This window comes from Nitrospirota bacterium (assembly GCA_040757335.1).
Lineage (GTDB): Bacteria > Nitrospirota > Nitrospiria > 2-01-FULL-66-17 > 2-01-FULL-66-17 > JBFLXB01.
The window spans coordinates 100,633-151,719 of the sequence record JBFLXB010000004.1 but is presented as its reverse complement, the minus strand read 5'-3'; the positions used below and the strand labels follow the sequence as shown (position 1 = coordinate 151,719).

General features: G+C 62.7%; 37 protein-coding genes and 2 pseudogenes. 5 read left to right on the top strand and 34 right to left on the bottom strand.

What is annotated here, in order from left to right; all coding sequences use genetic code 11:
* From AB1451_04305 to AB1451_04280, 6 genes are all read right to left on the bottom strand, one after another.
* Positions 1-289 (bottom strand): transposase (locus AB1451_04305; protein MEW6682134.1); only part of this gene is annotated, 289 nt, incomplete at its 3' end.
* 712 nt (positions 290-1,001) lie between these two features.
* Positions 1,002-1,511, bottom strand: coding sequence for a transposase (locus AB1451_04300; protein ID MEW6682133.1), 510 nt, complete (start codon positions 1,509-1,511; stop codon positions 1,002-1,004).
* A 194-nt stretch (positions 1,512-1,705) separates the two neighbouring features.
* Positions 1,706-3,109: a hypothetical protein gene (locus AB1451_04295; protein ID MEW6682132.1), complete on the bottom strand. Its 1,404-nt coding sequence runs from the start codon at positions 3,107-3,109 to the stop codon at positions 1,706-1,708.
* A 17-nt stretch (positions 3,110-3,126) separates the two neighbouring features.
* Positions 3,127-9,342 carry an FG-GAP-like repeat-containing protein gene (locus tag AB1451_04290; protein ID MEW6682131.1) on the bottom strand — a complete coding sequence of 2,072 codons (6,216 nt, stop codon included), beginning with the start codon at positions 9,340-9,342 and terminating at the stop codon, positions 3,127-3,129.
* 228 nt (positions 9,343-9,570) lie between these two features.
* Complete coding sequence (gene galT, locus AB1451_04285) at positions 9,571-10,572, bottom strand: galactose-1-phosphate uridylyltransferase (GenBank protein MEW6682130.1); 1,002 nt, start codon at positions 10,570-10,572, stop codon at positions 9,571-9,573.
* Positions 10,573-10,591: 19 nt separating this feature from the next.
* Complete coding sequence (locus AB1451_04280; GenBank protein MEW6682129.1) at positions 10,592-12,757, bottom strand: glycoside hydrolase family 57 protein; 2,166 nt, start codon at positions 12,755-12,757, stop codon at positions 10,592-10,594.
* 266 nt (positions 12,758-13,023) lie between these two features.
* On the opposite strand from AB1451_04280, the gene pdxS reads away from it, so the two are divergent.
* From pdxS to AB1451_04265, 3 genes and pseudogenes are all read left to right on the top strand, one after another.
* A complete protein-coding gene (gene pdxS / locus AB1451_04275) occupies positions 13,024-13,905 on the top strand; it encodes a pyridoxal 5'-phosphate synthase lyase subunit PdxS (GenBank protein ID MEW6682128.1) in 882 nt (293 codons plus the stop codon).
* Positions 13,899-14,501, top strand: a complete 603-nt coding sequence (gene pdxT / locus AB1451_04270; GenBank protein ID MEW6682127.1) for a pyridoxal 5'-phosphate synthase glutaminase subunit PdxT — start codon at positions 13,899-13,901, stop codon at positions 14,499-14,501. The genes pdxS and pdxT overlap by 7 nt, the downstream gene beginning before the upstream one ends.
* 662 nt (positions 14,502-15,163) lie before the next feature.
* Positions 15,164-15,346 (top strand): annotated as a pseudogene (locus AB1451_04265) (helix-turn-helix domain-containing protein).
* 16 nt (positions 15,347-15,362) lie between these two features.
* Here AB1451_04265 and AB1451_04260 read toward each other — a convergent pair.
* Entirely contained in the window at positions 15,363-15,872 is a 510-nt protein-coding gene (locus AB1451_04260) for a tetratricopeptide repeat protein (protein ID MEW6682126.1), read from the bottom strand.
* Complete coding sequence (locus AB1451_04255) at positions 15,869-18,181, bottom strand: PBP1A family penicillin-binding protein (GenBank protein MEW6682125.1); 2,313 nt, start codon at positions 18,179-18,181, stop codon at positions 15,869-15,871. The genes AB1451_04260 and AB1451_04255 overlap by 4 nt, the downstream gene beginning before the upstream one ends.
* A gap of 188 nt (positions 18,182-18,369) precedes the next feature.
* On the opposite strand from AB1451_04255, the gene hemW reads away from it, so the two are divergent.
* The gene (gene hemW / locus AB1451_04250) at positions 18,370-19,563 is read left to right on the top strand and encodes a radical SAM family heme chaperone HemW (GenBank protein ID MEW6682124.1); all 1,194 of its coding nucleotides are present in this window, start codon (positions 18,370-18,372) and stop codon (positions 19,561-19,563) included.
* Positions 19,564-19,648: 85 nt separating this feature from the next.
* On the opposite strand, the gene AB1451_04245 is transcribed toward hemW, so the two are convergent.
* The 13 genes from AB1451_04245 to AB1451_04185 form a co-directional block, all read right to left on the bottom strand.
* The gene (locus AB1451_04245; protein MEW6682123.1) at positions 19,649-19,861 is read right to left on the bottom strand and encodes a cold-shock protein; all 213 of its coding nucleotides are present in this window, start codon (positions 19,859-19,861) and stop codon (positions 19,649-19,651) included.
* 266 nt (positions 19,862-20,127) lie between these two features.
* The gene (dcd, locus tag AB1451_04240) at positions 20,128-20,679 is read right to left on the bottom strand and encodes a dCTP deaminase (protein ID MEW6682122.1); all 552 of its coding nucleotides are present in this window, start codon (positions 20,677-20,679) and stop codon (positions 20,128-20,130) included.
* Between the two features lie 64 nt (positions 20,680-20,743).
* Positions 20,744-21,898, bottom strand: coding sequence for a KamA family radical SAM protein (locus AB1451_04235; protein ID MEW6682121.1), 1,155 nt, complete (start codon positions 21,896-21,898; stop codon positions 20,744-20,746).
* 48 nt (positions 21,899-21,946) lie between these two features.
* Entirely contained in the window at positions 21,947-23,395 is a 1,449-nt protein-coding gene (locus tag AB1451_04230; protein ID MEW6682120.1) for a hypothetical protein, read from the bottom strand.
* A 150-nt stretch (positions 23,396-23,545) separates the two neighbouring features.
* Positions 23,546-25,822 (bottom strand): type I DNA topoisomerase, encoded by a 2,277-nt coding sequence (gene topA, locus AB1451_04225; protein ID MEW6682119.1) that lies wholly within the window; start codon positions 25,820-25,822, stop codon positions 23,546-23,548.
* Positions 25,823-25,903: 81 nt separating this feature from the next.
* Positions 25,904-27,028, bottom strand: coding sequence for a DNA-processing protein DprA (gene dprA, locus AB1451_04220; protein MEW6682118.1), 1,125 nt, complete (start codon positions 27,026-27,028; stop codon positions 25,904-25,906).
* Positions 27,028-28,599, bottom strand: coding sequence for an Rne/Rng family ribonuclease (locus AB1451_04215; GenBank protein ID MEW6682117.1), 1,572 nt, complete (start codon positions 28,597-28,599; stop codon positions 27,028-27,030). Before AB1451_04215 ends, dprA begins: the two co-directional genes overlap by 1 nt.
* A gap of 59 nt (positions 28,600-28,658) precedes the next feature.
* Positions 28,659-29,777, bottom strand: a complete 1,119-nt coding sequence (gene rodA, locus AB1451_04210; protein ID MEW6682116.1) for a rod shape-determining protein RodA — start codon at positions 29,775-29,777, stop codon at positions 28,659-28,661.
* Positions 29,764-31,632, bottom strand: a complete 1,869-nt coding sequence (mrdA, locus tag AB1451_04205; protein MEW6682115.1) for a penicillin-binding protein 2 — start codon at positions 31,630-31,632, stop codon at positions 29,764-29,766. The genes rodA and mrdA overlap by 14 nt, the downstream gene beginning before the upstream one ends.
* A complete protein-coding gene (locus tag AB1451_04200; GenBank protein MEW6682114.1) occupies positions 31,589-32,173 on the bottom strand; it encodes a hypothetical protein in 585 nt (194 codons plus the stop codon). The genes mrdA and AB1451_04200 overlap by 44 nt, the downstream gene beginning before the upstream one ends.
* Position 32,174: 1 nt before the next feature.
* A complete protein-coding gene (gene mreC / locus AB1451_04195) occupies positions 32,175-32,999 on the bottom strand; it encodes a rod shape-determining protein MreC (GenBank protein ID MEW6682113.1) in 825 nt (274 codons plus the stop codon).
* A gap of 15 nt (positions 33,000-33,014) precedes the next feature.
* Complete coding sequence (locus AB1451_04190; protein MEW6682112.1) at positions 33,015-34,049, bottom strand: rod shape-determining protein; 1,035 nt, start codon at positions 34,047-34,049, stop codon at positions 33,015-33,017.
* 21 nt (positions 34,050-34,070) lie between these two features.
* Complete coding sequence (locus AB1451_04185; GenBank protein ID MEW6682111.1) at positions 34,071-34,532, bottom strand: RDD family protein; 462 nt, start codon at positions 34,530-34,532, stop codon at positions 34,071-34,073.
* A 174-nt stretch (positions 34,533-34,706) separates the two neighbouring features.
* Here AB1451_04185 and AB1451_04180 point away from each other — a divergent pair, with 174 nt between their 5' ends.
* The gene (locus AB1451_04180; GenBank protein MEW6682110.1) at positions 34,707-35,408 is read left to right on the top strand and encodes a SurA N-terminal domain-containing protein; all 702 of its coding nucleotides are present in this window, start codon (positions 34,707-34,709) and stop codon (positions 35,406-35,408) included.
* Between the two features lie 5 nt (positions 35,409-35,413).
* Here the strand turns inward: AB1451_04180 and AB1451_04175 are convergent, their stop codons facing one another.
* The 13 genes and pseudogenes from AB1451_04175 to AB1451_04115 form a co-directional block, all read right to left on the bottom strand.
* A complete protein-coding gene (locus tag AB1451_04175; protein MEW6682109.1) occupies positions 35,414-35,923 on the bottom strand; it encodes a hypothetical protein in 510 nt (169 codons plus the stop codon).
* 149 nt (positions 35,924-36,072) lie between these two features.
* Entirely contained in the window at positions 36,073-36,987 is a 915-nt protein-coding gene (locus tag AB1451_04170) for a M23 family metallopeptidase (GenBank protein ID MEW6682108.1), read from the bottom strand.
* Complete coding sequence (gene pafA / locus AB1451_04165) at positions 36,965-38,341, bottom strand: Pup--protein ligase (GenBank protein ID MEW6682107.1); 1,377 nt, start codon at positions 38,339-38,341, stop codon at positions 36,965-36,967. The genes AB1451_04170 and pafA overlap by 23 nt, the downstream gene beginning before the upstream one ends.
* Before the next feature lie 7 nt (positions 38,342-38,348).
* A complete protein-coding gene (gene prcA / locus AB1451_04160; GenBank protein ID MEW6682106.1) occupies positions 38,349-39,026 on the bottom strand; it encodes a proteasome subunit alpha in 678 nt (225 codons plus the stop codon).
* Positions 39,027-39,851: a proteasome subunit beta gene (gene prcB / locus AB1451_04155; GenBank protein ID MEW6682105.1), complete on the bottom strand. Its 825-nt coding sequence runs from the start codon at positions 39,849-39,851 to the stop codon at positions 39,027-39,029.
* The gene (locus tag AB1451_04150; protein MEW6682104.1) at positions 39,848-40,048 is read right to left on the bottom strand and encodes a ubiquitin-like protein Pup; all 201 of its coding nucleotides are present in this window, start codon (positions 40,046-40,048) and stop codon (positions 39,848-39,850) included. Before AB1451_04150 ends, prcB begins: the two co-directional genes overlap by 4 nt.
* Positions 40,049-40,117: 69 nt before the next feature.
* Positions 40,118-41,596, bottom strand: coding sequence for a depupylase/deamidase Dop (dop, locus tag AB1451_04145; protein MEW6682103.1), 1,479 nt, complete (start codon positions 41,594-41,596; stop codon positions 40,118-40,120).
* Positions 41,593-43,209 (bottom strand): annotated as a pseudogene (gene arc, locus AB1451_04140) (proteasome ATPase). The gene dop and the pseudogene arc overlap by 4 nt, the downstream one beginning before the upstream one ends.
* A gap of 199 nt (positions 43,210-43,408) precedes the next feature.
* Entirely contained in the window at positions 43,409-44,062 is a 654-nt protein-coding gene (gene thiE / locus AB1451_04135; GenBank protein MEW6682102.1) for a thiamine phosphate synthase, read from the bottom strand.
* 89 nt (positions 44,063-44,151) lie between these two features.
* Positions 44,152-44,925 (bottom strand): thiazole synthase, encoded by a 774-nt coding sequence (locus AB1451_04130; GenBank protein MEW6682101.1) that lies wholly within the window; start codon positions 44,923-44,925, stop codon positions 44,152-44,154.
* Positions 44,918-45,169: a sulfur carrier protein ThiS gene (gene thiS / locus AB1451_04125; protein ID MEW6682100.1), complete on the bottom strand. Its 252-nt coding sequence runs from the start codon at positions 45,167-45,169 to the stop codon at positions 44,918-44,920. Before thiS ends, AB1451_04130 begins: the two co-directional genes overlap by 8 nt.
* A 107-nt stretch (positions 45,170-45,276) precedes the next feature.
* Positions 45,277-46,092, bottom strand: coding sequence for a hypothetical protein (locus AB1451_04120; GenBank protein MEW6682099.1), 816 nt, complete (start codon positions 46,090-46,092; stop codon positions 45,277-45,279).
* Positions 46,093-46,108: 16 nt separating this feature from the next.
* A complete protein-coding gene (locus tag AB1451_04115; GenBank protein MEW6682098.1) occupies positions 46,109-50,611 on the bottom strand; it encodes a fibronectin type III domain-containing protein in 4,503 nt (1,500 codons plus the stop codon).
* Positions 50,612-51,087: the final 476 nt, after the last annotated feature.

The window sequence follows — 51,087 nt, the reverse complement described above, 5'->3', positions numbered from 1 at the left end:
GATGGCCGACGCGATCGTATGCCCGGTTAAAGTAGCCGGTGTACACGCCGTTGAGATGCCGCAGCGCCAGGGACAAGTTGGCTTCTTCCGTCTCCAGCAGCAGGTGGTAGTGGTTGTCCATGAGGACATAGGCGTGCAGCCGCAGTCGATAGCGCGCCACGGCCTGCGCCAGCACGGCGAGGAACTGCTCCCGGTCCGCGTCGGTCCGAAAGATGGCCTTGCGTTCGTTCCCCCGGGCCGTGACGTGATAGAGCGCCCCCGGATATTGCACCCGCAGCGGTCGCGCCATCCCACACCCTCCACTGAGGGCGGCAGCGTACCAGAACGCCGTCACAAAAGTCAATTCAATAGACCTGACCCCTTCTCTTGCCTTCTCTGTGTTCCGTGACCCCTTCTCTGTGTTCCGGACGCCCTCGCGTGGACCCAGGCCTTGCGAGGATATGACGCCGTGCCCTTGGCCTCGGCGATCTTCTGGCAAGACACCCTCGGCGAGCCGGTCACGGTCGTCACGTTCGACGGGGGGCAACGCTCACTCTTATAGCCTATTTCGGGATGAGATGCCAGAGACTTTTTCAGCAGCCCCTCTGTCCCTTTTTCCCTTTCACACCCTCCACACAGGGCGGCAGCGTAGCAGAACGCCGCCGTAAAGATCAATTCAATAGACCTGACCCCCTCTCCTGTTTCTCGGCGAGCCGGTCACGGTCGTCACGTTCGACGGGGGGGCAACGCTCACTCTTATAGCCTATTTCGGGATGAGATGCCACAGACTTTTCAACAGCCCCTCTGTCCCTTTTTCCCTTTCACACCCTCCACACAGGGCGGCAGCGTAGCAGAACGCCGCCGTAAAGATCAATTCAATAGACCTGACCCCCTCTCCTGTTTCTTCTCGTTCCCCCGGGCCGTGACGTGATACAGGGCGCCCGGATATTGCACCCGCAGCGGTCGCGCCATCCCACACCCTCCACTGAGGGCGGCAGCGTAACAGAACGCCGTCACAAAAGTCAATTCAATAGACCTGACCCCTGCTCTTTGAACACGGCCTCACGCGCGAGCCAGGCTGGCGCCGCCCGCCGCCCGATATAGGCCCAATAGCTGCTCCAGGGATAGCGTGCGAGGGCCAGCGGCTGTCTGATGCGGACCGGGTTCAGATGGATATACCGCGACAGTTCCAGCAAATAGCTCGTCTTGTCGACGACAATGGCCTTGAACCGGCCCTGGAAGAGATGGCCGACGCGATCGTATGCCCGGTTAAAGTAGCCGGTGTACACGCCGTTGAGATGCCGCAGCGCCAGGGACAAGTTGGCTTCTTCCGTCTCCAGCAGCAGGTGGTAGTGGTTGTCCATGAGGACGTAGGCGTGCAGCCGCAGTCGATAGCGCGCCACGGCCTGCGCCAGCACGGCGAGGAACTGCTCCCGGTCCGCGTCGGTGCGGAAGATGGCCTTGCGTTCGTTCCCCCGGGCCGTGACGTGATAGAGCGCCCCCGGATATTGCACCCGCAGCGGTCGCGCCATCCCACACCCTCCACTGAGGGCGGCAGCGTAACAGAACGCCGCCGTAAAAATCAATTCAATAGACCTGACCCCCTCTCCTCCTTTGTTAGACGCATCGTCTCGACCCTCACGCGGGTATTCAGCGAGATCGATCGCCATCCCGACCTCATCCGGCCATCCCTCGCCCCATTTTGTTGACCAGTATGTCCTGTTATTTATGCGCGGCTGTATAGCAGCCCCTCGGCCAGACCGAGTAGGACATGAGCCTCTTCGACTTTGGAACCGAAACTATTTGCCCATGACAGCGCTTCTTTGCCTTCGCCAGCCCTTACTCGCGCAGCGGCAATAGCTCGTAACGGGGCTAGCCGAAATAGTGTATTCTGGTTCGAAACGGCCTCCAGGGTCCGCCGGGCGCTCTCGATGTCACCTGTCTTCGCTTGAGCTGCAGCGATCCTCCCTATGAGTTCGTCTCGACGGGTCGGATCCCGTTCCCCTAGGGTAGCCGCCCACCGGAGCGCGCATCTCAAGTCTCCAGATCGAAGCTGAGCTTCTATGATGTACGGCAGCGTTGGTGTTTGGTACATCTCATCCTCAATTGCAACCGCCACCTGAACAGCCGCGTTCAATTTCCCCACCCGTGCTAGGGCTATAGAAATGTCACGCAGCAGGCCGGGAGAGAACTCTTCGTCTTCGATCTGACCCAGTACCAACAGGATTCGTCTACGTATTTGCTCAGCCATATCTTGGTTTGCGACATCCCCATACACTTCTGACAGCTCGCTCAGGATGTGGACTTCTCTGGCTTTCTTGCTCTCGTAGGTGCTGTCAGCAGCGTCGCGAGTTTCAAGTGCCGTTTCGAGCACTTCCTCAAACGTCTTCTGATCACCAAGCATCGCCAAGGCTTTTGCGGATTCGGTCAACAGTACATACCGAAGCCGCCCTTCGTCGATTCTTCGCACAATCTCAAGCGCTCGCTGAATGCTTTTCCTGGCTGAGACCAAGTTTTTCTGCTGAGCCTGACTCTTCGCGACGGCGAACAACGCCTGTGCCTGGTAGAACGCGGCACGATCGGGCGGCATTGTCCCGATAGAATGAAACAACCTGTCCACTGTAGACTGAGCCGCCTGGCTATCACCCATGTAGACTTGAGCAACGGCTACCTCTTGGAGGCTTCCCACTTTTTCGATCACGTCTTGTAATTCCCCAACTTGCTCCACTGCCTTCTCTAAAGTAGCCGCCGCACCCGTTGAATCACCTAGTTCAGATCGTAGCCGCGCTATCTCGATCAGAGAAACGACCTTGCGGGGAACTCTTAGCGGCGAATCCTGGTCCAGGCTCAAGTCGACATACCACCCCAGGTCGTCTGCAGCGAGGATAACCGCGATCGCCTGTTCGAAAGCTGCGTCTCCGGCAGCCTTCTCTCCCGCCCTCAGGTGGAGAGAGCCAACTCTACTCATGATATCGCTCTTCCCCCAGTATTCGACCGGCATGTTCTCCGCAATGTGCTGCACCCGTTTCAAGAGCTTGGGCACATCCAACTCATTCTGGTCAGCCTTGGAATAACCCAGCGTGAAGAGGCCAGCTAAAACGCCCCCCCATACGAAGGAAGACATCGGCATCGAGTCTCGACAAACCATCATTGTGCGGGTAACACACCCATCTTGGGATCAGGATTATACCCGCCGATCCGACTAATCGCACCCCCGTGGTTGACATCGATATAGCCGCCTCGTTCACCATAGATACCCGGGGGAGGAACTGGGAACAGGTGACTGCTCATCTCCGCTGTATGCTGGCCAGGCCCCAATCGAGTCGTAAAGAGGCTCCCATAGTTCGGGCTTGGAAACGTGGCTGAGAATTCGAGCGGTCCGCGGTAGCTACCTATCAGTGTGAGTCGATACAGTCCAAGGTCTCCAGCAAACGCTATGAGCCCCATGAGCGTGCACCCGGTTCCGGTTACGCAAGAACCTCCAAAATCTGTGTTTGCGACTCGATTCCGCTCATATAGCGCGTTAGACATCGCCTCGATTCGCGCCGCTCGCTCCGCCTCAAACGGGTCTGAGGGCCATTGGACGGGGTCGCCTGGGCTGAGGACGAATGTGGTATTCGTCGTCTTCGGGATACTCCAGAACCCGCCCGGATCCAGGGCCACTAGCATCGCGTACAGCCCAGGGTCGTAGTAGCTTTGGAACGCCTCGTACCCCGACACCTGGACCGTGGAGCTGCCGGACCCGGCTACACCGCCAGACCCGCCCGTCACGTCGGTTCCAATGATCACCACCTGATGCTGGGTGATGCTCAGCCCGGGCGTGTTGACCGGGCCCATTGGGCCGGGGTTCACTCCCGGAGGGAACGCGTAGGCCCAGGATGGCGGATTGGTGAGCGAGGGATCCGGGAGACCCAGCCCGGCCGATCCGCCGCCCGTGGAGCCGGAACTGGATCCGCCGCCACCCGTGGACCCGGAACTTGATCCTGTTCCACCTCCTGACGGCTGGCTCCCGCCGGTGGACGTGGAACCGGAGCCGGACCCGCCTCCGGACGACGTGCTTGGAGGAACGTATGTTCCGTTACAATACATTTCCCCATTAACACTACGGCAGATCGTTTGATATCCGGAAGGATCAGTCGCATTGATCGGGTTGTTCCCCACGTACATATAGTGATCGTAGGTCAGGGGATCAGGTCGGAGAAACCGCCCCAGCACCGGATCGTAGTAGCGCGCGTTGTAGAAGTACAGCCCCGTGCTGTCGTCCAAGCGCTGGCCGGTGAATTTGTGGTTGACGTCGACCGAACCGGTGTTGGTCCGGACCTGGCCGTAGGGGTGGTAGCCCAGGCGCTCGACCACGGCGCCGGTTTGGTCCGTCACCACGCTTGATGAGCCCAAGTGGTCGGTGTGGTAGTAGTAGATGGTCCCCGTCGTGCCGTTGGGCTTGAGGGCGAGGCGTTGGCTGCCCGCGAAGATGTACTTGCTGCAGCTCGTGGTGCATTCGTAGAGTTGGCCGATATACGTGGTGGTCACGCCGCCGACAGTCTTTTTTACCCGCCCGCCGTCCCCGTCATAGACAAATGTGGTGGTGACGCCGCTTACCGTGATCGTGGTGGGCCGGTTCTCGTGGTCATACACGAGGGTCTTACTCGGACCGCTCGTCATGTTGCCGTTCGCGTCGTAACCGTAGACCATGGCGCCGGCCTGTGTCACCGCATGGGGGCGCACGCTGCTCGGGCCGCTCGCGGGGTAGGTGTAGTTGGGGCTTCCCGCGGAGCACGTGCTGATCTGCGGGTTGCAGATGATGTTGCCGATCTCGTTGTAGGCATACGTCAGCGTGGCCTGCGCGCCCCCTGTTCCGTAGGGCCCGGTGGCCGTGGCCAGGCGATTGAGGGCGTCGTACGTGAAGCTCTGCGTCCCGATGACCGAGCCAGGCGCCGTGTCCGTCATGTTGGTGACATTGCCTCCTGGGTCGTAGCCATACGTCAAGTTCTGCGCCGCGCCGGTGACCAGCGTGCATAAGAGGAAGGTGTTCGTGGTACAGCCGGGGGTGGTGTTCCCGGTATTCGCGTAGGTGTACGCAGTCGCGACTCCGTTGCCGTAGGTCACAGACCCCGGCTGACCCAATGCGCTGTAACCAAAGAACTGGGCGTAGTTCGTCGCACCCTCGTACACGCGCTTGAGCAGCGGGCCGTTGTATTCGTAGCTCACGGTCGAGTTGTCCGGATAGGTCAAGGTCGCCACTCGGCCCAACGCGTCGTACGTGGTTTTGGTGGTGTAGGTGGTTGCGCCCACGATCTTGTCCGCCCGCAGGGTTCGGCCCAGGCTGTCGTAGCCAAACCGCGCCGTACCGGAGCTGTCCACCACTTGCGAGAGGCGCCCCACTTGGTAGTAGGTGGGCGGTGAGGTGAAGCCGCTGGGCACGGTGTCGTAGGTGTATCGGACATCCCCGGAGCCCAGGGACTTCGGCGTGTTGTAGTCTTTCTGCCGCAGGCGGTTGATGTTGTCGTACTGGAACCAGATGGTTTGGTTCTTGGCATCCCGCTGGCTTTCCAGGTTCCCGTTGTTGTCGTACTTGTAGGTCCAGCAAGGGCTCGCGTACCACGGATAACTCGCCGCGGGCGCCAGGGTGGTGAGGTCCCCGCAACTGCCCATGTCCGGGTCGGCCATGCCGATCTTGCGGCCCAGCGAATCGTAGCGCATGGTCGTTCGGTTGTTCTTGGCGTCAGTGACCTTGACCAGGTTGCCGACCACATCATACTCGTACGTCGTGGTGGCGTACGGCGTGCCCAGGCTCGTGTCGCAGGTGCTGAACGTGCCCGCGTATTCGTTGACCTCGATCACGCGCCCGCTCGCATCCAGCGCCTCGCGCCGGTGGTGGTTATTGGCATCGATGCTCACGGCCACCCAGTCGCTATAGCAAGCCAGCGTGCGCGTGCCATCGGGAAAGTCCCGCCGGACTACGCGGCCCAGCGCATCGTAACTCGTCGTGGTCCAGCGGCCGCTCGCTGATTCGATCGTCTCAAAATACGGCAGCGATGTCTGGCGCACCGCGCCGCGGCTGTCGTACTGGATGTCGGTGACGATGATGTTGCTGTCCGGCCCGCTGCTCCGCTGCCGAATGGTCCGCCCCAAGGCGTCAAAATAGGTCCACGTGGACAAACCCGCGGACGTGTCCGTGCGAACGTGCTGCACATACATCCCGTCGCCGAAACCGACGTACGCGGTGCTGGCCCAGGACCCGTCCGGCTGCGTCACCTTGGTCACGCGTCCCAGCGCGTCGTATTCTGTTTTGACCTGGACATTGTTAGGGTCGGTCACGGTCTTGACTTGGCCGTATGAACCTGAGCCTGTGAAGGCCGTTGGAGCACCGCCGCAGCCCGCATTCCAGCTCACGCCGTAGTAGTCGGTCTTGGTCTGTTGACTCAGGGGGTTCGTGACACGCTGCACAAACGTGGCGCTGGCGTCATAACACTGGCTCGTGACGGACCCCTTGGCATCGGTGGTTGTCGTCAGGTTGCCGTAGCTGTCGTACACCATGGTGGTGGCCAGATACGTACTCCCCGGATTCAACCACCGCTCCAGCTTGGTGAGGTTGCCCTTGACCGGGTTGGCCGTGAGCGCGCGGTTGTCGTAGTAGAAGCGGGTCTCAGCCATCTTGGTCCCGCCGGTCCCAAGGCCCTTGTACACGGTCTCGGTCGCAGGCAGACCCATGATCCAGGGGTCGGCCGGGAGGTCATCCGGATAAAAAGTACGCGCAACGGTCAGATCATCACTGGTCGTACCGATGTCTCCGGAGTGACGCTCTTCCGTCAGGTTGCCATAGGCATCGTAGCTCACGTAGTCGGTCTGCGACCGCTTCCCACACGGCGAGCCGCTGCAGAGCGCGGTCGCAGTCAACACCTGTGCCGGCGGATTGAAGTACGGCGCCGAGCTGTCCGCCACATAGCTCGTGGTGGTCTCCGAGTGCACGGTCCCAGATGCGTCCGAGACTCGCACCCGGTAAGGCCTGCCGCTCATGTAGCCATCCGCCACGTTCGGGTTGTTGACATCAACCGCGACATCGTTGCCCTGATGAAACCAGGTCTCGGTGATCGTTTGCTCGTTGCTTGGCCCGAGCGGCCCCATCGCCTTCACGTAGTTGAACCCGCGGAAGTCGCGGTCGCCCAAGTGGTGGAACCCGCCGGCGTAGGTGTAGGTGGTGACCGACGTGTTGCCGTTGCCGTCGCTGGTGCTGATCGCGCTGACGATCTGGACCGGGAAGGGAAGGTGGGTATTGGCGTACCGCGTGGATGGAGCGTAGGTGATGGTGGACTGGGGGGACGGGGGGTAATAGGGGATGCTGGTACTCCCCCGAAAGTCGAGAGCGATACCTTGCAAGAGGTCCGGCGCAAGGCTACTCGGTCGCGCAATGTTCCAGGCCCCGCCGCCTGCGTAGTCAGCCTTGTCTGTCTTCCCGTCGCCGTCAAAGTCCCCCGTCGCGATGCCGGTCACGTCGCCGCTTCCCCAGCGCGACGCGCAGAGGAAGTCGCTCCCCGTGGAGTGGCACACGTTCCAGTACCCGCTCGCATAGGTGGCCATATCCGTCTTGCCGTCGCCGTTATAGTCCCCCCACACGGTGTTTGACGGCGATGCGCCGTCGACCGCCACCCACCCCGAACAGGCAAAGCTGCTGCCCGTGGAGAGGCACACGTTCCACCACCCACCATAGCCCAGGTCCTTGGCCGTATCCGTTTTGCCGTCCCCGTTGAAATCCCCCCACGCGTCGCCCCCTCCCCCGGCCGGATCCCACTGCGAATTTTGAACGCAGGTAAAGCCACTCCCGGTGGAGAGGCACACGATGAAGTCACCGGCCGAGCGTTGCTCCACCAGATCCGTCTTGCCGTCGCCGTTGAGGTCCCTCACCTCGTTCTGAGACGAGGAGTAATGGGAAACCGCACGCCAGTAGTCGCACGCGAAGCCACTCCCCGTGGACAGACAGACGGTCCACGACGCGCTGCCGCCGTACCGGGCCATGTCCGTCTTCCCGTCCCCGTTGAAGTCCCCCACCACAATGGGGTTGTACCAGCCCGGGGAACCGGTTCCCGCCCATACCGAGCAGGCAAACGCGCCCCCCGTGGAAAGACAGACGTTCCAGTTGGATCCAGACACGGGTGCGGCCATGTCGGTCTTGCCATCGCCGTTAAAGTCGCCCAACTGCCGGTAGTCGCCTTGTAAGCCGTCGATCCCCGCCCACACTGAGCACGCAAACCCGCTCCCGGTGGACACGCACACGTTCCAGTTCACGCCGCTGGTGTAGGCGGCCATGTCCGTCCTTCCGTCGCCGTTATAGTCCCCTAGTGCTGTGTCCTGCACCTCGCTGCTCGGTCCGGCCCACACCGCGTTCTCTGTAAATCCCCACGCGACCTCGGGTTGGTAAAGGTACCATTGCGGCAAACCAGTGCCGCCCGTGACCGTTCCGCTCGCGTCCAGCGTGGCATCCTTGCCGTACGGCTGCACGCCCGTCAGGACCGATCGCCGCGTGCTATCGCCCACGTCGTACAGCAGCTTGTAGGCCCGCACCCGACTCCCGCCGCCCCACACGTCGATGGTCTTCAGGCGCCACGCCGTGACCACGGCGAAGTTGGTGTCGTACATGGTTGGCGCGTCGAGGCGCGTCGTGTCGTAGTAGAATTTGACAAAGTTTGTGGTTGCCAAGCCGCTGGTGTGGCCCGTGTAGTCAATGCGATCCGGGTAGAGTTGGCCCTGATCCTTGACGTAGGTATAGGTCATGTAGTTGCCGTTGGTGTCTTCCACCCGGTCGAGCGCCCACTTGAACACGCCCGGCGTCCCGTCCTGCCGCGAGGCAGCGGTGTATCCGAATCGGTACTTGGTCCCAGCCTTGTCCGTGGATTCCCAGTAACCGCCAGAGAATTCAAACTTGATAAACGCGCCTTCGACCTTGGCGCCGTAACACCCGTTGCACCAGTCGTCTCGCTCCACCAGCTCGGACGAGGCTTCGCCGAGCATGAACACAAAGCAGTTCGCTCCCGCGTTGCAGGTGTAGTCCACCCCGTGCCGCGTGCTGCGCATGACATAGCCGATGGGCAGGTCCCAGCCCACGCCCAGCATGCCGTTGCCGCCGGAGGAGTTATAGGCGAGCGCTAGATTGGGGGCCAGGCCGTGGCGGCCGGGGGACACCGCGATGGGGATGGCGTAGCTGAAGGCGCCGGAGTTCCCGGCGACCGAGCCTTTGCCTTCAATGGGAATGACGCCCTCAGCGCGGGCTAGATCCGGTGGGCTGAAGAAGATTGCAAGAAGCGAGAGAAGGAAGGAAGGAAGGAAGGAAGGAAGGAAGACGACCGACCGCCACCACCGACTTCCCAATGATGCGCCATACGGGCCTCCTTGGAAGAGCTCTGATGTGGTGTTGCGTCTGTGGCCCCTTGCTGGGTCGCAGGGGCTTACCTTCAGGATCGAGGCGCTCGGGCCTGCGCCGACAACACGTCGTGACTGACGAAGACGAGGTTGCCCGAGGGCCAGATACGTATCACGGCCGCGCTCGGGATGTCAAGCGTGTCGTTCCGCCAGGGAGAGGTGCCGTGTGGCGTAGTCCTACAAATCCACTTCCCGCAGAAACTTCGCCGCTTCCTCCGGCGGGGTCGGATTGATGTAAAAGCCCGACCCCCGCTCAAAGCCCGCCAGCTCGGTCAGCTTGGGCATGATCTCGAAGTGCCAGTGGTGGTAGTCGTCCGTCTTGTCGCGCAGCGGGGAGGTATGCAGGATGAAGTTGTAGGGGGGCGTGTCCAGGGCGCGATCCAACCTCCGAAACACGTCGGAAAAGATGCGGGCCAGCGATTCCACGTGCGACTTCTGCGATTCCTCGAAGTTCGACGCGTGCGTCTTGGGGAGCACCCACACCTCGAACGGAAAGCGCGGGGCAAACGGCGCCAGACACACGAAATCGCCGTTCTCGCAGACGATCCGGCTGCCGTCGGTCGTCTCCTGCTTGATAATGTCGCAATAGATACAGCGTTCTTTCTCCGCAAAGTGCTCTTTGGCCCCGTGTAACTCCTCCAGGACGTGGCTGGGGATGATCGGCAACGCGATGAGTTGGGAATGCGTGTGTTCGAGCGACGCCCCGGCTTCCGCGCCGTGGTTCTTGAAGATCAGGATGTACCGGAATCGGGAGTCTTTGCGCAAATCCAAAATCCGATCGCGAAACGCCCAAAAAATGTCTTCCAGCGATTTCTCGGACATCGTGGAGAACAAGGCTTTGTGGTCCGTGGTCTCGATGATGACCTCGTGGGCCCCGATCCCGTTCATCTTGTCGAACATCCCCACCCCTTCGCGATTGAGCTTGCCCTCGATTTGGAGCGCCGGGAATTTGTTGGGCACCACTCGCAGGGTCCACCCCGGCGCGTTGGGACGGCCGGGCTCGGCACGGTACGCCAAGACCTCGGATGGCGTGAGGTGCTCGTTCCCCGGGCAGAACGGGCAGAGCGAGCCCCGCCCTGGAACCTCGCGACTGATCTTAAAGTCGGAGGGCCGTTTCCATCGCTCGGTCGAGATGATCACCCACCGTTCGACAATCGGGTCCTTTCTCAATTCAGGCATCGATAGGGGTCCTTTCCGGTTACGCGCTCCACATCATGGCTTCAAAATCCCGTCCTGGGACCATGAACGCACACGGTCGATCCGTGGGGTACCGTCCCAGTTCGACGTGACCTTCCAGCACCTCCACGAAAAACTCCACGCGCTCCCCCTCCTTGAGCCCCAACTCCGCGAACGGCACCGCGAGCTCCACAACACGCTCGACCGCCGCGCGCGCACTGGTCGGCACGACGACGGCGTCGGGTCCTTCCCCCCGCGTCAAAGTACACGTCCCGTCCCCACGACAGAGCGGGAACGTGAGACTCGCGACGCGCGGCTGGAATACGTGGCATCGCCCCACGAACGTGCCCGGCGACGAACACATCAGCCCTGGAGAGACGTCGAGGCGCAGGTAGAGATGGTCCAGGTCAAATCCGTAATAGAGCGCGGACGCGTACGCCACCGGACAGTACATCTGCCCCGCGTCGCTGCGGACCAGGTATTGGCTGGCCGACCACCACTCGTAAAACGACGTCGCGCGTCCGTCGATGGTGGGATGAATAAAGCGCACCGGCTCCCGGATCGCGCCGTCTCCGCGCTCGATCTTGATCGCCTGGCGCAGCAGCGTCGGCACCGGCTGCTTGAGGGCTTCGTAGACTCGCGCAAGGTGGAGCCGAAAGATGCGGTCGAATTCGGATGACAACATGCTCGTGAAGTCGTCGCCGTACCACCAGAACCAGTCGCTTCCTTCAGCCGCATACAACGCATCCCAGGCGTCCTGAAGGTCCTGCGGGGTCAGCCCCGCGTCGGCAGCGCGGCCGACCAAGAACTGGCGGGCGCGGCGCAAGAGCGTCCAGGCCTGGTTATCCTCGGGATGACCGATCCAAATCCGAAAGTTCTGGTTGATCCACGACCCGGAGTGCAACCGCGGCAGCTCAGGAATGGCCGGCGCCTCCCTGATCGCGTCGCCCACGCTCGCGGCGCGCCCCCCTCGCCCGGCCGCAAGACGGGAGTACACGGCGGAGAGAAATCCTTGTCCACCGTCGGGATAGGCCTCCCAGGGGTTTTCGCCGTCGAGAATCACGGCGACCAGGGGTTGCCGCCCGGGATCGCGCGAGCCGATGGCCGCGATGCGGCCGATGAAATCTTCGGCAGCCGCCTCCGGTGGGTTATGGGCGTAGGTGAACCCGATGAGATCCGAGAGCGCGCGGTCTCGAAACACCACGTCGAGCGACGCGCCCTCCACCGTCACGCGGTACGGGGTATAGGGGGAACCCGCGCGCTCACCGGATCGAAACGAGCGCGCGAGCACGCCGTCGTCGCTCGCCATCCACCGGACGCCGTGCCGCGCCGCGATGGGCACGACTTCCGGCGACACCGAACCCTCGGGCGGCCAGAGGCCGGTCGGGCGACGGCCGAACAGCTGCGCGTGATGGTCGACCGCGCGCGCGAGTTGCGCGTCCGCGTCTTCCGGCGCAACAAAGCGGTCGGGGAGCTTCACGTCGGGCGTGGCCCGTTGGCCCGAGTCGGTGTCGATGACCAACGGCAGAATGGGATGATAAAAGGGGCTGGTGGTCAGCTCGGCGATCCCCGCGTCGGCAAGCCCGCGGTAGCGAGGGAGCACGTCGCGGAGCACGGCACGTTGGAGGTCCACCACGACGACCTTGTCCTGCTCCGTAAACCGCTCCCCTTTGGCTCGCAACTCATTGATCGCGGGATAGCGGTTTCGTGCGGCATAGCCGAACCAGGCGAGGTTGAACCACACCTGCAGATCCAACAGGTCCTGGGTGGAAAATCGGCGCGCGACCCCGGGCCATTCCTGCGGCGCGACCGTGACCCCGCGTTTGAGCAACAGACTCCAGTACCGCGGCGCCGGCCGAATCATCGCCTCCCAGTGCGCCATGAAAAAATGTTGCAACACAAAGATCCGGTCCTCGGGCTCGAGGTCCGCCGCCGGAATCTTGGTGATGTCGAGGAAGCGGTCTGGAACGCGCTCCTCGACCAAATCGGTCAGTTGAGCCGTGAGCGACGGGACCAGATTGAATGTCTGGTGGACCTCGCCGAACCGCTCGGCGAGCACGGCCATGTCGTAATACGCCCTGATCCCATGGAGTCGTACCCACGGCAACCGCGCGAGGTTGGCGCTCCGATCGACGTACGAAGGTTGGTGCATGTGCCAGAGAAAGGCGACGATCGGCGGGCCGGCCATGAGCAGTGATGCTCCTTGGGAGCGTCACGAGAATAACAAGGCATGGGAGGGAATGCAAGAACCCGCCGCGCGCCATGGTTGGCGCGCCATGTCGATGAGCCTCAGGCCACCGCACAGGTGGTGCAGCAACGCGCAGCGCGCCACAGGCGCGCAGAGGAATTGACGCCAACGGCGACCCTACGCGTGGCGCAGCAACACCGCGTGGATTTCAGCCGCCAAATTCACTATAATTTCCGCGCAATCGGTACCAACCGGAGGGAGAAGCAATGGATCAGGGTACGTGGAAAGTCAAAGTCGGCTTCGCGGAAATGCTCAAGGGCGGCGTGATTATGGACGTCACGACACCTGAGCAGGCGCGGATCGCGGAAGAAGCCGGCGCCGTCGCCGTCATGGCGCTCGAGCGCGTGCCCGCCGACATCCGCGCTCAAGGCGGCGTCGCCCGCATGGCCGACCCCAAAATCGTCAAAGCCATCATGGCCGTGGTCACGATCCCGGTGATGGCCAAGTGCCGCATCGGCCACCACGCCGAAGCCATGATCCTCCAGCAGCTGGGCGTGGATTTCATCGACGAGAGCGAAGTTCTCACCCCTGCCGACGAACACTACCACGTCGACAAACACGCCTTTACCGTCCCGGTGGTGTGCGGAGCCCGCGATCTGGGCGAAGCGCTGCGACGCATCGGAGAAGGCGCCGCCCTCATCCGAACCAAAGGCGAAGCCGGATCCGGGAACGTCGTCGAAGCGGTCCGGCACCTCCGGGCCATCACCGCGCAGATGCGCCGCTTGACCGTGGCCCCGCCCGAGACCCTGATGGCGGAAGCCAAGGCCCTGGGAGCGCCCTACGAACTCGTCGCCGAGGTGGCCCGAACCGGCAAACTGCCGGTCCCCAACTTCGCGGCCGGCGGGGTCGCCACGCCGGCCGACGCCGCGCTGTTGCGCCTGTTGGGCGCCGAGGCCGTGTTCGTCGGGTCCGGGATCTTCAAGTCATCGGACCCCAAAGCGCGCGCACGCGCCATCGTGGAGGCGACCACCTCCTACGATCAACCCGACGTGTTGGCGCGCGTGTCCGAAGACCTTCCCGGAGCCATGGAGGGTCTCGACATTCGGAAGCTGGACGAAACCGAACTGCTCCAGCGTCGCGGATGGTAACGCCGCCAACCCCTCGCATCGGGGTGCTGGCGCTGCAGGGGGACGTCGAACCCCACCGCGACGCGCTGGCCCGATTGGGAGCGGAGTCGGTTGCGGTGAAGGGACCGGCCGACCTGGACCGGATCGACGGGCTGATTCTCCCGGGGGGCGAAAGCACCACGATTGGGTTGCTGCTCCGTCAACGTGGGTTGGACGCCGCGATTCGACAACACGTCGCGCAACGCGGCCTCGCCTTGTTCGGGACCTGCGCCGGACTCATTCTGCTCGCGCGGGGAATCAAAGAAACGCCCGATCAACCGCGCCTCGCCCTCCTCGACATCGTCGTACAGCGCAACGCCTACGGACGTCAGCGGGAAAGCTGCGAGGCGTTGGTGGAGGTGCCGTCGCTCGGACCGGAACCCGTCCGCGCCCTCTTTATTCGGGCTCCGCTGGTGGTGGAGACCGGCCCACGCGTGAGCGTGCTGGCTCGCTGGCACGATCAAATCGTTCTGGTCCAAGAGGGCCCTATCCTCGCGAGTGCCTTTCACTCCGAGTTGACGGACGACGACCGCGTTCACCGCTATTTCCTGACCCGCCTCGTCCGCCTTCCAGCCTGATCGCCGCCGGGCGGTCGCGACCCCTGAGTTCCCAGATTCGGATATCCACGTTCGGACTCTTGAGGCCGGCGCCTACGCCTGATTGCTCCTGCGCGGCGCCCGACCATACGAGTTGACACGCTCCTCGGGCCTGTGGTAGAAGAGGCCTTCTTCAAAAACTGGCTGCCCGCATTCCCCTCACTATGCTCGCTCGACGCCGAACAAAACCCACCGACCGGCACGATTCCAAGCCGCTGCGGATGCTGGTGGTCAATGCCAGCCCCCAACTCCGGCTGGCCTTCCCGGAGGACGAAGGCGGCATCACGGTGACCCAAAAACGCCTGGCTCAGGTGCCTCCGCCGGAGGGGGACGGCTACAGCCTGATCGTCGCGGAGACGCCGAGCGAGTGGGAGCACGATGGCGGTCGCCTCCGGCGGCTGATCGAAACCAAATCCAAGAGCTACGTGATCCTCGCGCCCGCCCCCCTTCTGCATCAGACCGCGGCGGAGATTCGGGCGGTGGGGCAGGCTTTGCGCGCCGGTCCCTTGCGACGTCGCGGGAGCGAGCGCCTTCCTCCGGCCGATCGAGCGGAAGACGCGCCGGACGGCAGTTTCCTCCACGGGGTGTTGCAGCGCAAACTGCTGCAGTTCGTCAAAGCGTACAGCGAGAGCGGAGGGCGCAGCCTTTACAGTGTCGTGATGCGGGAGTTCGAGCGCCCGTTGCTCGAATTGGCGTTGGCCCAAACCCGCGGGAATCAGCGTCGGACCGCCGAGTTATTGGGGATGAACCGCAACACCTTGCGAAAGAGGATGCAGGAGTGCCGACTCCTGCCCAAGCCCCCGACCGCGCGTCGCCGTTCCCGTTGACCCCCCCAGCCTCGCGCTACGGCACGCGCGGGGCCGACTCCAGACGAACAAGCCCCGCCTGCGCATCCGGATTGTCGGGCACGTCCTCGAGCACGCGCCGGAACTCCGCCGCGGACCGGACCACATCTCCCACCCCTTCGAACGCGTAGGCGCGAACCAGCGCGACGCGCCAGCGCCACGCCGGGTCGTCCCCCGCCAGACGGACCACGCGATCGCAGTAAACCAGCGCGGCCCGGAACTGTCCCTGCTGGATTTTGGCTTCGGCGAGGGCGAAGTTGGCGTGCGGGCTCGACGGCGCCAAGGCGAGGGCTTTCTGGAAGGTGGCGATCGCGGTTTCGGTCTGCCCGCCGGCGAGTTGCTGGCGGCCGTCTACCACAAGATGGTAAGCGGCCACCTCCTGGGGCGGCGCGTCGGTCTGAGGTTGGGGGGGCGTGGTCTCCTGGCTGGTGTGCATCGCCACGCAGCTCCAGAGACCGCCGGCAACCATCAGGGCGACGGCACACGACCAGGTGCGCGGCACCGTCACCCCAACGCCCGTCGCAGCCAGCGCAGCAGGCCCGGGCCACCGGGCTCGCGATCAGAGCACGTGGCCGTGGGTTCCGTGCCCTGAAGAAACGCTTCGGTAATGGCGTCGGGACACTGCCGCGTGCTCAACAGACCCGTGGCTGGATTGATCTTCCGCAACACGACGCCGGGCGGCGGGATGAAGTCCCGCACCGGCTCCGTGGCGGTCACGCGACGCATGACCTCGGTCCAGATCGGCAACGCCGCTTCGGCTCCGGTCAGATTGAGGGGACGATTGTGGTCAAAGCCCACCCACACGAGTGCCAGCGTCTCCGGTGTGTACCCGATGAACCACGCATCGCGGAAGTCGCTGGTCGTCCCGGTTTTTCCGGCCACCGGTCTGGTAAAGCCCAGCGCGCGGACACTGCGACCAGTGCCGCGCTCGATCACCCCTTGGAGCAGCGACGTGACGAGAAAGGCTTCTTCGGGTGCAATGACCTGCTCGACCGCGATGTCTTTCCGGGTGAGCACCCGACCGTCACGGTCCACGACCGACTTGATGACAAGCGGCTCGGTACGGGTGCCGAAATTCGCGAGCACCGCAAAGGCGCCGGCCAGCTCAAGCGGGACGACTTCGGAGGTCCCCAGCACCAGCGACGGCACCGCGGGAATTGCGGTGGACAGGCCCAGCAGGCGGGCGGTCTCCACGATCCGCTCAACCCCGATATCCTGAGCCACCCGGACCGCGGCGGCGTTGAATGAATACTCCAGCGCGGTTCGGAGCGTCACCGCACCGTGGTAGCGTTTGTCGAAGTTCTGGGGCGTCCATGGTCCCGAGGGAGTCTCCACGGTAACGGGCTCGTCCTGCAACACGCTGACCGGGGTGTACTGCGGCGCACCGTCCGGCCCATTCTTTCGCAACGCCGCCAGATAGGCAACGGGCTTGAACAACGAGCCTGGTTGGCGACGGGCCTGGGTCATCCGGTTGAACTGCGAATCGGCGTAGTCCCGTCCCCCGATGAGGGCGCGAACGTACCCGGTTTGCGGCTGCATGACGATCACCCCGCCCTGCAGGGGCTCCGGCGCCTTTTTCATCCGCCGTTCGAGCGACGTGAGCCCGCTGCGCAGGACTTCCTCGGCCGCCCGCTGAGCCTCCACGTCGAGGCTGGTGAAAATTCGCAAGCCTTCGGAGGTGAGGATGTCCCGCGAGTAGTGTCGCTCGAGCTCGTCCCGCACCAGGTCCGCGAAGTACGGCGCGCGCACGGCGGCGCGCGCTTTCGGACGCGACGGAACGGACTCCATCATGGCCACCTCGGCTTCGTCCGGGTCGATCAATTGGAGCGCCGCCATGCGGCGCAACACGCGGTCCCGCGCGGTCTGGGCGCGCAATGGGTTCGATTGCGGGTTGTTCGCCCGCGGCGAACGGATCATGCCGGCCAGTAAGGCGGATTCCGACAACGTCAGCCGTTCGACCTCTTTGCCGAAATACAAGACCGACGCCTCTCCCACGCCGTAGACCCCCATGTCGCCGCGTTGACCCAGGTAGATCTCGTTCAAATAGGCCTCGAGGATCTCGGATTTCTCGTAGCGGGCCTCCAGCATGACCGCCATGATCGCCTCCAAGATCTTGCGGTAGAGGGTCCGCTCGTGCGAGAGGTAGAAATTCTTGACGAGTTGCTGGGTGATCGTACTTCCGCCCTGCACCCATTCACCTTGCTTCAAATCGGTCCACAGCGCTCGCGCCACCGCACGCACATCGATCCCCCAGTGCTGATAGAACCTCCCGTCTTCCACCGCCAGGATCGCGTCGACCAGCGAGCGAGGGACGTCGGTCAATCGCACCAGCCGGCGTCCCTCCCAGCTGTCGTCGAACAGGCCCGCGATGACTTCCGGCTCAAGATCCACGCTGGTCATCACCGCGCCGTCAACCGTTCGGATCAGGCGAGTCACCCGGTGCGCCTGAAGGTCGGCGGCGAATGGAAACCCTTCAACGTGGTGGTCAGGATACGCAAAATCTTGGAGATAGACTTCGAGCCGCCCATCGGTCCATCGAAACTCGCCGGGTCTGGAGGGAGCAGCGGACACCGGGCCGTATCCCAATCGAAGCAGGCGATCGCGGAGATGGGACGCCACCAGATCCATGCCGGGGTAGATCGTCACGGGTTCCGCGTAGACGGTGGAGGGAAGCCGCCAGCGCGGACCTTCGAAGCGCGATGTGACCGTGACGTAGAGGGAGGCGAGATACCCGAGGCCTCCAGCCACCACGATGGCGATGAACCAAGGGAACCGTCGTTGACGACGCGACCGACGCGTACGCCTCATCCGTTTCATCCAGCGATCGTCTCCCCATTGACTGCCTGCTTCAGGCATTGCCGAGATCCCTGCACGCTCTCCTCGCCGCGGGTGCTCGGCAAACACCCCCTGCTGGATTCCACAACGGCTCCGGGGGCGTTGCCTTGACACCTGCGTGACGCGGGTGGGATCATACCACGACCTTTGTCGATGAATGAACCGCTCTCATGCAAAACTTGCAAAACTTGTCCCACTCCGTCCCACAACCAGCAAAGACCGGGTTTGCAGCAGAGACCGGGGTTGGCCTGTATTTCCACATCCCCTTTTGCGTCAGTAAATGCGCGTACTGCGCCTTCAGTTCGATCGCAGGCGGTGGAAGCCTAATCGCACCCTATGTGGAGGCCCTCCATCACGAGCTGAATCGGTCTGCAAATCTGGGCGCAGGCCGGACGGTTCAGTCGGTGTACTTCGGTGGCGGCACCCCATCCCTGCTTTCTCCGGCCGCGCTCAGCGGGCTGCTCGCACACTGTAGACAGGCGTTCTGCCTGGCCTCGGACGTCGAGATCACTCTCGAGGCCAACCCAGAAACCGTCACCCATGACCGGATTCGGGGGTATTTAGAGGCCGGGGTGAACCGGATTAGCATGGGAGTCCAGTCGCTGAATGCCGAAGAACTCGCTGAACTGGGTCGGCCACACACCGTGGAGCGGGCGATCGCCGCGTACCACGCGGTACGCCAAGCCGGCTGCTGCAATGTCAACCTCGATCTGCTCTACGGGTTACCCGGGCAAACCGTGGAACGGTGGCGTGAGACGCTCAGGCGCGTGCTGGACTTGGGTCCAGACCACCTCTCCGCCTACGCCCTGACCCCGGAACGCGGAACCGAGATCGGCGCGGCCGTGACCAACGGGCTCTTGATGTTGCCCGCCGACGAGGTGATCGATCAGCAGGAAGCCGTTCTGTATCAAGCCGTCGCACGCGCGGGACTGCTTCGATACGAAGTGTCGAACTACGCCAGACCTGGCGCGACCTGCCGACATAACGTGCTCTATTGGCGCTGCGACGATTGGCTCGGTTTCGGCGCCAGCGCACACTCCCACCTGGCCGGACAACGGTGGTGGAATCGCTTCGACGCCCTGGATTACATCGCGGGGGTCCGGCAACACGCAAGCATCGCCGGGATGGAAACCCTGCCGCTCAGTCAGCGGATCAATGAAGCGCTCGGCTTTGGCCTGCGGATGCTCGACGGAGTGTCGCGTGTCCGGCTGACCAGGCGCTTTGGCGCGGACCCATGGATCCTCAAAGCCCAGGGGCTCGCGCAACTGGTGGACTGGGGGCTGCTGAAGGCCGATTCCCAAACCATTCGGCTCACGCCAGAGGGCCTGGCGCTGGCCGACTCCGTCGCCGTGTCGTTGTTTTAGAACTGGCTGTCTCGCGCTGGAAAGTGAACGCCCTTCGGAGGTCTTCCGAAGGGCGTTGGGATTCCACTCTGGAGGGTCGGACTGGTTAGGCTTTCACGGCGGTCTTTACGACGTTGGCAGCCTGAGGCCCTTTGGCCCCTTTGACAACGTCGAACTCCACCTCCTGCCCCTCATCCAGGGTCTTGAACCCGTCCCCCTGAATTGCCGAGAAGTGGACGAAGACGTCACTACCGTCCTCCTGGGAGATGAACCCGTACCCCTTGCTGGCGTTGAACCACTTCACCTTTCCTCTTGCCACTGCGCGACCCTCCTTTCAGAACAGACCTTACGCTGACCCATCCCCAAGCGGGGACAACGTACTGTCACCGGCAGTTTCGCTTATAACAGATGCTCAAAATAGTGTCAAGCAATTTTACCTTTTAGGGAATTTTCAGCCGAGGCCGGATGTTATAGCTAATTTTTAGTCGCGCATTTTGTGAAAAGAGTTTCCACAAATTCCCCCATTCGGCTCGGTTTTGGGCAGTGACGTCTGTTTCTCTTTTGAGGACCGCCTCTTTTGAGGCCTTACAGCCGGGGTAGGGTAATGCCCTGTTGCGCCTGATACTTGCCTTTCCGGTCAGCGTATGACGTCTCGCACACCTCGTCGCTCTCGAAAAAGAGCACCTGCGCAATGCCCTCGAACGCATAGATCTTGGCTGGAAGCGGGGTGGTGTTCGAGACCTCGAGCGTGACATACCCCTCCCACTCGGGTTCGAAGGGGGTCACATTGGTGATGATGCCGCACCGAGCGTAGGTGGACTTCCCGACACACACGGTAATGACGTTGCGAGGAATCCGAAAATACTCGATGCTTCGGCCGAGGGCGAACGAATTGGGAGGAATAATGCACATGTCCCCTTTAAAATCGACGAACGACTTGACGTCGAAGTCCTTGGGGTCGACCGTGGTGTGGTTGATGTTGGTGAAGATCTTAAAATCGTCCGATATCCGGAGATCGTACCCATACGACGACAGCCCATAGGAAATGGTCCCTGCTCGAACCTGTTTTTCCTCAAAGGGAGAAATCATCCCGTATTCTTTGGCCATTTTTCTGATCCAGCGATCGTTTTTAATCATCGTTGCCCCCTCGCGATAAACCGAATCTGGATGGTTCGCACGTCCTCCAATTGTTGGAGCTGGGTCACGGAATTCTCTGGATCGAAATCACTTGGTGCCTATGCTCGGCCCCGCCACCCTGCGCACAGGCGTCGAGTTCCTCCGACCTGTTGGGCGCCGGCTGGACCTGGGGATACCGGTAGACTTGGTCTTCGTAGTTCTTCAGGATGACTTCCCGCGAATTGATGTCGAGGACGAATTCGGGGGGCGTCACCGTAACCTTGCCCCCACCACCCGGCGCATCAATAACGTAGCGGGGGACGGCCATTCCCGACGTATGGCCATGAAGCGCACGGAGAATAGCCAGCCCGGTCTCCACCGGGGTGCGAAACTGATTCGTGCCGGTCACCAGGTCGGCTTGATACAGGTAATAGGGCTTCACCCGAATCCGCAGAAGGTGCTGAACCAATCGCTTCATGGTTTCGGGGTCGTCATTGACCCCCCTAAGGAGCACGGTCTGGCTGCCCAGCGGAATGCCCGCGTCGGCCAACTTCCCGCACGCGTCCGCCACCTCGGGAGTAATTTCGTCCGGGTGATTGAAGTGCAGATTCATGTAGAGCGGGTGGTACCGCTTCAGCATGGCGCACAATTCAGACGTGATCCGGGACGGTAAGGTACCCGGCACGCGCGATCCCAGGCGGATGATTTCCAGGTGAGGAATCGCGCGCAGGGTCGAAAGCAGCCGTTCCAGCAGGGTATCCACCAGCAGCAGCGGATCACCTCCGGAGAAGATGATGTCGCGGATCTCAGGATGTCCCTGAATGTACCGTGCCACGACCTCGATCGCTTCTGGCGTGATCGTCCCGCCCGGCGAGCCCACGAACCGCTTGCGCGTACAGAAGCGGCAGTAGACCGGACACTGATTGGTGACGAACAGCAGGACGCGATCGGGATACCGATGGACGAGATGAGGGACGACCATGTCCCCCTCTTCGTTCAGCGGGTCGTCCTTCATCTCCAAATTCAGATCGAGTTCGTCGGTACTGGGCACCACCTGCAGCCAGATCGGATCGTCCTTGTAACGGATGGTCTTCAGGACATGCGGGGTGATCCGCATCGGATAGCGGGCCACCACGGCGCGCAACTGCTCCGCGTCGTGAGGTGTCAGTCCGAGCCGCCCGACGAGATCCTCCACGGCCTCCAGGCTTTCGCGGAGATCGTATTTCCACTGGTCGGTCACGTATGGATTCCTCCTCGTAAGGAACAGCGCACCGATCGACACGGCCGTCTACCCGCTGGCGGGACTCGCGGCGGCCTGGGGAAGACGCACGGCGCACGGCGCCAGCACTGCATCCCTCATCCCATGGATGAGTTTCTTCTCCAACGAACAGGTAGTGGCTAACACCCCGCCCAACATCACGTCGTCTCCCGACACGAAATAGTAGGGCGAGAGCCGCGTGCGACCGGCCATCGCGCGCGTATCCCCGGTTGACGCCTCCAGATAGACCACCTGGTCTCGACGCGCCGTGTGAAACTCTTGGAGCAGGTGGGGGGTGGTGGGAAACGCGGTCAACGCCGCCTCCAAGGCGCGTCGCCACGCTGGCGCCGGCAGGTCGTGGCCGACGACGACGCCGCGGCTGCCCCAGGCCCTTTCGGAGAATCCCGAGGGCTTGACGACCAGGCGACGGGCGCGCTGTGTGGCCTCGGCCAACTCGAGCCAGTCGCGAATCGGCCGTCCTCCCAGGTCAAACCCTGCGACCAGCGCATGGGGCGGCACCGGTGAAGGATCCAGGATCCAGGTTCGCGGGAATAGCTCACGGAGCTGGTCCGCGGTGTGGATCCCGAGATCATCGCGCCACCACCGGGACAGCGCGGGGTGATGAAACAGGGCCATCGCGGATTTCTCTTCGAGGAACGCTTTCACGGGGGGGGTCACCCGAACCGTTTCCTTCTTTGCGGCGTACAGGATGAGTTCCGATTTTGGAATATTCTTCAGATCGAAGAGTTCGAAGAAGCGATACAAGACATCGATCCGCATGGGCCCTTCAGGCTGCGTCAGGCTCAACCCCCTCTCGTCAAAGACGATCTCCGACGGCCCGACCGCTACGGCGTGTCTCACCCGACCGGCGACGACTTTTGCGACGTACTGCATCTCGGGCCGGTAATCCGCCGACTCGTCCGAAACAACGATCGCCGCACGCGCGCCGGTCCCGAGGACCCTGGAAAACCCCTCCGCAATCCCGTCGCCCCCCCCCACCAACGGAGCGTCCCCGTACAAGTGTTGGAAAGCCGCGGTCAACCCAAACCCCCCCGGCACGGCATCGAGTTCTGCTGCGACCCAACCGGAGTCCGTGATGAACAGGTCCGGCCGGATGATGCTGGGTAATTGATCGCGCACCCGTCTCATCCGACCGTAGTCCACGATGCTCTGGGGCTTTCCCTGGTCCAGGTATCCGGCCACCCACGCGAGGGCTGGGTGCTTCAGACTCTGGTAGTACAACCGGTTGAGGGAGCGATAAAAGGACGCCAGGGTGGGGCCGAGACGCTGCAGGAAATCCGCTTCGGACGGCGTTAACCAGAACGGCGACGCACTGACCCGCCATGACGGCAAGCCATCGCCGTCAACCCGGGTGTACAGCCCCTCGCGCTGTAATGCCCGCTGGTAATCGAGTCCCGGCGCTTTGCTGCGTGGCGGCGGGAGGGTCGCGAGGGTGGCGCTATTGGAGCGATCCGACACAATCAGCGGCGACGTGCCGCTCGCCGGAGTGCAGACTGGCGTGCAAACAGGGGGCCATGCGGTGGATGTTGGCTCATGTCGTCCGACCTGGGCGATATCTTACCACGGGCCTCATCGCCGTCGTCAAGCAATCGCGGGCTTCTGACACGCCTACGCGGCCGGCTCTTCTTCGTAGGTGCACCCCTCGGCGATGCACCGCTTCTTGGGCTCGCCTCCCCTGACAGCTTTTTCCACGACGAAGGGAGCGCCGCACTGAGGGCACGCTTTGGGCAAGGGGCGCTCCCAAAGCGCGTAGTCGCACTTGGGATAATTGGCGCACGAATAGAACACTCGGCCCTTTTTGGTTCGTTTCTCCACCAGCTGGCCGCCGCACCCTGGTCTGGGACAGGTGACCCCGGTGCCCAACGACCGCGTGGTCTTACACTCCGGGTAATTGGAACACGCGAGAAATCTCCCGAACCGACCGGTCTTAATCACCATGGCTCCGCCGCACTTGTCGCACACCTCGGTCGTTTCAGTCTGCTTCGGCACCACCACGATGGTGCCGTCGGCCTCTTCTCGAAACTCTTTGGTGTTCTTGCACTCCGGGTATCCGGGGCACGCGAGAAACCGTCCGTTGCGCCCCCATTTAATGACCATTTGCTTGCCGCACCGCTCGCAGACGATATCGGTGGGTCGTTCTTCCCGCTTCACATCCCGCATCTCGCTGGTGGCTCTGGACAAGTGGGTGGTGAACGGCCCGTAGAACTCCCGCACGGTATCGACCCAAGCCTTCTCGCCTTCCTCGATCTGGTCCAACTCCTCTTCCAGCGTCGCGGTAAATTGGACGTTCAGGACGTCTGGGAAGTGTTGGACCAACAAGTCGTTGACCACCACCCCGAGTTCGGTCGGACGGAGTCGCCCTTCGACCTTGGCGACGTACTTGCGGTCTTGAATCGTGGAAATGATGGATGCGTACGTGCTCGGCCGTCCGATCCCGCGCTCCTCCAGCTCCTTGATGAGCAAGGACTCCGTAAACCGGGGGGGCGGTTGGGTAAAATGCTGTCGAGGTACGATGTCTTGTACGCACAAGACCTGGCCTTCGCTCAACGCAGGGAGGCGCCGGTCTTCTCCCTCGTCTTCCTCGCCTTTTGACGGCGTCGCGTCGGCTTCGCGCTCCACGGTCTCGGTATACACCATGGTAAAACCTGGAAACAACATGACCGCGCCGGTCGCGCGAAAGATGCCCTCGCCAGCCGTCACGTCCACGCGGGTCTGTTCGAGCACCGCCGGGGTCATTTGGCTCGCGACAAACCGTTTCCATATCATCGCGTAGAGTTGATACAGATCCCGATCGAGCACGTTCCGGAGCTGCTCGGGGTCGCGCGCCACCGCCGTGGGCCTGACGGCTTCGTGAGCGTCCTGCGCGCCTTTCTTGTTCCGGTAGACGTTCGGCGAACTGGGCGCGTACTCGGTCCCGAATCGGGCGCGCACAAAATCGGCCGCCTCGGCCTGGGCTTCGGGCGAAATTCGAGTCGAATCGGTGCGCATATAGGTGATCAGCCCCACCGGCCCCTCGTCGCCAAGTTCCACCCCTTCGTACAAGCGCTGCGCCAACGCCATGGTCCGCTTCGGCGAGAATCGCAGCTTCCGAGAGGCTTCCTGCTGGAGTTTGCTGGTGGTGAACGGCGCGGGAGGGTTTTTTTTCCGCTCTTTCTTCTCGATCTGGGCCACCTGAAACGTGACCCCGAGCAGCGCGTTCTTCACCGCCGAAGCGGCATCCCCGTTGGAGAGCGCGACGTCCTCGCCCCGCCACTTGATCAGTTTGGCCTCGAACGCCGGGGGCTGATCCCCTTCGAGGAGTGCGGCGATCGACCAATACTCCTCGCTCCGAAACGCCGCGATCTCGCGCTCGCGCTCGCAAATGATTCGAACCGCGACCGACTGGACGCGACCCGCCGAGAGTCCGCGTCTGACCTTGTCCCACAACAGTGGGCTGATCTTGTACCCGACGATGCGGTCCAGAATGCGACGCGCCTGCTGTGCGTCCACCTTCTCTTGTTTCAATTCGGTCGGGTTCTCCAACGCGCGCTTCACGGCCCGTTCGGTGATCTCGTTGAACAGAACGCGCTTGATCTTCCCATTCGACTTTTTGGATTTTTTCCCGGCGCCGTTCAACTCCTCGGCAATGTGCCACGCAATGGCCTCACCCTCGCGATCGGGATCAGGCCCCAAGTAGACGACGTCTGCCGTCTTGGCCGCGGCCTTGATGTCGTCGAGCACCTTTTTCTTCCCTCGGATGACCTGGTACTGCGGCCGGAAGTTGTGGTCGACGTCCACGCCGAACTTGCTCTTGGGCAAGTCTTTGACATGCCCGATGGAGGCCATCACCTTGTACTTCCTGCCCAAGTACTTGGTGAGGGTTCTCGCCTTGGACGGCGATTCCACGATGACGAGAGACTTACCTATTTTGGCTGGCTTGGAAATACCCGTTCCTCGAAGTCTGCAAGGGGATTATACCCGATTCCGTTAAAGCGTCACCTGGCGCACGTACCGATGGCCCGGAACCTGCTTCGCCACACCCTTCAGCTCAAGCCCCAACAACAGCTCGGCCAGACGGTCAGGCGCTACGCTGGAGCGCACGGTCAACTCATCCACATGCGCCGGCTCCCACGACAGCAGGTCGAACACTCGCCGCTCGTCGGCCGTCAGATCCACCGTGATAGTCGGAGCGGAGGAGCGGCGCTGAGCGGCGGTCCCGATCTGGCCGACCAGCTGCTCGATCAGGTCATCAGCGGTCTCGACCAACGTGGCTCCGGCTTTGATCAGCCGGTTGGTCCCCGTGCTCGTCCTTGTCCCCACGTTGCCGGGAACCGCGAACACTTCGCGCCCCTGTTCCAGCGCCAGTTTCGCCGTGATCAACGAACCACTGTCCGCCGCGGCTTCGATCACCAGGACGCCGAGCGCCATCCCGCTGATGATCCGGTTACGCGTGGGAAAGTGATGCGGGTCCGGCGGTGCCCCCAAGGGCAGTTCCGACAGCACGCTGCCATGACTCTGTACACGGTCCTTGAGCTCTCTCATCTCCGGCGGATAGGTCACATCCACGCCACAGCCGAGCACGGCCACGGTCCGCCCACCCGCCGCCAGCGCCCCTTGATGCGCGGCAGCGTCAATGCCCCGCGCCAACCCGCTGACCACCACGAACCCGGCGCGGGCCAGTTCCTGGGCCAATCGGGTGGCCGTGGCCGTCCCGTACGGCGTCGCACGCCGGGACCCCACGACCGCAACCACGCGTCGCTCAGCGGTTGGCCAATCGCCCAACGCATACAGCACCGAGGGAGGATCGTGGATACGACGGAGGTGGAGCGGATACTCGGCGCCGGAGAGGGTGAGCAGACGGCCTCCCAGGGCTCCGAGACGGCGCAGCTCCGCGTCGACCTCACCCCATTGGTCAAAGGCCCTGACAGCGTCGGCCACGTGGCGCGGACAGCCGTCGACCCTGCGCAACACCGACACCGGAGCTCGGAACACTGCATCAGCCGAACCCAGCGCATCAACCAGCGTGCGAAAGGTCACGGGCCCCACGCCCGAGACCCGGCTGAGGGCCAGGGCGGCTCGCTCGGCGTCGCGGACGGTCGATGCCGACGGCATTACACCAGGACGAGGTCGTACTGCTCTTGGTGCAGGTGTGGGTCGGCTTTGATGGAGATCCGTTTGTTGAATTCGCGTTCCAGCGCTTCCACGCCTTCCCGCTCCTCATCAAAGAGCAAGTTGGCGACGTTGGGATGCACCGTGACCAAGATCGTCCCGGCCTCGCTGGCCGTGCCGGACCGTCGGATCTCACGGAAAATCTCGTAGCAGATTGTCGTGGCCGACCGGATATAACCCCGTTTTTCGCAATACAGACACGCGTCGCATAATACGCGCAACAAATCCTCGCGCACACGCTCGCGGGACATCTCCACCAGACCCAGGTCGGAAATACGCAGGATGTTGCTCCGCGCGCGGTCGGTCGCGAGTGCATCACGGAGTGCCGCAAAGACCCGCTCGCGGTTCTTTTCTTTTTCCATGTCGATGAAATCGATGATGATGATGCCGCCGATGTTCCGGAGTCGAAGTTGATAGGCGATTTCCTTGGCAGCCTCGAGGTTGGTCTTGAGAATGGTTTCCTCCAGGTCTCGTTTCCCCACGTACCGGCCGGTGTTCACATCCACCACGGTCAACGCTTCGGTATGTTCGATGACGATATAGCCGCCCGATTTCAACCACACCCGACGACCCAGGGCCTTGGAAATCTCGATCTCGATGCCGTATCGATCAAAAATCGGTTCGTCCTGGCTGTACAGATGAACCTTGGCCACCAAGTTCGGCAGGTACGTGCCGACAAACTGTCGGATCCGGTCGTACTCCGCTCGTGCCCCGACGGTCAACCGGTCGACTCGATGGGTCAGCAGATCCCGGACCGTACGCAGGGAGAGATCGAGATCCGCGTGAAGCAGAGCCGGTGCGGACGCCCGCTGCGCCTCGTCGCCGATGGTCTGCCATAACCGGCCGAGGAACTCGATATCCATTCGAAACTCATCCTCGCTGGTCCCCTCGCTCACGGTCCGAATGATGTATCCGGTTCCTGGTTGACGCAACCGAGTGATCATCTCTCGGAGCCTTGCCCGCTCGGTCTCATCCCCGATCCGCCTGGAAATCCCGATGTGGTTGACCGTCGGCATGAACACCAGGTACCGGCCCGGAAGAGACAGATAGGTCGTCACTCGACACCCCTTGGTCCCGATCGGATCCTTCGTGACCTGAACGACCACCTCCTGGCCTTCGCGCAAGAGTTCTTCGATGGATCGATGGACCCGGCGAGGACGCGGGGTGGCTTTGGTCACCTCGTCTTCCCCCTCATCGTCGCCTTTGGGCGTCTCACCCCCGCCCTCGGCCTCGTCCACGCCTTCAGGGGCGTCCGACGCGTCAACCGCGGGAGGGGGGCCGCCGGTCTCCGTGGCGATGTCCGCGACATAAAGAAACGCCGCACGCTCCACCCCGATATCGACGAATGCGGCCTGCATACCTGGGAGGACCTTCACCACACGGCCTTTGTACACGTTGCCAACGATCCCGCGATCGCGTTTCCGATCGATATAGAGCTCGGTTAAGACCTGCTGCTCGAGCACCGCCACGCGCGTCTCCTCGCGCGACGGGTCGATCACGATCTCTATGCCCATGCCAGACTCCTGTACTCGCGGGCTCCGACGACACGCCGGTCTTCAGACGGCGTCGGGGCTCAGTAAAATAGCATAAACCGACGAAGGCGTACATTGAGCACCAAACCCAGCGCCGCAAACACGGTCAACGTGGACGAGCCTCCATAGCTCATCAGCAGCAAAGGAACCCCGACCACCGGCATGATGCCGAGAGTCATCCCGATGTTGACAACCAACGAGAAGACCACCATCGATGCTACGCCCACGGCGAGAAATGCGCCCAAGCGGTCCTTGGATTTGTATGCGGTTTCCATAATCCAGTACAGCACGAACCCGTACAAGGCGAACAGCACCAACACCCCGACAAAGCCCCACTCTTCGGCGAACACCGCAAAAATAAAATCGGTGTGCCCCTCGGGCAGAAACTTCAATTGGCTCTGCGTGCTGCCCAGAAACCCCTTCCCCCAGAAGCCGCCTGACCCGACGGCGATCTTGGACTGGATGACATGGTACCCGCTGCCCAGGGGGTCGGAACTGGGGTTGACAAAGGTGAGCAACCGATCTCGCTGATATCCCCGCAACGAGTTCCAGAACACGTTCCAGGCAAACGGGAAGATCATCAGCCCCGCAAGGCTCAACAAGATGATGGACTGATACCGAATCCCCACCAGCAGAATCATGGCCAGCGAGATGGCCAACAGGCTTAGTCCCGTCCCCAGATCAGGTTGTTTGAGAATGAGCACGATGGGCACCAGAGCCAGGAGCAGCGGCGGACCAAGCTGCGACGGCCCCAGCCCGCCTTTGACCGTCTTGTCGGCGCAATATCGCGCCAGCGCCACGATCAACACGAGTTTGGCGAGCTCCGACGGTTGCACATCGATCACACCCAACGAGATCCACCGCTGCGCGCCCATCCCCACCCGCCCGATCGCCAACACCACGACGAGCAGCACCACAATAGCGGCGTAGGCCACATACGCGCGACGAGCGAGCGCGTGGTAGTCGACCAGCGCCACCGCGATCAGCACCACCAGTCCAATGCCAATCCACGCCAGTTGCTTGAGGTAGAGGGGTGAGGGGCGACCGGCCTGATGAGCGGTCGCGCTGTAGATCGACGCCACCCCCAGCGCCACGATGCACGCGATCGCGGCGAGGACCTGCCAGTCCAGGCTGCCGAGCCGCGACCTAACCTGGCGCACCGGCCGACCCTCGGTCTCTGGCCGCGACGGGGCTTGGAGACGGCTGGGGCTGCGCCCCGAGGTAGGTTTCGATGACCTGCTTGGCGATCGGCGCAGCGGCGCTGCCGCCGTGCCCGCCGTGTTCCACCAAGACGGTGACGGCGATTCGCGGTGTGTCCAGCGGCGCGAAGGCCACGAACCACGCGTGGTCTTCGAGGTGTGCCGGGCGGCCCTTTCGGCTGCTCGCGGCCAGACTCGCCACTTGCGCGGTTCCGGTCTTGCCCGCGATCTGCGTGATCGAAGATCGCGCAGCGCCGCCGGTCCCGTGTTGCTCCACCACCACACCCTTGAGCGCCTCGCGCAACACGGCAAACGTCTTGGCGCTGACGGTGAGATGCTCCGCCGGGATCGTCTCAGGAACCACCACCGTGCCGTCGCGATGACGGATTTCCCGGACGTAGCGGGGCGGGTGGCGCGCCCCGCCGGTCGCGACGGTGCCGATCATGGTGGCCAATTGCAGCGGCGTGACCGAGACGTAGCCCTGACCGATCGCCACCGACAACGTCTCCCCCGGGTACCACGGCTCCCGCCGGCTTGCGAGTTTCCACTCCGTGGACGGGATTAACCCTTTCTTTTCGGAGGGGAGCGCGATTCCGGTGGGTTCACCCAGACCAAACGCCCGCGCGAACTCCGCGATGGCGTCCACCCCGACTCGGTCACCCAGCTCATAAAAATAGACGTCGCACGACTCCACCAGCGCCCGATGCAGGTCAACGATGCCGTGGCCTCCGGCCTTCCAATCGCGAAACACGCGGTTCCCAAAGAACTTCCCGCCGTTGCACGTGGTCTCGGAACGCGGTGTTACGATGCGCCGCTCAAGGGCGGCCGTGGCCACCACGATTTTGAACGTGGAACCGGGTGGGTATTGTCCTTGAATCGCCCGATTGTTCAACGGGCGACCGGGATCTGCGATCAACTCCGCCCAGCGAGACGTGGTCAATGCCCCGGACAAGACATTGGGGTCGAAATCGGGATGACTCACCATCGCGATCACGTCTCCCGTCGTCGGGTCCAGCGCCACCACGACGCCAGCCTTCCCCTCGAGCGCGTCCTCCGCAGCCCGCTGCACGTCCGCGTCGATCGTTAAATACAGATCGTCGCCCTGGGCGGGGCGGATATGGCTCACGACTCGCCGTTCGTGCCCCAGCGCATCCACTTCGACGCCCTTCTCACCGGGTTGTCCGCGGAGGATGGCGTCGTACGCGAGCTCCGCGCCGTACTGGCCCACCTGCATGCCGAGCGGCAGCCCCTCGAATTCCGTGGTGGAACGCTGAGTCGCGGACACTTCGCTCACGTACCCCAGTAAATGGGACGCCCATGTTCCCAAGGGGTAGTTTCGTTGGGCCTCGACCTCGATCTTTACACCAGGCAGATCCAGACGATGCGCCTCGATCAGCGCCACCTCTTTCAGCGTGAGGTGGCTCTTGATCGGAATCGGGGTAAAGGGTCTCGCCATCCGCTGACCTTCGATGCGCTCCCGGATGTCTTCTTCTGGCAACCCCAGATAGCCGGCTAACCGCTCGATCAAGGGGTCGAGTGGCGATGGCGCGTCTTCGGCCACCACATACGCCGTGAAGCCGGGCGTGTTATTGACGAGCAGGCGGCCGTGTCGGTCGAAGATCAGACCGCGTTGCGGCAACACGCTGACGACGCGGACGCGATTGGTCTCGGCGAGCTCCCTATACGTGTCGCCTTCCACCACCTGGAGGTACCACGCGCGGAGGACCAACAGCCCAAGAAGCGCCAACATCGCGATGGCGCCCCAGGTGATCCTATCGTATAAGTCCTTGAAGTCGTCGTGCGGAGAAGAAGTCATCGCGGTCCCCAAGGCCGTCGTGCGGCGGCGGATAACGCCAAATCCACGCGATAAACAGCACCCACGCCGAACCCGAATCGTAGAGCGCTTGCGGCACCAGTTTGGTCGTGAACCATCCCAGTAATTCGTCTGCGCGCTCGACCGGCGCGCCCCACACCATGTGGCCGACTCCCAATACCAACGAGCCCAATGCCGCCAAAGCCACCACGGTGACCGTCCGCACGGTCGGCGTAATGCGCCCGATCGAGGAGAAGGCAACCGCCAACGCCGGATAGGCGACCAGATGAAACGGCCCGCCCCCGGCCGCGAACAGGTCCAGGCCGGTCCCCAATGCCGCCCCGGCCGCAGCGCTCAATGCGGGCCCGTGATACAGCGAGAACAACAAGAGGGCCAGAAGCGGGAAATCAGGTATCGCGCCCCCCACGGACACGATCGGAGCCAACACCGCCTGAGCCGGGAGGACGAGCGTCAGCGCTGCCGCCCAAGCGAGCCGAGGCCCCACCGAAGTGTCGACGCGTTCGCCGTAGCCGCCACCCCACACGTCACGACTCCGGCAGAAGATCGAACACCAGGACCTCCTCGATGGCCGCGAGATCCGCCGAGGGCAGCACTTCGACCTCTGGATAGAGGGCGCCCTCTGCCCGCTCGACTCGCGTGACGGTGCCGACCATGAGGCCCTTGGGGAACGAGGTCGTCAGTCCCGACGTGAGAATGACATCACCCTCGCGGATATCGGACGACGGGGGGAGGTACTTGAGGCGGAGGCGGCCCGCCACGGTGCCTTCAAGGATCCCCTGTTCCCGGGTCCGTTGGGTGATCGCAGGAACCGCGCTCTGACGATCGGTGATCAATAGCACCACCGAGGCCGAGGGAAACACTTTCACGACGGTCCCGACCACGCCGCGCGGAACGCTCACCCCCATGTCCACAACCGCAGCGTCCTGGCTGCCGCGGTCGATCGTGATTGACTGATACCACCGCGAGGGGTCCCGACCGATCACCCGTGCCCCCTGAGTCGAGGCAGGGAGCGCTGCGCGAAAGTCGAGCAGCGCGGCCAGGCGACGATTCTCGTCCGCCATCTCGACCAGCGCGTCGCGCTCGCGGGTCAACCGCTGGACGTCCGCCTGGAGGGCCGCGTTGGCATCGTAGAGCCTGGTCACTGCCACATAATGGGCCCATGCGTCGCCAACCCAGTCTACCGCGGACGTCAATCCACCCGCCACCAACGCGTAGGCGGCGGTCAGCGGGCGGACCGCGACGGGTACCGGACGCCGCTGCCAGTCTGGGAGAAACGCAATCGCCACGAAGACGACGACGCCCAGCGCGAGCAACCAGCCGCGCTTAGATCCCGATAAGGGATGTGCCATACCGCGGGGTTCCCTTTATTGGGCGAGAATCGAGACGCGCTGCAGAAGGTCGATCTGGTCCAGCGCCTTGCCGGTTCCCAGCACGACGGTCGTGAGCGGGTTATCCACCGTGATGATCGGTAAGTTGGTCTCTTCGCGGAGCCGAACGTCCATCCCGCGCAGAAGAGATCCCCCCCCCGTCAGCACGATGCCCCGATCGATGATGTCTCCGGCGAGCTCGGGCGGCGTGTTCTCCAACGCAACCTTGATCGCGTTGACGATGGCCCCGATGGGTTCGGCCAGCGCCTCGCGGATCTCGGCGTCATCGATGACGAGCGTCCTTGGGATACCGGAGATGAGGTCTCGTCCTTTGATCATGAACGTTTTTCGGTCGTCCTGCGGATACGCCGACCCAATTTCGAACTTGATCTGCTCCGCCATGTGGTCGCCGATCAGCAGGTTGTACTTTCGCTTGATGTAACTCATGATGAAGTCGTCCATCTTATCCCCGGCGACCTTGACGGACTCGCTGTACACGATCCCTGCGAGCGAGATCACCGCGACGTCCGTGGTGCCACCGCCGATGTCGACAACCATGTTTCCGGACGGCTCGGCAATCGGCAGACCGGCGCCGATCGCCGCCGCGATCGGCTCTTCGATCAAGTACACCTCGCGGGCGCCGGCAAGTTCGGCGGAGTCTTTGACCGCCCGCTGCTCCACCTGGGTGATCTTTGAGGGCACGCAAATGATGATGCGAGGCCGGACGAACGTGTTCCGGTTGTGCGCCCGGGTAATGAAGTGTTTGAGCATCTTTTCGGCAATCTCAAAGTCCGCGATCACCCCGTCCTTCATGGGTCGCACCGCCACGATGTTTCCGGGAGTGCGCCCCAGCATCTTTTTCGCCTCCGAACCCACCGCCAGGACTTGGCCGCTTTTCTTTTCGATCGCGACCACGGACGGCTCATTGATGACAATACCCTTGCCCTTCACATAGACCAGCGTGTTGGCGGTTCCCAAGTCGATCGCCAGATCGTTGGAGAACCAGCCCAGAACGGTATTCGTAATCCCCACGGCTCCTCCTTAAGCAGGCGTCTACGCGTTGTGCGGGACGCTCACGCCGATCACTCGCGTGTCCGCGAGTTCATCCCCCAACCGCTGCCCCTGCGGGTTTCCGACCAAGAGAATGCCTTCCAACCCAAACGCGCCGATCAATACCAGCCACCCCGCGACCGCGGCCAACCACCCCACCGGCTGGAGTAACAGCCACAGGGCAAAGGGAACGGCCAGCACACCGTTTCGCAACAGCGACTCGCGCACCCCGCACACCCGCCCGTCCGCCCCGCGGATCGCGAGCCCCAACAATCGCTTGCCCACGCTCCCCCCGGGTTGAAGGCCGTCTGCGATCATCAGGTAGGTCACGGCGGCGAAGAAACCAACCACAGGGAGAAGTTGGTCGATGGCCGACGCAAGCAGAACGTCCAAAAATTTGGCCACCCACCGGGTGAGGGGATCGGCGGGCGGCTCAGATGATACCGGTCGTGGGGCGGCGTCCATGCCGAGAGGCTGGTGGGTCCGGGACATCGAGGACCGACCAGCGAGCGGAACCCGTCAACGGGCTGCATTATAGGGAAGCCACTCCAGGGGCGCAAGGCCTTGAAGGATGCCCCGGTTGCAGTTGCCCGGTTGGATCGCCTATCATAGGCGTCATATGTCGCGACGGAGAATGCCATGATCAAGTTGCTACGCCACAGCGCGATCGAGAACCCGTGGGTGTATCGGATCATTATGTTGGTGATTGCGGTCACGTTTGTGATTACGATGGGATGGTGGGGGTTCAGTGACGACGAGCGAACCGTGGTCGCCCGCGTCGGCACCCACTCGATCTCGATGGACGAATACGAACGCGCCTACCGAAACCAGGAGCGCGCCTACCGTGACGCCTTGAAAGAACAGTTTACCCCGGAGTTGGCCAAACAATTGAACCTCAAACACGTCGTGATCAATGCGCTCGTGGAGCGCCAACTGTGGCTCGACGCCGCCAAACAGATGGGACTCATCGTCACGGCCCGTGAACTCGCGCAGAGTATCGCTGCCATCCCGGCGTTTGAGAAAGAAGGCACCGGACGCTTTGACCCGGATGTGTATCGCCGGGTGTTGGCCGTCAACCACCTCACCCCAGAAGCCTTTGAAACCGCCCAACGGGAAGAGCTCCTCATCGCGAGGGTCAAAGCCGTGGTGAGCGAATCCACCGCGGTATCCGAACCGGAATGGGCCGACGCTCGAGCCCGCCAAGCGGCCCAGAATCCCGGGCCGACCTCAGATGCGATGTTGCCGTCCCCCTTGCCCCAAAAGCAGGACCGTGTCGTGCGGTCCTACACGGATCAGCTTCGCCGCCACGCCGACGTGGAGATCTACGACAACTTGTTGTAAGGTCGTCAATTCAAGCGTTCCCGGAACCGGTCGAACGGAGCCTGGCCACGGGCTCTGAGATCTTCTCGAATGCACCCCACGCCCGCCACGCACAATTCGAAGCGGTCCGACAGCTTCCGGAACAACGCCACGTCCTCCGCAGTGTGCGCCTCGTCTGAAAGCTCCGCGACGAGGCGGTACGATCGTTTGCCCACTTTGACGTAATCGAGGAGCGCATCCGCACAGGTGGCCACCAGCCGGGTTTTCAGGCGCGTGAGATGCTCTGGAAACAGCCCCATCATGAACAACGTGAAGTCCCCGATATGGCGATGGGCATTGCGCTCGGTCAAACCCGAGGTTTCGGTCTCCGCGGCAAGCAACAGGTCCGCGAGCCCGGACGACCGCGATCCGGACTCATGGTGAAACGGATACAGCCGGCTGACGTCGGCGAAATCCGCGAGGAGATCCGCGACGTAGCGGATGACGCGGTGGTCCGGCCACCCCAGTTGCTCGTAAAAATTCCTCTCCGCCAACACGCTAAAAAAACGCCGCAGGGAGTGGTGGGGACCCAATCGTGATCCGGACTCCAGCATGCTTCTCGCCAGCCGATGCGATCGCCGTGCTTTTATTATAGTGGGCGCTCGGAGATTCGACAAGGAAGGCGGCCTGACGAGCGCGGTGGGCGCTAGTGCGCCGCCGTCATCACGCCGTTCAGCGCCGTGTTGAGCGACAGCGGATTGATCCGTGCGCCATTCAGGCGCACACCCCAGTGAAGGTGAGGGCCCGAGGCGCGGCCCGTGGCACCCACCGCGCCAATGACCTGGGCGGTCGTCACGCGGTCCCCGACGCGAACCGAGACCTCCGAGAGGTGAAAATACATCGAATACAATCCCAGGCCGTGGTCGATCACGACGCTTTTGCCGCTGAAGAACTGATCCGCAACCAACCGAACCGTGCCGTGGTTGATGGCCACAACTGCCGCGCCCTGCGGAGCGCTGATGTCTTCGCCGGTATGCGGATTCCTCGGCTGTCCGTTGATGACGCGTCGTCGCCCGAACGACTGTTGGATCTTCCCTTTTGCGGGCGCCACAAATGCTCCGTCCCACAGCCGCGGGGTGATGGGCTCCATCGCGGCCAGCATGGCGTTCTGTTCAGTCTCGACACGCCGCAGAGTGTCGGCGTCCAGGTCCACCTGTTTGTCAGGCAGGGTGAGCGTTTGGACGCCAAACGCCCCGTTCTCGACGATCACGGCGCCCCGCGCCACGACGGTGGCTCCGTCCGGTTCTCTTCGCTCAACCACGAAATCCTGCACGCCCGGCGCCCCATCCAGGTCGACAGCCATCAAGACGCCGGCGCCATCAGGCGTGCTGAACGCCGGCCAATCGCGACCGCCGAACCGGGCGACCAAATCGTCCGAGCCGGAGCCCGCTACGAGCGCCGACTCCGGCACTCTGACGGCAAAGGCCTCACCCTGTTTGACGGATTTGGAGAGAACGGGACCGCTATCAACCGCCGAAGCCGTTGATGAACAGACCAGAAAGAGCGCGCTCCCCGCAAGCAGCGCCGGGAGCCGACCACTACCGATGAGACGCGGCCACACCCGCGATGAGTTCTTCAACGCGCTTGTTGGAGCTGGCGAACGGATCCATGCAGAGGATCGTTTCCTCCCAATATCCGTTCAATTTGAGGTAGGTCCAGTCGACGGTGTAGGACCGATTCTTGTCCTTTGCAAACCGAATAAAGTCGCCGCGTACCTTGGCGCGCGTGGTTTGTGGGGGTGCGGCCATCGCCCGTTGGATCTCTTCTTCGGTCGCTAACCGCTCGACCACGTCTTGGCGCTCCAGCAGATAGTAGAGGCCGCGATTTCGCTTCACGTCGTGGTACTGCAGGTCCATCAACGCCACACGCGGGTCATCCCATCCACAGTTCTTCCGCTCGATGAAGGACTCCATCAGATTGCGTTTGATGATCCAGTCCAATTCCTGCGCCAGCGCTGCGGGGTCGGTGGCCAGCGTCTGAAGAACATACCCCCAGTAGTCGACCAGTTCCCTGGTCGTGTCGTCGGCGGACGATCCCATGGCCGCGACGTAGGCCTGAGCGCGCTCCCAGTACGTCATCTGGATTTCCAGCGCCGTGAGTTCCCGACCGTCCTCCAGCCTGACACGCTTCTTGAGCTGGGGATCGCGCGAAATGTCCCGAATCGCCTTGACCGGGTCCTCGAGCTCCATCCCTTTGACCGTGAAGCCCTCTTCGATCATTGAAAGCACCACCGCCGTGGTGCCCACTTTGAGATACGTGGTCATCTCCGACATATTGGAGTCGCCCACGATGATGTGCAGTCGACGATACTTCTCCGCATCCGCGTGGGGTTCGTCCCGTGTGTTGATGATGCTTCGCGACGAGGTCGTCGACGAGGAGGTCTTCTCGTGGATGTGCTGGGCCCGCTGCGAGAGGAAAAAATGGGTCCTTCCGGACACCTTGAGCACCTTGCCCGCGCCGGTATAAATCTGGCGCGTGACGAAAAAGGGAATCAACTGTTCGGTGACCTTCCAAAAGTCGAGATCGCGGCGCATGAGATAGTTCTCATGACACCCGTAGGTATTGCCCATCGAGTCCGTATTGTTCTTGAAGATATAGATCTCGCCGACGAGCCCCTCTTCGCGCAAGCGTCGCTCCGCCATGGGCAGACAGGCTTCCAACAAACGTTCCCCGGCCTTGTCGTGGATCACGAGGTCGTGCAGTCGGTCGCACTCCGGAGTGGAGTACTCGGGATGGCAACCGGTATCCTGGTAAAAACGCGCACCGTTGGACAGGAAGGCGTTCGACGGCCAGCTATTCGGGATCAACCCTTCGAAGATATATCCGAGGATCTTCTCCATCGGAAGGTATACCCGGCCGTTCGGGGAGAAGATGAGGCCGTACTCGTTCTCCAGACCGAAAATCCGCGGCGGCATCATCTCGTTACCCTGCGAGTTCGGTGAGCTCCGCCGGTGCGAGCCGACGAAACTTCCGCCCCGGACGCCGGCGGTCCAGCACCGCGACTTCCATCTGCTGGAGCCGTACCCCCTGGTGCCCCACGCTTTCCAGCGCGTCGAGCCCTTGCTTGAGCGCGGCCTGCAGCGGCCGTGGCCCGTCCACGTGTTGTTTCAGATGGGAGAGAACGGCTTCAGATCGTCCACCGATGACCGCCACCAGCCGCTCGTCGAAGATACTCCCGTCGAAGGAAATCCGGTAGATCTCGGTCGACTCGCCTTCAGCCAACCCGACCACCAGGATCTCGACCTCGAGCGGCTTGATCTCCTGGCTGAAAATCGTCCCCAAGGTTTGCGAGTAGGCATTCGCCAGCGACTTGGTGGTCACGTCTTCACGACTGTACAAGTACCCCTTCATATCCGCGTGCCGGATCCCGGCCTTCCGAAGGTTCTCAAACTCGCTGTATTTGCCCGCGCCTGCAAACGCGATGTGGTCGTAGATCTCAGACAGCTTGTTCAGGGAGACGTTGGGGTTGTCAGCCATCAGCACCAACCCGTGCTCATACTCCATCGCCACCGTCGATCGGCCACGGGCGATGCCCTTCTTCGCGTACTCCGCCTTGTCCTGCATGATCAATTCAGGCGAGACGTAATACGGCAGGGCCATCTATCGCTCCCGTCGCTTGTCCAAGAACGCCGCGTACACCGGTTCGATCCTTGCAGGCGGCACGTCGGAGATTCCCTGGGCCGTCACGATCTTCACCGTGGGGAAGATCCCACGGGCTGGATCCGGCGAACCCGTCGCGACATCTTCCTCGGCGGCATTAAACAGGGCCTCCAGGGCCACGCCGAGCGCCTCCTGTTCATTGAGTCCCTGCTTGAAATATTGCTTGATGGTCGTCTTTGCGTCCTTTCCGCCCGAGCCGGTGGCATGGTAGTCGGTCTCTTCGTAGCGCCCACCCGCCACGTCGTATTTGAAGATGCGGCCCGTTTGCTGTCGGTGGTCAAACCCGGCGAAGATCGGAATCACCAACAGCCCCTGGAACGCCGCGGGCAGGTTCCCTTTGACCATCTGCGCCAACTTATTCGCCTTCCCGTCAACCGAAAGCGGCGCTCCTTCGATCTTTTCGTAGTGCTCGAGCTCGGTTTGAAAGAGGCGCACCATTTCAAGACACGGCCCGGCCGCGCCTGCAATCGCCATCGCCGACCATTCGTCGACTTTGTACACCTTCTCGATCCGCCGCCCCGAGATCTGATACCCCTCGGTCGCGCGACGGTCACCGGCCACGATCACCCCCGAGGCATACCGCACCGCGAGAATGGTGGTGCCGTGCGGCACAGCCATGGCGAGAGGCGGTGTGGACCCGGAAGACGGAAACTCGCTTGGCGTCAACCTCGGACCCAAGTGCGGGTAATGCGAGATCAGCAGATCGTAGAAACTGGACCCAAGGAAATTCGTCGGCAGCGGCCCCGGGTCAACGACCACCGTCACTCGCCCCCCTTCTGCACATAGTTCTTCACGAACTCTTCGGCGTTCTCCTCCAAAACCGAATCGATCTCATCGAGAAGTTTGTCGATGTCCTCTTTCATCTCTTTGCCCTTCTCGACGGTCTCGGGATTGTACGCTGCAGACGCCTCGTCCCGACGTCCCACTTTCTTGTTGCCGTCGCGCTTCTTTTCTTGAGACATAGTCATCACCCCCTTACCGGTCTCACCACCCCCTGCTGGCCCTGCGAATCCGGTTTCCCACGTCCTGGGCTAAGCGCTCAAGCGGGATACCAGCGCATCAACAGACTCGACTTCCTCCAAGAGCGTCCCGACCAGATCGCGGGTTCCGCGCGCGGGGTCATTAAGCGGAATCCGTTTGACCGCGGCCTGCCCCACGTCAACCAGAACCGACGCCCAACTGGCCGCGTACACCTGCTGGGGGAATTTTTGGAGGCAGCGGGCACGAAAATACGCCCGTGTGTCGAAAGGGGGTTCGGTCACCGCGTTGGCCACGGCGGCGTCGTCGACGAGCCGCTCGACGTACCCTCCGCGTTCAAGCGCGGCGAACAGGCCCTTCTCGGGGCGAAGATCGTGATACTGCAGGTCCATCATCGTCACCCGGGGGTCGCTCCAGCCGCACCCCCGTCGATCCACATAGGCTTGGAGCAGATCCCGCTTGATCACCCAATCCACCTCACGCGACAGTTGCCGTGGATCTTCGTCCAACAGCCGCAACACGCGTTCCCATCGCGAAAGAACGTCTTTCGTCTCCGCGTCGGCGCCCCGCTCGGCGCAGAAACGGTGAGCCATGTTCAAATAATACTCTTGAATCTGCACCGCCGTCCACCGTCGACCGTCTTCCAGTTCAATCGGGTGTTGGAGGGAGAGATCGCGCGACACGTCTTTGATCGCCTTCACCGGGTTGGCCAGGTTCAGCTCCTTCGTCAGGTAGCCATTCTCGATCATGGCGACCACCAGCGACGTGACGCCCAGCTTCAAATACGTCGCGACCTCTGACATGTTCGCGTCTCCGACGATCACGTGGAGCCTACGGTATTTGGCCTTGTCGGCGTGAGGTTCGTCTCGGGTGTTGATGATCGGCCGTTTGACCATGGTGTTGAGATCGACCACCACTTCGAAAAAGTCGGCGCGCTGGGAGATCTGGTACTCGGCAGGATCGCTGCGATTCTCCGCGCCAACCTTTCCCGCGCCCGCGTAAATCTGACGCGTCACGAAAAACGGGACCAGTTGCGCCACCAGCATGGCAAACGGCACGGAGCGCGCCACCAGGTAGTTCTCGTGATATCCGTAACTGTTGCCCTTGCCATCGGTGTTGTTTTTGTAAACCAGGAACCGCGGTTCTCCCGAGGCCCGGTTGGCCTCGATCCGGCAATCCTCGATCACCCGCTCGCCCGCTCGCTCGTACCGCACCGCATCCAGAATCGAGGCGCACTCCGGAGTGGAGTACTCCGGATGGGCGCCGTCGACGTAGAGGCGACCGCCGTTCGGAAGAAGCTTGTTGAGCAGCCGGTTGTAGTCGGGCGCAGGCCGCTCCTTCTCCCCCTCCACCTCGAACCCGCGGGCGTCGACCAACGGGTTCTCGTTTTCGTAATCCCACAACGCGGTACGAGACGGGATCCCACGGACGCTGTTGACGAGCAGAATGGCGTTGGCGACGGGGTCCGAATCGGTTGCGCCTCGCACGGCGACGCCGAACTCGGTCTCAGTCCCGACGATCCGAGGAGTCATAGATAGTGGCCCGTGGTGACGGTCTCAACGGAGCGGGACTCGGTCGCACGTCCGGTCATCGTCCGGACGTGCATAATCTTCTCGCTCTTGCGCCCCGCGATCTTGGCCCAGTCGTCGGGGTTGGTCGTGTTCGGGAGATCCTCGTGTTCACGGAACTCGTCCCGCGCGGCCTTGAGGAGATCTTCGATACGGATCCCCCGCTCTCCGGTTGCGATCGTCCGCTTGATCGCGTACTTCTTGGAGCGCGACACCACACCCTCTATCAACGCCCCACTCACAAAGTCTTTGAAGTACAACGTCTCCTTCTCGCCATTGGCGTAGGTGACCTCGAGGAACCGGTTCTCGTCGGCGGTGCTGTACATCTGATCGACCACTCGGTCGATGAGGCCCCCCACCAGGACCTCGCCCGGCTCCGCGGCCTGATTGTGGTAGGGCAAATCAGCGGTGAGGTACTTCCCGAAAATCTCTTTCGCGGCTCGACGGTCCGGTCGGTCGATGCGGATTTTTACATCCAAGCGACCCGGGCGCAGGACGGCGGGATCAATGAGGTCCTGCCGGTTGCTCGCCCCGATCACAATGACGTTCCGCAGACTCTCGACCCCGTCGATTTCCGCCAGAAACTGCGGCACGATCGTCGCTTCGACGTCAGAAGAGATCCCTGTTCCACGGGTACGAAACAGCGAGTCCATCTCGTCGAAGAATACAATCACGGGCATCCCTTCCTGCGCCTTTTCCCTGGCCTTCTTGAAGACCTCCCGGATCTGTCGCTCGCTTTCTCCCACGTATTTGTTGAGCAGCTCGGGACCTTTCACGTGGAGAAAGTAACTCTTCACTTCGCGACCCGAGACATGCTCCATTTTCTTGGCGATGGAATTCGCGACGGCTTTGGCGATCAGTGTTTTCCCGCATCCCGGCGGACCGTAGAGGAGCACCCCTTTGGGCGGCGAGAGCCGATACTCGGCGAACAGCTCGCGATGGAGAAACGGCAATTCCACCGCGTCCCGAATTTGTTCAATCTGGTCCCCGAGTCCCCCGATCTGCTCGTAGCTGACGTCGGGAACCTCTTCCAAAACCAACTCTTCGACCTCGGACTTGGGAAGTTTTTCCAAGACATATCCCGATCGAGTATCGAAGAGGAGGTGATCGCCGACGCTCAACCGTTCGCTGTCGAGCGAGGCGGCGATCTCCGCGACGCGCTCTTCATCGGCCCGAAGCATGACAATCGCACGCCGGTCTTCCAGGAGGTCTTTCAACCGGACGACTTCCCCTTGGAGCTCGAAATCTCGGCCTTCGACGACGTTGAGGGCTTCATTGAGAATCAACTGTTGTCCCCGACGCAGCTCGGGCACCTTGAGGCTGGGATGCACGTTGACTTTCATCTTGCGCCCGGCCACGTAGACGTTGACAGTCCCGTCGGAATTCGCGTCGGAGAAGACCGCAAACGAGGATGGCGGCGCGGTCAGCTTCTCGACTTCCTGGCGCAGCGCCTCGATCTGCTCACGAGCTTCCTGCAGGGCCAGGATCAGCTTCTCGTTCTGGCGGTGCGCCTGGTCGAGCTGATCCTTTGAGTGCTCAGTCTTTCGGAGCTCGTCTTCGATCAGACGAACCTGTTGCTGGAGGCGGTCGATCTCGCGCCGGTATCCCAAAGCGTCGCCGGACTCGCTGCCTGACAACTGGTCCTGCAGCTTGCGGAGGGTGGATTTCAAGGCGTTGAGCTTGCCCACTTGGCGCTTCGACTCGCTCATAGCCCCTCCTTTCTTGGTGATACTTTTCTAGTATTTCCGGTACGGCAAATCAATTCTAACACCCGGCCTACCCTGGGTCAACCGAACGGCGGCTCGTCGCGTGTCTCACAGCGCCAAGACAGGTTCGCGCCGCATGCTCGATATCCCGACTAGACATAATTTCCCCGATGATCGCCACCCCGTACGCCCCGACCGCCACGACCTCGGGAATCCTTGCCCGCGTGATGCCGCCCAACGCGTAGACCGGGACACGGGCCCGGCGGCATACCGTCGCCAACGCATCGAGCCCGGTCGGAGCGCCGTATCGAACCTTTGCCGGAGTCTCGTACACCGGGCCGAAGGTCACAAAATCCGCTCCGTCGTCCGCGGCGCGCTCCACCTCCACAAGCGAGTGTGTGGAGACTCCCAGGAACTTATTCGGCCCAATCACGCCGCGGACGGCGCGGATGGGCAGACTATCGGATCTCAAATGGACGCCGTCCGCATCGACCGCCAGCATGACGTCCACGCGACCGTTGATGAGCAGGCGGGCGCCCATCTGTGCCGTCAGCTTCCGGATCTCCGCCGCCAGAGGGAGGAACGCCCGCAGAGGAAGGTCTTTCTCGCGAAGCTGAACGGCGCGAACGCCGCCCCGCATGGCGTCCGCGACCGCGACATGAAGGCCGCGCGAGCCGACTCGATGTCGGTCGGTAATGAGATAGAGCAGCCAATCAGGGGGCATACTGCGAGCAACTCCCCCGGGAACTTCGCCGATGCCCCTCCGGAACGAGTCGTGGCCGTAGGCGTGGTACGGCAAACCGAGACGCGGACCTATTCGATGATGCCCTCAAGAGGACTCGACGCCGTGGCGTAGAGCTTTTTGGGGATGCGGCCCGCTCGGTAAGCCAGGCGCCCGGCACGGACGGCATCACGCATCGCCTCCGCCATGAGCAGCGGGTTGCTGGCGCCCGCGATCCCGGTGTTCATCAACACACCCGCGCACCCGAGTTCCATCGCAATTGCCGCGTCGGAGGCCGTACCCACCCCGGCGTCGACGATCACCGGCACCCGAACCGTTTCCAAGATAATCCGCAGATTGTACGGGTTGCGGATGCCAAGGCCCGAGCCGATCGGCGCCGCCAGCGGCATCACCGCCGCGCACCCGACCTCTTCCAGCTTCTTGGCCATCACCGGGTCGTCGGTGGTGTAGGGCAACACCACAAAACCTTCCTTGACCAGCGTCTTCGCCGCAGCCAACAGCGCTTCATTATCGGGAAACAGCGTCCGCTGGTCGCCGATCACTTCCAGTTTGACGAGGTCCGAAATCCCCGCCGCACGCGCCAGTCGCGCGGTCCGCACGGCATCCTCCGCGGTATAACACCCCGCAGTATTCGGCAAGATATGGTAATCCTTCGGACTCAGATAATCGAGGAGATTTTCGCTGGAGCGGTCGAGAATGTTCACCCGCCGAACCGCGACCGTCACCATGTCCGCGCCGGCCGCGTCGATGACCCGCTTGGTCTCGGCAAAGTCTTTAAATTTCCCGGTGCCGACGATCAAGCGGGACTTGAGCTCGATCGGTCCGATCCGCCACCGCTCACCCATGGCCACCCCCCACAAAACTCACGATCTCGACGCGATCGCCCTCCCGCAGCGTCGTCCGTTCGAACGCCTCGCGATCAATGACCGCGAGGTTGATCTCAACCGCCACGCGCGGGGCCACGATGCCCAGTTGGTTCAACATCTGTGTCACGGTGGTTCCGTGGTCCACGGTGGTGATGGTGCCATTTACCGCGATCGCGATACCCGCGGGACGGTCGAGGCGGCGTTGATCGCGGATCGAGGACATCAGTAGGCGGCGGAGGAACGAACAAATTATATCGAGCGTAGGAAATCGAAGTCAAACAACCGGGCGCGGATAGAGTGATCCGGTCCGCGCACATCGGTCAACTCGCATCAACGATGCGGCGCGAGCGTGAACGGGGTCGAGTACCCGCTCTCGCATCCGCTCTCGGCCACGGCAGTGATGCGATAGGTGAGGGGGACGGTTCGATCAACGCCGGTGTCCACAAAACTCGCGGTCGCGATCGAGGTCTCCGTCAACCGAACGGTTCCTTGGGCGGTTTCTCGGTACACGTGATAACGAGTGGACGGATCATCCGTACCGGACCACGCCAGGTAGACGCTTGCCCTCCCCTGGCGAGGGCTCCAGAGGTTCTGCGGCTCCGGGGGCGACATTGCGGAGAGTTCGTCCGCGCGGACCACGAACCGGCGTGTCACGCCTGCTGTGTTGAGATACTGGTATGTCAGTGGCGAGACCCCGAGTTCGAAGATTTGGTTGGTTTCCGTGTCACGCAGGGTCCATTGACCTTGTGAGCAGTCGTTTGGAACTGTGGGCGGCGCGGCTCCGCTGATCGTGATACTCGCGTTGGGCCGATCCGAACTCACCTCCACCTCCCAGACCTGGGGAAACGCATCTTCGCGGAGGTCCCACCACAAGGACTGCTGTGCGGTGGCATACTCCGGATGCCACACCGCTGCCGACAACCCCGGAGAGGGGAACGCCTTCAGGTCGAGCGACGGATCAAAGGCATTGGTGGCCGACGGTGTCATCCCCAGTCGAAGGCGATTCGTCGCCACACCGCCTTCCGCATCCGGGTGCGGAACCGAGACCGTCAGCTGAATTTCCGCCCCAGAAGCGACCAGCGGTACCACGGCCGCCAACCATCCCGCCAGGGCCGCTAAGATCCACTTCCGTTTGAGCGCGCTCATCCTCATAAGCTCGACCCTACGGAGCCGCGAAGATCAACACCGCGTCGGCCACGCGGCTCTCGATCCAGGCACCGTTCCAGGGGTGAAACACCGCGGCAGGGTCTCCAGGGCCATACGCCTGGAAGGCCGCTCCGTCATAAAGATACATCGCGCCACCCACCCAGCCTTGTGCCACCGCAGCAGCGAATGACAGCACGGTCGATGCCCGTCTGACGCTGACATCGGCAAGACTGATCGGCTGTCCATACGGATTCCCTACCATATTGAAGCCTTCCACGAGGTCCACCTCGAACGTACCAGCGGCCACAGGAGTGCCTGCGGCATCGAGCACCGCGAGGGTTCCCGCAGCGTACAGATAGTATGCCGATCCCGTTTGGATCAACGTGAGCGGGGCACACGTGGGAAACGCAGGCTGGGACACGGTGCCAGTGTAACAGCCATCGGCGACCGTGGGCCCTGACGACAGCCAATGATAGGCATACGGGGGAAGACCGACGTCGTCGCCAAAAACGACGTCAGGAGTATTGTTTGGGGGCGATAACAAGAGAGGAACCGATACGATCGTGTACCCGCTCCGGAGAGCCGTCCGCACGATGACCACATTTGATAGCAATGAGGGATTCCCGCCGTCATCGATCACCCGGAGTCCGAAGTAGTAGGTGGTGTTAGACATCAAACCGCGTACCGGCAGTTCTTGCGCGGTGCCAGGCTGACCAGGCGGCATCGAGCCGATCAACGTTCCTTGGGAAAAGTTCGCGGCGGCCAACGGAATGGTCGCATACCGTATCTCATAAGCGCTGGCAACCCCAGCCGTCCCGTCGTCACCAGTCGCGGTCCATTGCAGCAACAACGAGTTGCTCGTGGTCGCGCCTCCGAAGACTGCGAGGTCCGTAACCGCTGCTGGAGGTGTGATGTCGGCGCCATTCACGGTGGTCGTGGCTGCCAAGACGTTGGATAAGCTCCCGATTTGGCCAACCGCGTCGATGGCTTTCACGCCGATTCGGTACGTCGTATTGGGCACGAGCCCATCGATCACAAGCGAGGCGTTCCCCCCCGAAACGGTCGGCAGATGCAGCGTGTAAGGCATCGCCGAATCAAAGTCAAATGTGGCCGCGTTCGTGTACCGCACCTGGTATCCATCAATCGGCCCCGAATCATCCGAAGGCTCCGTCCACTGGATTGCAATCGAGTTCGCCGTCGGGGGCGACCCGGGCGCCACCGTCAGGGACACGGCCGGAGGCGGCTGGTCAGTGACCGTGGTCACCGTCACGGCATTTGACCATGCTGACACGTTGCCGGCGTCGTCGATCGCGCGAATGTCGAAGGCATACGAAGTCCCAGCCGACAGCGAGGACACCGTCAGGGTCTCGGTTCCACCGGGATCCTGGGTGGGCATCACGTTCCGGACCGAGCTCGACGAGACTGACGACATTCGCAACTCATATCGGAGCACACGGCCTCCACCCGTCCCGTCGTCACCGACCGCCGCCCACGAAAGAGGTACCGTCGTGATCGTCGCGGTCCCGGCCGACAGCGTCGGTGTGCCCGGCGGAATGCCATCCGCAATGGAGGACGGCGGCGTGATTGCTGGCCCTAGCCCTCTCAGATGTTGCGCCAGCGTCACGGCCACGCTCTTGCCGGCCACCGGCGGCGCGCCTACAAGACCCGAGCCCGAGGACTGCGCTTCGGTTGCGGCCGACCATACGGCTCCATTCCAACGCGCCAGCAGGACACGACCGAGGGTGTCGAATTGGCTCAGAGCGACATCGTTGATGCCACGAGACGACGCCAACTCGGTCCAGGCCGGGAAGGAAAGGGCGGGTGAGCCGCTCGCCGGAAGTGCCACGTCGGTCTCCACCGTTGACCAGGCACCGGTTGCCATTGCGTAGGTTCGAGACACGCCGTTGGGGTTCGCCGTGGTCGCATACACCGCGAGGAAGTTCCCGTTGGCACCCTGGGACACGACGTCGAAACCGCGCACCCCGTCCTGCGCTCGGAGTGTTGGTGTGAGTACTTGAGTGCTGGCGGACCACTGGACGCCGTCCCACACCACCGCTACCAGGGCCGGCGCTGCGGACCCCGTGCTGGCAACCAGGACGATTCGATTGGTCACGCCGGCCCCGTTGGACCCGTCACCCACCGCGCGAAGCGCGCGAATCGGTTGGCCCGTGGTGACCCCGAGGGACGGCGCCACGTCCTCGGCCTGCCAGCCCCCGACATCACTCGCGTCACGACTCCAAATACGGTAATGCGGCGTTGTCTCACTTCCAGTGGCCCATACCACCATGGCTCGGCCCGTCGCTCGCTCGAACGCGATATCGAAAATCGGCGCCTCATGGCTGGCCGCCGCGTTGGTGAGCAGCACCGAGTCCTCCCACTGGTTACGATTCCCTCGCCACACCGCGGCCGCGATCGCGTTGTTCTGGTCTCCGTAGACCAGCACTAGATCGTTCGTGGTGGGGCGCGCCTCCAAACGGACCCAGAGCGGACGACCGGTTGTCTGCTGGCCGTTCACCAGATCCTCGACGAAGGCCTCGGCGCTCCACGCTGTTCCGTCCCACAGACGGTATCGCAACGTCGTGCTATCGCTGGTGGCGTAGACGACGACCCCACGTCCGCTTTGCTGCTCGAACGCCACGTCAACAGTCTGCGACGGTCGTGCCAGCCCTGTTGATGACGCGGCCGCCAGCGCATTCGCCCACGTCTGCCCGTTCCACACGTGCACCGTGAGACGGCGCTGGTCGTCCACCACCGCCAACAAGCGCTCATCCCGGGTGGGATTGGCTTTCATGACCTGCCACACTGGAGGTGAGGACAGTATGGGGCCGTCGATCTGTGTTCCCCAAGCCTGGCCGAGGGAACGCCGGTACTGAACGAGAGATTCACCCTGTTCGCCGAACGTTGCCAAAACCTGTGCCGTATCCGACGGCAACGTCCCGACGTAAAAAGCCTGCGGTGCGCTCCCCGCCCCGCCGTCCGGGTTGGTAGTCGTCAGCGATCGGTAGCCGTCCGCGGCACCCGGCGGGATCGTAATATTGATGTCAACCGTTGCCGCGTCGATTCGCTGGAAGCTGTTCACCGTAATGTCACCGAATTCCGGTTGGAGCAACCCGGCCTGGAAGCCCGAGCCGAGCACGCGAACCGTCAAGGAAGCCCCTGCCGTTCCAGACGCCGGTGTCACGGACGAGATGACGGGAGGCCCATTGATCGTCAGGGTTCCGGTCGTGCGGCCGCCGTCCGGGTTGGTAACGATGACAGAGACATCTCCCGGCGCCACGGTCGCCGCCACGGCAACCCCTGTGCAGTTGATCGTTGTCGCGTTCGCCGCCGGGCACGTCCCGGTTATGCCGGTCGGCAGCGTGACCGTGGTGCCGGGTGCGACAAATCGATCGCCGGCAATGGACAGGGTCCTATTGCTAGCCCCGACCCCCAGCGCCGGTGTGATCGCAGTGACCACAGGCGGTGGGGTAATGGTGAGTCCGGAGGTACAGGTTTCCGCACCATTCGCCGGATCCGGGCATGTAAAGCGATATTGGCCATCCGCGCTCGTGATCGTGACCCAGAGCAGGCGATCGGCCGGCTGCGCTTGATCCTCGGCCACGTCGATCACCACGGTTCCCCCGTCGCCCGAGGCAAACGCACGGAACGCCGACCGCATCGTCACCTGGACATCCTGCGTATCCACGTACGGCGGGGTACTCGCATTGAGCACACCGATGCGAACCACTGATCCGCTCGGGAACCCGGCGGTCGTGAGTTCGACCACCGCGCTGCGAGCGCCCGAGCCCACCGTGCTCGGCGCCACGTTGATGAGTTCGGGAAGCGCGGTGACGCGGAACCTGCCGGGTTCAGGCGTGGCCAAGCCCCCGCGACTTGCGGGATTGACCACCGTCACGTCGTACGAGCCCACTCCCAAGAATGCGGTGTCCCAAAAGAATCGCAATAACCCAGGGCCCACGAACACACAGCGGGCAGAGGCACTCGGAACAGTCCCCGCGTTGCACACAAGGGGTACCGATGCCGTGGTCGCGGTGTTGGTCAGGGTGAGTGTGGCGCCCGGCACGAACCCGAAGTGATTGGCCGCATCATCGACGCCGGCAACGTCCACCACACGCGGCGGGGTGATGTTGGCCGCTACTGCCAGCGGGCGAATACCGTTTGGTTGAATCTGCGGCTGCGGTGCGGTGACTGTGAAGGCGTTTGCGAGCCCACCCGATTCCGCTCCCGCGTATGCGGGATTCGTAACCTGCACCGTATACGCACCAGGGGCCAGGGCCGTGTTAGGCCAATAGAAGTCGATGTTGCGTCGATCAATGTGCACGCACGGCGTTCCGGACGTGGCTGGACCGGCACCCAGAACACAGGGGTAGACCAACGTCCCCACCGTCACGTAGGAGGGATCAGACGATGGACTTCCCGGAGGGGGTTCGTAAAAGAACTGCCCGGTCACCCGGACGCTGGTGCTCGGCGTCTCGTTGTACTCAACAGATGAGGGCGCGACGCTGGTGACACGCGGCACCGGTCCTGTTACTTGGAAAGCATCAGCCAACGTGGTCGAGAGCCCACCTGCAGCCGCCGGGTTGGTCACAGTAACGTCATACAGACGTCCAGGCGCCAACGAGGTATTGCTCCAATAGAAACGGATCTGACCGGCGCTGACATGGACAAACGGTGTCGCAGGCGTTGGGGCGGTCCCGTTTACCGTCACGCCCGTCAGACAGGTGCTTCGTGGTGGAGCTGGGCATGGGCCGCCAGGCGGGGTGCCAATGGTCACGGTCGCCCCCACGACGAAACCAGAGCCGGTAATCGTGATCGTCTGGCTAGCCGAAACATCGTAGATCACCGAACTGGGCGTCGTTGCCCCAATAGCCGGCGTCGGCGCCAGCACCTGGAACGCGTTGGGCAAGATGGTGCTTTGTCCCCCCGCGGCCGCTGGGTTATATACCAGGATGTCGTACGTGCCGGGCGGCAACGAGTTGTTGGGCCACCAGAACC

What these genes read in the sequence shown, in the direction of transcription:
- AB1451_04300 (MEW6682133.1), bottom strand. Translation starts at nt 1,511, where the DNA reads ATGGCGCGACCGCTGCGGGTGCAATATCCGGGGGCGCTCTATCACGTC.
- AB1451_04295 (MEW6682132.1), bottom strand. Translation starts at nt 3,109, where the DNA reads ATGCCGATGTCTTCCTTCGTATGGGGGGGCGTTTTAGCTGGCCTCTTC.
- galT (MEW6682130.1), bottom strand. Translation starts at nt 10,572, where the DNA reads ATGCCTGAATTGAGAAAGGACCCGATTGTCGAACGGTGGGTGATCATC.
- AB1451_04280 (MEW6682129.1), bottom strand. Translation starts at nt 12,757, where the DNA reads ATGGCCGGCCCGCCGATCGTCGCCTTTCTCTGGCACATGCACCAACCT.
- pdxS (MEW6682128.1), top strand. Translation starts at nt 13,024, where the DNA reads ATGGATCAGGGTACGTGGAAAGTCAAAGTCGGCTTCGCGGAAATGCTC.
- pdxT (MEW6682127.1), top strand. Translation starts at nt 13,899, where the DNA reads ATGGTAACGCCGCCAACCCCTCGCATCGGGGTGCTGGCGCTGCAGGGG.
- AB1451_04255 (MEW6682125.1), bottom strand. Translation starts at nt 18,181, where the DNA reads ATGAAACGGATGAGGCGTACGCGTCGGTCGCGTCGTCAACGACGGTTC.
- hemW (MEW6682124.1), top strand. Translation starts at nt 18,370, where the DNA reads ATGCAAAACTTGCAAAACTTGTCCCACTCCGTCCCACAACCAGCAAAG.
- dcd (MEW6682122.1), bottom strand. Translation starts at nt 20,679, where the DNA reads ATGATTAAAAACGATCGCTGGATCAGAAAAATGGCCAAAGAATACGGG.
- dprA (MEW6682118.1), bottom strand. Translation starts at nt 27,028, where the DNA reads ATGCCGTCGGCATCGACCGTCCGCGACGCCGAGCGAGCCGCCCTGGCC.
- AB1451_04215 (MEW6682117.1), bottom strand. Translation starts at nt 28,599, where the DNA reads ATGGGCATAGAGATCGTGATCGACCCGTCGCGCGAGGAGACGCGCGTG.
- mrdA (MEW6682115.1), bottom strand. Translation starts at nt 31,632, where the DNA reads ATGACTTCTTCTCCGCACGACGACTTCAAGGACTTATACGATAGGATC.
- mreC (MEW6682113.1), bottom strand. Translation starts at nt 32,999, where the DNA reads ATGGCACATCCCTTATCGGGATCTAAGCGCGGCTGGTTGCTCGCGCTG.
- AB1451_04185 (MEW6682111.1), bottom strand. Translation starts at nt 34,532, where the DNA reads ATGGACGCCGCCCCACGACCGGTATCATCTGAGCCGCCCGCCGATCCC.
- AB1451_04180 (MEW6682110.1), top strand. Translation starts at nt 34,707, where the DNA reads ATGATCAAGTTGCTACGCCACAGCGCGATCGAGAACCCGTGGGTGTAT.
- pafA (MEW6682107.1), bottom strand. Translation starts at nt 38,341, where the DNA reads ATGCCGCCGCGGATTTTCGGTCTGGAGAACGAGTACGGCCTCATCTTC.
- prcA (MEW6682106.1), bottom strand. Translation starts at nt 39,026, where the DNA reads ATGGCCCTGCCGTATTACGTCTCGCCTGAATTGATCATGCAGGACAAG.
- AB1451_04150 (MEW6682104.1), bottom strand. Translation starts at nt 40,048, where the DNA reads ATGTCTCAAGAAAAGAAGCGCGACGGCAACAAGAAAGTGGGACGTCGG.
- dop (MEW6682103.1), bottom strand. Translation starts at nt 41,596, where the DNA reads ATGACTCCTCGGATCGTCGGGACTGAGACCGAGTTCGGCGTCGCCGTG.
- thiE (MEW6682102.1), bottom strand. Translation starts at nt 44,062, where the DNA reads ATGCCCCCTGATTGGCTGCTCTATCTCATTACCGACCGACATCGAGTC.
- AB1451_04130 (MEW6682101.1), bottom strand. Translation starts at nt 44,925, where the DNA reads ATGGGTGAGCGGTGGCGGATCGGACCGATCGAGCTCAAGTCCCGCTTG.
- thiS (MEW6682100.1), bottom strand. Translation starts at nt 45,169, where the DNA reads ATGTCCTCGATCCGCGATCAACGCCGCCTCGACCGTCCCGCGGGTATC.
- AB1451_04120 (MEW6682099.1), bottom strand. Translation starts at nt 46,092, where the DNA reads ATGAGCGCGCTCAAACGGAAGTGGATCTTAGCGGCCCTGGCGGGATGG.